Origin of the sequence: Aliterella atlantica CENA595 (genome assembly GCF_000952155.1) — a bacterium.
GTDB lineage: Bacteria > Cyanobacteriota > Cyanobacteriia > Cyanobacteriales > Chroococcidiopsidaceae > Aliterella > Aliterella atlantica.
Map to the genome: position 1 here is coordinate 1 of NZ_JYON01000030.1, position 57,671 is coordinate 57,671.

The 57,671-nt window shown below is 42.4% G+C and carries 45 protein-coding genes (1 of these 45 running past the window's edge); 17 read left to right on the forward strand and 28 right to left on the reverse strand.

What is annotated here, in order from left to right; genetic code table 11:
• Positions 1-162: 162 nt before the first annotated feature.
• From UH38_RS20700 to UH38_RS20735, 9 genes are all read right to left on the reverse strand, one after another.
• Positions 163-903 carry a DUF4142 domain-containing protein gene (locus tag UH38_RS20700; protein WP_045056596.1) on the reverse strand — a complete coding sequence of 247 codons (741 nt, stop codon included), beginning with the start codon at positions 901-903 and terminating at the stop codon, positions 163-165.
• A 248-nt stretch (positions 904-1,151) separates the two neighbouring features.
• Complete coding sequence (locus UH38_RS26910; protein ID WP_160296004.1) at positions 1,152-1,310, reverse strand: hypothetical protein; 159 nt, start codon at positions 1,308-1,310, stop codon at positions 1,152-1,154.
• Positions 1,311-1,328: 18 nt separating this feature from the next.
• On the reverse strand, positions 1,329-1,829 hold the full coding sequence (locus UH38_RS20705; protein WP_045056597.1) for a chemotaxis protein CheW: 501 nt from the start codon (positions 1,827-1,829) through the stop codon (positions 1,329-1,331).
• Between the two features lie 31 nt (positions 1,830-1,860).
• The gene (locus UH38_RS20710) at positions 1,861-5,406 is read right to left on the reverse strand and encodes a hybrid sensor histidine kinase/response regulator (protein ID WP_045056598.1); all 3,546 of its coding nucleotides are present in this window, start codon (positions 5,404-5,406) and stop codon (positions 1,861-1,863) included.
• 93 nt (positions 5,407-5,499) lie between these two features.
• Entirely contained in the window at positions 5,500-9,027 is a 3,528-nt protein-coding gene (locus UH38_RS20715; protein ID WP_052672495.1) for a GAF domain-containing protein, read from the reverse strand.
• A gap of 86 nt (positions 9,028-9,113) precedes the next feature.
• Positions 9,114-12,470, reverse strand: a complete 3,357-nt coding sequence (locus UH38_RS20720) for a methyl-accepting chemotaxis protein (protein WP_045056599.1) — start codon at positions 12,468-12,470, stop codon at positions 9,114-9,116.
• Between the two features lie 150 nt (positions 12,471-12,620).
• Positions 12,621-13,181 (reverse strand): chemotaxis protein CheW, encoded by a 561-nt coding sequence (locus tag UH38_RS20725; protein ID WP_045056600.1) that lies wholly within the window; start codon positions 13,179-13,181, stop codon positions 12,621-12,623.
• A gap of 50 nt (positions 13,182-13,231) precedes the next feature.
• A complete protein-coding gene (locus UH38_RS20730; protein WP_045056601.1) occupies positions 13,232-13,594 on the reverse strand; it encodes a response regulator transcription factor in 363 nt (120 codons plus the stop codon).
• Positions 13,595-13,663: 69 nt separating this feature from the next.
• Positions 13,664-14,860 (reverse strand): response regulator, encoded by a 1,197-nt coding sequence (locus UH38_RS20735; RefSeq protein ID WP_045056602.1) that lies wholly within the window; start codon positions 14,858-14,860, stop codon positions 13,664-13,666.
• Positions 14,861-15,721: 861 nt separating this feature from the next.
• Here UH38_RS20735 and rfbF point away from each other — a divergent pair.
• From rfbF to UH38_RS20790, 11 genes are all read left to right on the forward strand, one after another.
• Positions 15,722-16,495, forward strand: a complete 774-nt coding sequence (rfbF, locus tag UH38_RS20740; protein WP_045056603.1) for a glucose-1-phosphate cytidylyltransferase — start codon at positions 15,722-15,724, stop codon at positions 16,493-16,495.
• Between the two features lie 64 nt (positions 16,496-16,559).
• On the forward strand, positions 16,560-17,774 hold the full coding sequence (gene lhgO, locus UH38_RS20745; protein WP_045056604.1) for an L-2-hydroxyglutarate oxidase: 1,215 nt from the start codon (positions 16,560-16,562) through the stop codon (positions 17,772-17,774).
• Positions 17,775-17,784: 10 nt separating this feature from the next.
• The gene (locus tag UH38_RS20750; protein ID WP_045056605.1) at positions 17,785-18,813 is read left to right on the forward strand and encodes an NAD-dependent epimerase/dehydratase family protein; all 1,029 of its coding nucleotides are present in this window, start codon (positions 17,785-17,787) and stop codon (positions 18,811-18,813) included.
• Between the two features lie 78 nt (positions 18,814-18,891).
• Positions 18,892-20,130 (forward strand): class I SAM-dependent methyltransferase, encoded by a 1,239-nt coding sequence (locus tag UH38_RS20755; RefSeq protein ID WP_045056606.1) that lies wholly within the window; start codon positions 18,892-18,894, stop codon positions 20,128-20,130.
• A complete protein-coding gene (locus UH38_RS20760; protein ID WP_045056607.1) occupies positions 20,127-20,672 on the forward strand; it encodes a dTDP-4-dehydrorhamnose 3,5-epimerase family protein in 546 nt (181 codons plus the stop codon). Before UH38_RS20755 ends, UH38_RS20760 begins: the two co-directional genes overlap by 4 nt.
• 342 nt (positions 20,673-21,014) lie before the next feature.
• A complete protein-coding gene (locus tag UH38_RS20765; protein WP_045056608.1) occupies positions 21,015-21,806 on the forward strand; it encodes a sugar phosphate nucleotidyltransferase in 792 nt (263 codons plus the stop codon).
• 59 nt (positions 21,807-21,865) lie between these two features.
• Positions 21,866-23,173: a DUF4910 domain-containing protein gene (locus UH38_RS20770; RefSeq protein ID WP_045056609.1), complete on the forward strand. Its 1,308-nt coding sequence runs from the start codon at positions 21,866-21,868 to the stop codon at positions 23,171-23,173.
• 45 nt (positions 23,174-23,218) lie between these two features.
• A complete protein-coding gene (locus tag UH38_RS20775) occupies positions 23,219-23,941 on the forward strand; it encodes an SDR family oxidoreductase (RefSeq protein ID WP_045056610.1) in 723 nt (240 codons plus the stop codon).
• A 72-nt stretch (positions 23,942-24,013) separates the two neighbouring features.
• Positions 24,014-25,153, forward strand: coding sequence for a glycosyltransferase family 4 protein (locus UH38_RS20780; protein WP_045056611.1), 1,140 nt, complete (start codon positions 24,014-24,016; stop codon positions 25,151-25,153).
• A gap of 59 nt (positions 25,154-25,212) precedes the next feature.
• Positions 25,213-26,067 (forward strand): glycosyltransferase family 2 protein, encoded by an 855-nt coding sequence (locus tag UH38_RS20785; RefSeq protein ID WP_045056612.1) that lies wholly within the window; start codon positions 25,213-25,215, stop codon positions 26,065-26,067.
• A 51-nt stretch (positions 26,068-26,118) separates the two neighbouring features.
• Positions 26,119-27,543 (forward strand): O-antigen ligase family protein, encoded by a 1,425-nt coding sequence (locus UH38_RS20790; protein WP_045056613.1) that lies wholly within the window; start codon positions 26,119-26,121, stop codon positions 27,541-27,543.
• Here the strand turns inward: UH38_RS20790 and UH38_RS20795 are convergent.
• Positions 27,540-28,196, reverse strand: a complete 657-nt coding sequence (locus UH38_RS20795) for an L-threonylcarbamoyladenylate synthase (protein WP_045056614.1) — start codon at positions 28,194-28,196, stop codon at positions 27,540-27,542. The two genes, UH38_RS20790 and UH38_RS20795, sit on opposite strands and share 4 nt — an antisense overlap.
• 39 nt (positions 28,197-28,235) lie before the next feature.
• Here UH38_RS20795 and larC point away from each other — a divergent pair, with 39 nt between their 5' ends.
• A complete protein-coding gene (gene larC, locus UH38_RS20800) occupies positions 28,236-29,450 on the forward strand; it encodes a nickel pincer cofactor biosynthesis protein LarC (RefSeq protein WP_045056615.1) in 1,215 nt (404 codons plus the stop codon).
• A gap of 78 nt (positions 29,451-29,528) precedes the next feature.
• On the opposite strand, the gene UH38_RS20805 is transcribed toward larC, so the two are convergent.
• Together UH38_RS20805 and UH38_RS20810 are read right to left on the reverse strand one after the other, a co-directional pair.
• On the reverse strand, positions 29,529-30,248 hold the full coding sequence (locus UH38_RS20805; RefSeq protein WP_052672496.1) for a DUF6658 family protein: 720 nt from the start codon (positions 30,246-30,248) through the stop codon (positions 29,529-29,531).
• Positions 30,249-30,328: 80 nt separating this feature from the next.
• A complete protein-coding gene (locus tag UH38_RS20810) occupies positions 30,329-30,880 on the reverse strand; it encodes a DUF6658 family protein (RefSeq protein WP_045056616.1) in 552 nt (183 codons plus the stop codon).
• Between the two features lie 501 nt (positions 30,881-31,381).
• Here UH38_RS20810 and UH38_RS20815 point away from each other — a divergent pair.
• A complete protein-coding gene (locus UH38_RS20815; protein ID WP_045056617.1) occupies positions 31,382-33,469 on the forward strand; it encodes a DNA phosphorothioation-associated putative methyltransferase in 2,088 nt (695 codons plus the stop codon).
• Here the strand turns inward: UH38_RS20815 and UH38_RS20820 are convergent.
• Positions 33,466-34,059 carry a hypothetical protein gene (locus UH38_RS20820; RefSeq protein ID WP_045056618.1) on the reverse strand — a complete coding sequence of 198 codons (594 nt, stop codon included), beginning with the start codon at positions 34,057-34,059 and terminating at the stop codon, positions 33,466-33,468. The genes UH38_RS20815 and UH38_RS20820 overlap by 4 nt on opposite strands.
• 23 nt (positions 34,060-34,082) lie before the next feature.
• Positions 34,083-35,303 (reverse strand): hypothetical protein, encoded by a 1,221-nt coding sequence (locus UH38_RS20825; protein ID WP_052672497.1) that lies wholly within the window; start codon positions 35,301-35,303, stop codon positions 34,083-34,085.
• Between the two features lie 1,019 nt (positions 35,304-36,322).
• On the opposite strand from UH38_RS20825, the gene ndhL reads away from it, so the two are divergent.
• The 4 genes from ndhL to UH38_RS20845 all read left to right on the forward strand — a co-directional run bounded on the left by ndhL (position 36,323) and on the right by UH38_RS20845 (position 39,158).
• Positions 36,323-36,535 (forward strand): NAD(P)H-quinone oxidoreductase subunit L, encoded by a 213-nt coding sequence (ndhL, locus tag UH38_RS20830; RefSeq protein WP_045056619.1) that lies wholly within the window; start codon positions 36,323-36,325, stop codon positions 36,533-36,535.
• 2 nt (positions 36,536-36,537) lie between these two features.
• Positions 36,538-36,840: a DUF3007 family protein gene (locus UH38_RS20835; RefSeq protein ID WP_045056620.1), complete on the forward strand. Its 303-nt coding sequence runs from the start codon at positions 36,538-36,540 to the stop codon at positions 36,838-36,840.
• A 147-nt stretch (positions 36,841-36,987) separates the two neighbouring features.
• Positions 36,988-37,782: a tryptophan synthase subunit alpha gene (gene trpA, locus UH38_RS20840; RefSeq protein WP_045056621.1), complete on the forward strand. Its 795-nt coding sequence runs from the start codon at positions 36,988-36,990 to the stop codon at positions 37,780-37,782.
• Entirely contained in the window at positions 37,779-39,158 is a 1,380-nt protein-coding gene (locus UH38_RS20845; protein ID WP_045056622.1) for a 2-succinylbenzoate--CoA ligase, read from the forward strand. The genes trpA and UH38_RS20845 overlap by 4 nt, the downstream gene beginning before the upstream one ends.
• A gap of 45 nt (positions 39,159-39,203) precedes the next feature.
• Here the strand turns inward: UH38_RS20845 and UH38_RS20850 are convergent, their stop codons facing one another.
• The 14 genes from UH38_RS20850 to UH38_RS20915 form a co-directional block, all read right to left on the reverse strand.
• Positions 39,204-39,626 (reverse strand): acyl-CoA thioesterase, encoded by a 423-nt coding sequence (locus UH38_RS20850; protein WP_045056623.1) that lies wholly within the window; start codon positions 39,624-39,626, stop codon positions 39,204-39,206.
• Between the two features lie 58 nt (positions 39,627-39,684).
• The gene (locus UH38_RS20855) at positions 39,685-41,865 is read right to left on the reverse strand and encodes a DEAD/DEAH box helicase (protein WP_045056624.1); all 2,181 of its coding nucleotides are present in this window, start codon (positions 41,863-41,865) and stop codon (positions 39,685-39,687) included.
• Positions 41,862-43,187: an ATP-binding protein gene (locus tag UH38_RS20860; protein WP_045056625.1), complete on the reverse strand. Its 1,326-nt coding sequence runs from the start codon at positions 43,185-43,187 to the stop codon at positions 41,862-41,864. Before UH38_RS20860 ends, UH38_RS20855 begins: the two co-directional genes overlap by 4 nt.
• Positions 43,188-43,189: 2 nt before the next feature.
• Complete coding sequence (locus UH38_RS20865; protein ID WP_045056626.1) at positions 43,190-44,455, reverse strand: coiled-coil domain-containing protein; 1,266 nt, start codon at positions 44,453-44,455, stop codon at positions 43,190-43,192.
• Entirely contained in the window at positions 44,456-45,766 is a 1,311-nt protein-coding gene (locus UH38_RS20870; protein ID WP_045056627.1) for an ATP-binding protein, read from the reverse strand.
• Between the two features lie 209 nt (positions 45,767-45,975).
• Complete coding sequence (locus UH38_RS20875; protein ID WP_045056628.1) at positions 45,976-47,871, reverse strand: hybrid sensor histidine kinase/response regulator; 1,896 nt, start codon at positions 47,869-47,871, stop codon at positions 45,976-45,978.
• A gap of 16 nt (positions 47,872-47,887) precedes the next feature.
• The gene (locus UH38_RS20880; RefSeq protein WP_200892547.1) at positions 47,888-48,334 is read right to left on the reverse strand and encodes a response regulator; all 447 of its coding nucleotides are present in this window, start codon (positions 48,332-48,334) and stop codon (positions 47,888-47,890) included.
• Complete coding sequence (locus UH38_RS20885; RefSeq protein ID WP_045056629.1) at positions 48,331-50,820, reverse strand: response regulator; 2,490 nt, start codon at positions 50,818-50,820, stop codon at positions 48,331-48,333. Before UH38_RS20885 ends, UH38_RS20880 begins: the two co-directional genes overlap by 4 nt.
• Complete coding sequence (locus UH38_RS20890) at positions 50,817-54,029, reverse strand: hybrid sensor histidine kinase/response regulator (protein ID WP_045056630.1); 3,213 nt, start codon at positions 54,027-54,029, stop codon at positions 50,817-50,819. Before UH38_RS20890 ends, UH38_RS20885 begins: the two co-directional genes overlap by 4 nt.
• On the reverse strand, positions 54,014-54,814 hold the full coding sequence (locus tag UH38_RS20895; RefSeq protein WP_045056631.1) for an alpha/beta fold hydrolase: 801 nt from the start codon (positions 54,812-54,814) through the stop codon (positions 54,014-54,016). The genes UH38_RS20890 and UH38_RS20895 overlap by 16 nt, the downstream gene beginning before the upstream one ends.
• Positions 54,815-54,904: 90 nt before the next feature.
• Positions 54,905-55,669: a lipoate--protein ligase family protein gene (locus UH38_RS20900; protein ID WP_082065465.1), complete on the reverse strand. Its 765-nt coding sequence runs from the start codon at positions 55,667-55,669 to the stop codon at positions 54,905-54,907.
• Positions 55,626-56,123 carry a YbjN domain-containing protein gene (locus UH38_RS20905; RefSeq protein WP_045056632.1) on the reverse strand — a complete coding sequence of 166 codons (498 nt, stop codon included), beginning with the start codon at positions 56,121-56,123 and terminating at the stop codon, positions 55,626-55,628. The genes UH38_RS20900 and UH38_RS20905 overlap by 44 nt, the downstream gene beginning before the upstream one ends.
• 132 nt (positions 56,124-56,255) lie before the next feature.
• A complete protein-coding gene (locus tag UH38_RS20910; protein ID WP_045056633.1) occupies positions 56,256-57,302 on the reverse strand; it encodes a class I SAM-dependent methyltransferase in 1,047 nt (348 codons plus the stop codon).
• 182 nt (positions 57,303-57,484) lie between these two features.
• Positions 57,485-57,671, reverse strand: the final stretch of a protein-coding gene (locus UH38_RS20915) for a DUF1499 domain-containing protein (protein ID WP_045056634.1). The gene runs 311 nt beyond the window's last position; 187 of the gene's 498 nt are visible here — the last part of the coding sequence; the start codon falls outside the window, past its right edge; it ends in the stop codon at positions 57,485-57,487.

The window sequence follows — 57,671 nt, forward strand, 5'->3', positions numbered from 1 at the left end:
CATCGACGGAGCAGAATAGTTCTTCTAAACTAAGCATAAGGCAGCCAGGTAGATTGATTAGTTGCTACTTTCAGACTACCTGTTTTGCCCCTTTTTTGGCTCTTTCCTTATCCCGAACTGACGTTAAATGTAGCAGTAAGCGCTATCTACATAACTTGAGACTTAACGGGTTCTATCTTCAGATTCAGAGCGATCGCCTGTTAGTTGTTCGGCTTGCTGCAAATGCTTTTGCACTACAGGTAAAGTTTTGCTAGCAAATGCTATAACATCGGGATTTTGACCGCGTTCTACTTGACGCTCAAACAATTTTGCTTGTTCTTCGTGGCTTTTAACACCTGCTTCTTTCATGTATTCGCGATCGAATCTTGCCCCAGATAGCTGCGATAAGCGCTGTTTGAGTTTCTCATTTTTTTTCCCAATAGTTTTAGGTAGATTTACTCCTTTTGCTTTTGCCAAAGCCATTAATTCGTTATTTGCTTTGGTATGTTCTTGAATCATGCGCTGTGCATACTGTCTGACAGTGCTGCTAGATGCACGCTGAAGTGCTATTTGCCCATATTGAACTTCTGCCATTCCTCCTTGAGCCGCTTTTACCATAAACTCTCTATCAACTTGGCTTAAACTAGAGCGGTTGCCATTTGTTGGTACAGGTGTAGGTGTTACTTCAGGGCTAGGCGAAGTTGTAGGCGTTGGTGTCGGTGTTACTTCGGGGCTAGGCGAAGTTGCAGGCGTTGGTGTCGGTGTTACTTCGGGGCTAGGCGAAGTTGCGGGCGCTGGTGTTGGTGTTACTTCGGGGCTAGGCGAAGGTGTGGGCGCTGGTGATTGAGCTATTGAAGCGTACCCTAAAGACGTTGCTAATCCTACCGCTATAAAAGCAGTCATAACAATATTACGTTTGCTCATTGATGACTTTACCTAAATTCGAGAACTTTTGTTCAATAGCTGGATGAGTTTTTGTCCGATCGCACTTGCTAACTAAATTAGCTATCGTTTTTAGAAGACTAAATAAAGCATTCACCTATTGCAGATTGGAGGGAAATTACCAGCCTTGCAAAAAGCGGAGGTGAAAAATTTAATGGCGTTGATACTTTTACCTTTTAACCTTCTCGATTAGCTACATAGCGCAGGTAGATTGCATAGACTTACTCTTCCTAATTTGCGATCGCCATAAGCACAGAAACTTCTATCTTTAGGTTAGTTTCGATACAAAATGCCAAAATTGTCGGGTGCGTTGCTACTTGTGCTTTGTTCTCAAGTGAGATCCGCAACAAAAAGCGCGATCGCCTAGTATGAGAAAAGCGATCGCGCATTTAGATAAATAATTTGAATTATTTATGCAGCATTTGCTCAGGATTGACCAAAAATATTGTTAATGGCGGTTCTTCTTTGGGTAGATAGCAAACGTGAGTTGCAATGCCTAAAATATCGCCGTTACGATAAGACTCAGGCAAAACTCGAATGCTAGATACAGGTAAATCCATCAAAACTGGAACTGATGATACGGGAATACCGTATAGTTCGCCATCTTTATTGTGGATAACTAGCAAATAACTTTTTTGTCCTGCTTCGTTGATGATGCTAGATTGAAACAACTGGCGATGCAAGTCGATTACTGTAACTTCAAGATCGCCTACATGAGCAATGCCTACACCATTTAAGCCGCTGCCATAGACAGGAATTTGGTTCAAAACTTTGTGGACGATCTCAATTGGTAAAGCTAGGTCAAAGTTACCAACAGTAAAAACAATCATTTTTACTGTTGTCGCACTATCTTGGCTTTGAGCTTGTTTTACGCTGCCAGATTTTGATTTGATTAAAGCGTTTTTCATAAATAGTATTGCCTCCCTCTAAGTGAGTTAATTATCGTGCGCTTAGGGCAGGTGCTACCATTGGCTTTTCCTGCTTGATGATATTTGCTGTTGCTGCCAAAAATTCTTGTTCGATGTATGGCTTAGTAAAATAATCTGTAGCTCCTAATTGTTTAGCTAGCATCCGGTGCTTATCGCTGCTGCGAGAAGTAAGCATGACTACAGGAATTTTAGAAATTGTCGGCTCTTGACGGCGTTGGCTCAAAAATTCAAAGCCGTTCATGTTGGGCATTTCCACATCGCATACTACTAAGTTAATCGTTGTAGAATTTTTTTGCAGTTGTTCGATCGCTTCTCTACCATCTCGCGCCTGCAATACTCGATAGCCTGCCTTTTCAAAGGTGAGCGCTAAAGTTTGTCTAAGGGTAATCGAATCATCTACAACTAAAACCGTTTGCGTCATGGTTTTTTGCGGTGGTAATGTTGGAGCAACTAAAGTTAAGTTATCATCGCCAATAGCAGTAGGCTCATCAGCGCTACCAAGAGAAACTGAATGCTTGCTCTTGCTGCCCATAAAGGAGTCAAGCAGCGCTGGACCATCAATAACTGGGATTAAGCTGCCATCCCCAACAATAGTACAACCGTAAATATAACTAGGAGCCGCGATCGCCTCGCCCAAAGGTTTAATTACTAATTCTTGCTCCGTTACCAAGCGATCGATTTCTAAAGCGAGAATTTGCCCGTCTTGTTCTAGTAATAGCATCGGTGCAGCCCAATCGTCAGGAGACGGTACAGCTACTAATGCTTGGCTGGGCATAGCTTCGGGGATAGGGCAAGCGTAGCTCAGTAATTCCGACAAGTGATAAGCAGGAGCAATGCGGTTTTGCCAGTGTAAAAATCTCTTACCACCCGATTTCTTGACTTGATCTGGTTGGGGAATCAAAATTTCTTTGATGCTGTCAGATGGCAGCGCAAAAGCTGTATTACCCACAAAACATACCAATAATTTAGCTAGAGTCAGCGTCAAGGGAATGCGGAGAGTAAAGCAAGTACCTTCTCCGGGTTCGGAAACAACGCTGACATTGCCTTTGAGCGATCTTAGCTGACTGCGGACTACATCTAGCCCCACACCGCGCCCAGATAGTTCGCTTACTTGGCTAGCAGTAGAAAACCCAGGCTCAAACATCAACTCTAATAAAGTAGAAGTAGAAGCTGAATCTGCTTTATCTTCCGATAATAAGCCCATTTCTACCGCGCGGCTGCGAATGCGGTCCAAATTCAAACCGCGACCATCGTCTCTAACTTCAACAATTGTTTGACTGCCTTGGTGATAAGCTCTAACTTCAATTTGCCCGCGCTCGGCTTTTCCTTGTTCGATTCGGTCTTCTGGGCGTTCGATGCCGTGATCGAAGGAGTTGCGAATTAAGTGTAGCAAAGGATCGTAGAGTTTTTCTAAAGCTGCTTTATCAACTAATACTCCCGTACCGTTGAGTTTGAGGTCTACAGGCTTGTCATAAGATGTAGACAAGTCGCGCAACATTCGCGGGAAACGGTTGAGAACTTCACCAATCGGTAACATTCTCGCCCACATCAAGTCATCTCTTAGGTGGGAAAGCATTTGGCGTTGCTTGTCTACGCTTTGGCTCGATTGTCCGGCGAGCAGAACTACGTCTCCCACAGTTTCTTCTAGCTGCACGATTTCTTCAAATGTTTGTTGCAGCAAAGAGTGCAATTCGCCATAGCTGTCCATTTCTAAAGAGTCGAAGTCACCGTGACGGAAGGCTTCGTTGTTGCTAGGTAAGCTATGGCTAGGTTTATTCGTCCCACTATAACGTTCTGGAGATACCAGCATTCGGTCAGAAAGATTACGCAGTTGGTTGCCCATTTGCTGGAACTGAGAAAAGCGCCGCAATAGTTCTTGAACGGTAGTTTGAAGTTGGTCGTTTTGCAGCGACAAACTGTTACGGTTAATCGCCAGTTCGCCGACTAAGTTGTTCATCCGCTCTAGTCGCTCTAAATCCACCCTAACTGTGAGTTGCTGCTGGGGAGCATTAGCCGTAGGTATAGCTTTTGGCTCAATGCGTTGTGGTGCTCCTGGAGCTTTGCCAGGAGCGGGTTTAGCGGTATCTGCTTTTGGTTTGGCTTTTGTCGGTAAACTCGGTTTGGTGGGAACTATAGCTGCTGGTTTTTCAATGGTAGGTAATGCTTCCTCCATTGGGGGAAGGTTATCAAATACCTGCTCGATTGATTGAACTAGCTCTTGAGAGTTTGTTTCTGGTTTGACATCTTCAACTGCTGGAGGTGTTAAGAAGTCTGTAGCCAGGACATCGCCAAAAATATCATCTACAGATGCTCCCTGTGTTTCAACAGCATCGTCTGTAGTGGCGATATTGCTTTCTACAACAGGAGGAATTGAGACTACTGGTTCTGGAGTTATGGCAGGGGCGATCGCTTCTTCAATGCTGCTAGAGAAGCTGCCAAACATATCGTCTAAACTGAGCAATCCAGGATCTACTTCGCTACTTGCAAAGGTTGTTTCTACTGGCAGTGAAGCAATTTCTTCCAGGCTAAATCCAACAACTTCTGGGCTTGGTGGTGTTGGGGCAACTTCTGGTGTTGTTTCTATGCCCGACAAGTCGCCAAACATATCATCCAAAAACATCATGCCGTTGGCTTCGGCATCGCTAGCAGCATGACCGTTAGTAGGTTCATCTGCAAGCATTTCCTCAATAGGTAGAAATTCCTGAATTGTTGTTACTTGCTGGAATGCCGTGTCTTGGTCTTGTTGTAATTTAGTTGGTTGGCTTGACACACTGCCACTAGCAAAAGCGATTAGTTGAGCAGAAGGCGTACCTCCTGACGTGCGATCGCCTGCAACTACTGCTGCTTGTCCGGCGAGAAAATCATTGTATGCTACTTGGGTAATTTCTAAAGCTAGGTGAGGTTGGGCATCTAAAGCAGCTATAGCATGGCTGGCGATTTGTCCGAATCCTGGCAAGTTTAATAATTCTGCAAGTCCTGCAAATACTTCTGCCTGCGCTCTTAATTCGCCACCTACTTCAGCGCCTTGGGGGTGTGCTAAAACTTCTGCTAGGCGCTCCAAACCTTGAGCTACATCTACTTCAAATATAGATAAAGCAATATCTACGCCCAAATCGATGGAACTTGGCAGTTCGGCTGCTGCACCGATGTAATCGCCTAAATGTTCTTCAATTTGAGCAAACACAGGCTCGGCGTTGAGCATTGCCTGTTCGGGGTCAAAATAACCCGTATCAATTTGCTCCATCAAAGGTACGCGCAGGCAGTCATAAGCATTGAGAATTAAGCTTTCAATTTGCGGCGTAATTTCTAATTCTTCGTGGTGCAGGGCTTTAAAAATATCTTCTAAGCTATGTGCCAAAGTTTTAATTGTATCGAGTCCGACACTAGCAGCTCCGCCTTTGATCGAGTGGGCGGCACGCATCATGTTGTGGACTTTGCCTATAGAGCGATCGCTAGTCAGCGTTAGTAACTCGGATTCGATTAACTGCAATAGCTCTGGGGCTTCTTGAATAAAGAAGTGGTAGGCGTGATCGCGAATATCAGAATCAATTGCCATGTTTAAATACCAGTTTTTATAAATATTGAGTCTTGATGGTTGGGTATTGATAGATAACAAACAACGTTGTTATACATACAATACCCACAATCTTTAGTTGACTTTAAATTGACCGACACTTGCTTGCAATTCTTGAGCTACTGCTTGCAGTTCTTTAAATGATGCGGATACAGATGTGACTTCAGTAGATGTTTTATCAGCGATCGCAGCTACACCAGACATTTTGGATGTCACCGATTCTGAGGCTTGCGACTGAATGGCAGCAGCTTGGGCGATCGCGGCTACTAAGCTACCGATTTCGCTACTAACTGCGGTAATTTTGTTCAAGCTTTGGCGAGTTTCGTCTACGAGGCGCGTACCTGCGGCTACTTGCTCTGTACCTGCTTCCATCGCTGCTACTACTTCGTTGGTTTCTGTTTGAATGTCTTTTACCAAGGCTTCGATGTCGCTGGTAGCATCTGCTGACTGGCGGGCTAAAGCTCGCACTTCATCTGCTAGTACGGCAAAACCTCTACCCTCTTCACCTGCTCTAGCTGCTTCAATGGATGCTTTGAGCGCTAACAAGTTTGTTTGTGCCGCGAATCTACCAATTAGGTTTACTACCTTGGAAATCTTTTGCGATGATTCACCTAATAGTTTTACTTTTTTGGATGTTTCTGTTACCGTCTCGCGGATGGCGATAATCCCATCTACTGTACGGTTCATGGCTGCGTCTCCAGCTTGTACTGTTGCATTTGCTTGTTGTACTGCTGCTTCGGCTTGCGAAGCGTTGGCGACTACTACGCGAATAGAGTTGGACATCTGCTGTACTTGCTCCAGCGCCGCAGCAATTTCTTGGGTTTGGCGCAAGGCTTCAACAGATAGTCCTTGTACTGAGCTTTCGTTACTGGTAGTAGTTGCTGCTACTTGAATTGCTGCTTGTTGTACTTGACCTACAATCTTACGCAAACTACCAATTGTCGAGTTATAAGAATCTGCTACCGTACCAATTTCATCTTCTGTTACTGTTGCTCTGATTGTTAAGTCTCCTTTACTGAGTGGATCTACTTCTGTAAGTAGTGTTAAGGCTCGTTTTTGTAAGAATTCTTTCGCTGCTTTTTGCTGTTCGAGTAAGTTGGCGCGGTCAAGAGCAAAGCCGACTTGTGTTGCTAGCTGCGAGAACAAGTCAATGTCTGCTTGCTCCCAGTTGCGCGGTGCAGAGCATTGGTGAGCAATCAATAAGCCGAGCAATTTACCGCCTTGTAAAATTGGCGCTACTAAGTTGGCTTGGACGGCAAAGGTGGATAGTTGTTTGATGTGGCACTCAGTCAAGCCTGCTTTGTAGATGTTGTTAGTAGCCTGGACGCGACCTGCACGATATCGTTCTACATATCGGTCGGCAAAACAAGGATCGTCAATTTTTGCTCCTAATGCTTTCGGGAAGCCTACACCTACTGATTCGGCTGTTACTGTACCTTGCCACTTATCATTGAAACTGTAAATGACTACGCGATCGCTGTTTAAGGCGCTGCGAATTTCAGTTACAGCAGTAGCAAATATGTTTTCAGCTTGAGTCGCTTGAGCTAGTTTTACTGTAATATCTTTAACCAAACTAGCGCGTTCGGCTAAGGCTTGCGTTTGCTCTAAAGAAGTTATGCGGTCTAGAATTAGTCCTAACTGGGCTGAAGTTTGAGTGAGAAAATCAATTTCGTTCTGCTGCCATTGATGGGGTGCGGCGCAGTGATGAGCAATCAACAAGCCGTATAATTCCTCTCCTTCAACAATTGGCGTAACTAAGTTGGCTTGAATTTGCAACCTGTCCATTAGTTGCAAATGTTCGGGATGGAAACCTGCGGCGTAAACGTTATCAGTTGGTACGACCCGACCTTTTTTGTATGCTTCTATTAGTTTTTGACTGATACAAGCATCCTCGATTTTATTGTTGAGAGCGCGAGGAAAACCAGGCAATACAGATTCAGCTAAAATGTAGCCGCTCCAATCAGGGTTGAAGCGATAGATAACTACGCGGTCTGCTTGCAGAATTTCTCTAGCACCAGCAAGAGCTTGGTTGAAGACAGCTTGTAAATCGTTACTGCGAGAGGTAGCAATTTTTGTAAAAAACCTTGCCCGTTCTGCTTCTTGATGGCGTGCTTCTAGGTCAGATTCAAGATTGCTTGCCATCTGGTTCAATTCTTGAGAAAGTACGCCAATTTCATCTTGACGCTCGGTTAGCTCTAAGCGCAATCCTTGTTCTCCAGCCCCGACTTTTTGGGCAAAACCTGAGATCCGGCGCAAGGGGCGAGAGAAAGAGTTAGCGATAGGAATAGATACTAGACCAATTAAAACTAAGATGCCGCCGCCAATAGTATATGCAGTTAATTGCTGTTGACTCAAGCCCTGTTCTACCTCTGCTAAAGACTGACCGATATAAGCAATCCCTACTGGCTTTGCTTGAGTTGGGTTTAGTTCCTTTTGATGGTCGTAAAGGGGACTATAAAACGTCAAATACTTCTGCCCAATAATATTTGTCTGACCGCTAAAATCTTTCCCTTGCTTGAGGACAACATCTGCTACTTCGCGGGCAACTCGCGTTCCTACTGCCCTAGTTTGACCGTCGCTATAAGGAACGTTTGTGGCTACCCGCCAATCCTGAGCAAATACAGTAGCAGTAGGTACGTTATAGCTTTGGGAAAATTTGTCTGTTAAAGCATAGTTACGGTTTTGCAATGCTCCAACAATTACAGTTCCTACTAATTTATTGTTAATTTTAACCGGATGAACAGCCATGCTAACTAAGCCCATCTTCCCGCCGTCGATGTCGTAGGTTCCTTGAGGCGAAGGCTGTTTGGCTTGTGGTATGTTGTTAATAGGCTGCGATCGCACACCAATTTCAGCTTGTGATGCTAAACCCAAACGTTGGAGCGAGTCTGTTTTCAATAACTCCATACCACTCAAGGGGCGATTTGCTGTTAGAGCATTTTTGACAATTGGAATATTGCTTAAATTAATTCCTGTTGGTATAGATACTTGACGATATTTTGGCTCGGCTGCGGCATTTTTTCCTGGCAGCGCGGGACTTTGAGAAAAGTCATCTGCTAAAATTTGGATGTCTTGAGCAATTGTTCTACCTTGAGCATCAGTAATAATTTGAAAGCTTTTATTGGTCTCTGGATCTGCTCCATTCTCGATGATGAGGAAATTTTGGAGATAGGTGCGACGGGCTGCTACTGCTTGAGGATTGCTCAAATCGATGTCGCTAGCTTGTACTAGACTAGCTAAGTTTTTTGCTTGGGCTTCACTCTCTACCTGCGTCCAAAGGACGTACTCCTGTGTAAACGCTCTGCCGTCTTTTTGCAAGGCTGCTTTGATTGTATTTAATTCGCGGTTGTGGTTAAGATTTACTAGGCTTTGAGTAACAGCAACTACAGGCAGGGCAGCACTTGCCATCAGCAAAATAGTGAGTTTTGTTTGGAAGTTTAAGTTGCTCCAAGGTTGAGTTAGGCGTTGCCAAATACTACGAGAAGACTGAGAACTCTGCGGTGAAGATGTTTTTTTTACTAAGGGTTCGGTATTTGAAGCTGATGCCTGGTTACTGTTCTGGTTACTGTTATTGAGAGATTTGGGAAAACGCTGCTCTAACATAGCGGTTGCTCTAATTTTTTATGTAAAAGAAATAAGGAAATAATCTGAGGAGGAGCTTTAGTCCTCCTCACTTAATCGATCGCTTGTTATTTGACTTTGAACTGACCCACTGTAGCTTGCAAATCTTGCGCTACTTCTAGTAGTTCTTTAAACGATGCCGATACGTTGGCGGCTTCTGACGATGTCTTCCCGGCAATCTGAGCTACGTCTGTCATCGTGTGCGATACTGAATCGGAAGCTTTGGTTTGAGCGACAGCAGCAGATGCGATCGCGGCAACTAAGCTACTAATTTCGGTACTAACGGCGCTGATTTTGTTCAAGCTTTGGCGGGTTTCGTCTACCAATTTCGTACCTGTAACTACCTGCTCTGTACCTGCTTCCATTGCTGCTACTACTTCGTTGGTTTCTGTTTGAATGTCTTTTACTAAGGCTTCGATTTCTGCTGTCGCTGCTGCTGATTGACGGGCTAGGACTCGGACTTCGTCTGCTACCACCGCGAAACCTCTTCCTTGTTCTCCAGCGTGTGCTGCTTCAATTGAGGCGTTTAGCGCTAGAAGGTTAGTTTGGTCTGCGAACGTACCGATAAGGTTTACTACCTTGGAAATCTTTTGCGACGATTCACCTAAGCGTTTTACCTTTTTAGATGTTTCTGCTACTGTTTCGCGGATTGCCAAGATACCGTCTACCGTACGGTTCATTGCCGCGTCTCCAGCTTGTACTGTTGCTGTTGCTTGTTGTACGGCTGCTTCTGCTTGCGAGGCGTTGGCTGCTACTGCGCGGATAGATTCGGACATTTGCTGTACTTGCTCTAGAGCAGAGGCAATTTCCTCTGTTTGGCGCAGAGCTTCTGTCGATAGTCCTTGTACTGAACCTTGGTTGTTGGTAGTAGTTGCGGCTACTTGGATGGCTGCTTGTTGTACTTGAGATACAATTTTCCGCAAGCTACCAATCGTTGAGTTATAGGAGTCAGCAACCGTACCAATTTCATCTTCTGTTACGCTAGCGCGGATCGTTAAGTCTCCTCTGCTTAATGGGTCTACCTCAATTAGCAGTTCTAAGGCTCGTTTTTGCAGGAATTCTCTAGCTGTTTTTTGCTGTTCGAGTAAGTTGGCGCGGTCAAGAGCAAATCCTACTTGCGTTGCTAGCTGCGAGAATAAGTCAATGTCTACTTGCTGCCAATTACGAGGTGCGGAGCATTGGTGAGCAATTAATAAGCCAAGTAATTTACCACCTTGGAGAATCGGCGCAACTAAGTTAGCTTGGACGGCAAAGGTAGATAGTTGCTTGATGTGGCACTCTGTCAGACCAGCTTTGTAGATGTTGTTAGTAGCTTGGACTCTACCAGCACGATAGCGCTCTACATATCTATCGGCAAAACAAGGATCGTCAATTCTAGCACCGATCGCTTTGGGCCAGCCTTCACCTACTGATTCTGCTGTAACTGTACCTTGCCACTGGTCGTTAAAACTGTAAATGACTACGCGATCGCTGGCAATAGCGCGACGGGCTTCTTGGACTGCTTGGTTGAAGATTTCTCTAGGGTCGAAGGATTGACCGATGCTAACAGTGATATCTTTGAGTAACTGCGATCGCTTGGCTTCTGCTTCTTTCTGCTCTAAGAAGCTGACGCGGCTTAATACTGCTCCCAGTTTTTCTGACATTTGCTGGAGGAACTTGATTTCGCTTTCTTGCCATGCGTGTGGTGCAATGCAGTGGTGAGCAATCAGCAAGCCATAAAGTTCGTTGTTGTTAATAATAGGCGTGACTAAGTTTGCCATAACTTGCAAGCGTTCCATCAAATTTATGTGTTGGGGATGGAATCCTGCTTCAAATACGTTGCCTGTAGCAACTACGCGACCGTTTTTGTAAGCTTCGATTAGCTTGTCGCCAATACAAGGATCTTCGATTTTGTCATTGAGGGCTACAGGAAAACCAGGCGATACAGATTCGTTGGCGATGTAGCCACTCCAGTCAGGCTTAAAGCGATAGATAACTACGCGGTCTGCTTTAAGAATATCTTTAGCACCTGCTAGTGCTTGGTTAAATACTTTTTCTACCTCTTGAACGTTATCGGCGCGGGTACTAGCAATATCGGCAAATAAGCGGGCTTGGTCTGATTCAACTTCTTGCTGTTTTAGTAGTTCTTGTACTTGGTCTGCCATTTTGTTAATGTTCGACCCTAGTACCGCAATTTCGTCGCTGCCTGTGACTTCAACGCGGTTGTCAAATTCTCCTTTACCTAGCTTGGCAACTGTTTCAGAAGCAGCAAGTAGAGGGCGAGTCGCGCGGTTGGCAGCGTAAGCTGCTAAAGCACCTACTCCTAATGCAACTGCCAAAGTACCAAGTCCTAGCGACCATAACAACAAATACTGAGCAGCGTATGCTTGGTCTGTTGACTCGTGCAGCAATGTACTCCAGCCTAAGTCTGGTAAACCTTCGATAGTGGGAAATGGAGCATAACTTGCTAACTCTTCTTTGCCATCAACTTTGTCAATACTTAGTGTAGAGCCTGGTTTCTTGGCTGCTATGAGTTTATCTATATTAGTTAGCTGTGCGTTAGCTTCTTTACCTATCCGAGCTTTATCGTTAGCTAGAATCACTTTGCCAGAGGAATCTAAGATGAAGTATTCCTGACCGTTGGCGGCAAAGTCTTTGAGTATTTTAGTAATGTTTTCGACAGGTGTACGAGTTCTCACTACGGCGATAAATTGACCTGAAGCTGAATCAAATACAGGTGCAGCTACGAATACGGAAGCGATCTTAGTAACTTTTGAGATCTGAGGCTCGGTAATTACTGGCTTTTTGGTCTTGACTACTGTTTGGAAATAATTGCGATCGCTCAAAGTAGTAGCATTTTCCCCGCTCGATTTGAGAATAATGTTTCCTTTCAAGTCAGCAACGGCAATCCCATCGTAGAACTGAGAATCTGCAACAATTTCGTCTAATTGTGCTTGCTTTTCTTGATAAGGAGTATTTTCTCGACCACTGGGGTTATAAATAATGTTCAACTCAGCTAGCGTTTTAATGTCTGCATAGCGCTCGCGCATGATAATTGCTATTTGTTGACCTACCGCAGAGGCTCCAGCTTCTTTGGTAGTGGTAACTTGGTTAATAATTTGTCGGTCGGCTAAGTTGAATGCCAACGTACCAATTGCTGCTACTGGAAGTACGCCTAGTGCTAGCGCCGCCAGGGTCATTTTGGTTCTTAGGCTCGTACGCTGCCATCTAGTTAACTTTTTGTTTTCTTGAGGCATAACTTGGGCGCTGCTGGTACGTTCTGGCTGAGAGAAAGCATCTACCTTGGCTGGCGCGGTAAGTTGATTTAAATCTAGCTCCGAGCCAAAATCAGTATCGAAGATATCGCCGTTATTATGACCGTTTGTACCGTTGTTATAGCCATTACTAGCGTTTTGGTCGGAGGGTTTGGGAGAAATTTGCGTCATGATATAAACCTAATTAATCGTGTATTTAGTGGTAATTTGCGATCGGACAATAGAAATACAAATGAAGCTATAAAGCTAGAGCAATAGGCTGTTTTACATTTAATTGAGCAGACAACGTTACAAACCTGTAGAGACGTTGCTGCAACGTCTCTACTTGGGCATCCCAGCGATGATTGAGGTTCCATCTAACACCACAACAATTTCACCGTTAGGTTTGAGCCAGTAGCCACGCAAAAATGGGACTAATTCAGGATTTACTGCCGATTCTGGCGGCGATTGAATCAAGTCTGGATTGAACCATTCCATATCTTCTACTTTGTTTACGGCAAGTCCGAGCATTTTTCTGCCTGCCATTTGCGAGCCTACTTGCTGTCTACCTACTGCTTGCCCTGAGCTATGCACGACAATTGCCGTATAAGTAGAGCGGCTGCTAGCTTGCTGGTACAAGGGCGTACCGCCTAACAAGTAACCCAAATCAACTAACCACAATATTTCTCCCCGCCAGTTATACACGCCAATTACCCAAGCTGGCATATGGGGAATAGGGACAACTTTTGCCGTAGAAACAGTGACTACCTCCGTCATCTGCTGTACGGGTAAGGCGGCGCTGAGGTCGGGAGCCAGGTGAAACCGCAAAAATTGTTCTTCTGCGGTTTGTTCTGCGTTTGTCGATCCTACTGCTATGCCTTTAGACAAAAACTCAGATATCATCGCTGCTTTCTCCTGGCAAGGCGCTTGTCATAACAAGCGCTTGAATTGCCTTATTTAATTAGTTGTTTGACTGTACGTAGTAGTTCTTCTTGGTCTACAGGTTTGGCAAGATAAGCATCTGCACCTTGTTTCATGCCCCAGAACTTGTCCATTTCGCTAGCTTTAGTCGAGCAAATGACGACAGGGATTTTGCTAGTAGAGCTTTCTGCTTTGAGGTCGCGGCACAATTCAAACCCGCTGCGGTCTGGCAATACTACATCTAGAACGATGACATCTGGCTTTTGGTTGCCGATTTTGGTCATTGCATCTTTACCATCGTTGGCTGTAACGACAGTTAGACCGCCTTTTTGCAAGCAGCCTGTGATAACTTCCATTTGGGTAGGTGAATCTTCGACGACTAAAACTGTACTCATGATGTTTGTTAACCTTGTAAAAATTGGGGGAGTAAATTGAAAGAGGGCTGAAAGTTGAACTAGAAAGATTTATTCTTCTACTAATTCGGTGAGGTGCTGGCGGACGCTTTCGAGAACTGTTTCGGCGTTGGCTGGTTTGCTAAGGAAACCAGAAGCACCGACGATTTTGGCGCGAACGCGGTCGATAATGCCGTCATTTCCGGTCAGGATAATGATTGGCGTATCGCGGAATGTCGATACTTTGCGTAATTGGGTACAAATTTCATAGCCGTTAGTATTGGGCATGATCAGATCGAGAAAGATCAAATCGGGTTTGCGACTTAGTAAAGTTGCGATCGCCCTCAAAGAATCTTGTACTGCTAAATACTGATAACCTCCAGTTGTCAGGATCTTTTCCATACTTTGGCAAACCAAAGGACTGTCATCGACGCAAGCAATCAATGGCGATCCAGCACTACTTGGTTTTGCTGCGGCGGGTTTTGGCGTTGCGGGGACTGCGGGAGCGGGAAAATCTGGGATGCTGACAAGCTCGACTATGCCCGATTTTAAAAAAGGTAATAAGGAGCTAGTTACTTGCGCTGCATCTCGCTTCATCACAACAGCAAGTTCGCGCAAAGTCCTCTGTCCGTCTAGAAGTTTGACGAGGTTTTGGTACACGGGGGCGGAGACTTGTTGCTGGAGTTTTTCGGTTTGCTTGATGATGGGAGCTTGGTTGGCATCGCGATCGCCGACGTTGGCTTTATGCCAAACTTGTCTTGTATGCTGAATTTCTGCCAGGACTAGCCCTGGATCTAGTAAGGCAAGCTGGATCGGAACTGATAAATGTTCTGGCTTAACTTGAAAAGTAACTTGGGTTGCCTGAGAAATATCAAACAATACTTCGTTAACAATACCTGCTATAGTTTTTGCTGCTTGTTCGCGGCTAAGTTGGTGATTTTCTACTCCTAAATGTAATAGTTGATATTCCCAGCTAGTAATTGCTGATGGTGAGGCAGCAAAAGAAATATTTACTAATAATTGTTTGAGTTTTTGAATATCAAGTTGCGGGTAATGAGCCAACAAATTTCTTTGCCAGCGTCTTACTGGATGTTTTCCTCCTGTGGCATACAAAATTCGCCCTAAAAATAAGCAAAAGTTCCACTCTTGTCCTGCTGCTATTCCTTCTCCTTCTGTACTTTTTACTAATAACTGTCCGCTGAATTGCTCTTGTTTTAAGCCAGTAAGCTTATTTACTAGGTCGTTGGTACTCATCGTCTCGGCAATCATATTTAGCTGTTCTCCGTTCTAAATCTTCTAGGCATTGTTATTGAAAATGCAGATAGTTAATTTCGATATATTTGTTGCACAACTTTTATTTGTTTACAATTGGACTGTAATTATTTGATAGCAATTTGTTGTTACATAATTCAACAGTATTTTTATTGAATAAATTGTCATTAGAGTCATCTATAAGTTGGGAATAAAATAAAGTTTATTGATATTTGAAAATTCATTACAACTTACAGTCCAATGTTCTATCGATCATGACATTAGTCCAAATAATCCAGATCCGTATCAACACTGAATTTACAAAGAGGCGGCTCGCCTTACGTAAGTATTACGGAGAAAAACAAGCGAGTATAAATATTGCGGGAAGATGTACCTTGAGGATATGTATTAGCAACTTTTTAACTTTGCTGCAGCGATCGCTAACATTGCTATTACCCAGCACCTAGATGCTAATTTAGACTAAATAAGTAGAATTGCTGACTGAAAAAATAGCGATCGCCTAACTTCATTAGCAACCAGCTATCCAAAACTCTGTCAGCGCTCGGTAGGGTAACTTCACACTTTAGTTTTTATCGACAACAGGCAGGAGAAATCCACTTTCTTGCGGTTAATAGGGCGATTTTCAGACAATTAACAGTAAATTCCTCAGAGAATATACGGTTATCTACCGATAGCTTTATCAAAGTTTTACATATAGAAAAGGCTATTTACCGTGACTTTACGGTAGGCGATCGCCTACTGTTTTAAGATGGTTAAGCAACAGGTTAAAAAATATTAACTTGGGTAAATCTTGACGGGTGCTTGTGACACAGACCGAAAGTACAAATTACTTTTGAGCAGTAAATTTGAGGTTATACAATGAAAGCAGTAATATTGGCTGGAGGGCTTGGTACTCGCCTGAGCGAAGAGACGACAATTAAACCTAAGCCAATGGTAGAGATTGGTGGTCGCCCGATATTGTGGCACATCATGAAAATCTACTCTGCTCATGGCATCAATGATTTCATTATTTGTTGCGGTTATAAAGGTTACGTAATTAAGGAGTATTTTGCTAATTACTTCTTACATATGTCTGATGTAACATTTGATATGCGCTTCAATCAAATGAACATTCATTGCGGTTATGCCGAACCTTGGCGGGTGACGTTGGTAGATACAGGCGATCGCACCATGACAGGGGGAAGGCTCAAACGGGTAAGAGAGCATATTGGCAACGAAACTTTTTGCTTTACTTATGGCGATGGTGTTAGCAATGTCAATATCAAAGAATTAATTGCCTTTCACAAACAGCAAAAAACTTTAGCAACACTAACGGCAAGTCAACCACCTGGACGTTTCGGTGCGCTTTGTTTGGCAGAGGAGCAAAATAAAATTACTAGCTTTAGGGAAAAGCCTGAAGGTGATGGCGCTTGGGTAAATGGTGGTTACTTTGTCTTAGAACCTGAAGCAGTCGACTTAATTGCTGATGACTCAACTGTATGGGAAAAAGAGCCGCTGCAAAAGCTAGCCCAAATGGAGCAGTTGTCGGCTTACAAGCACAACGATTTTTGGCTACCAATGGACACTTTGCGCGACAAAAATTATTTAGAAGAACTGTGGCAAAGTGGAAATGCCCCTTGGAAGGTGTGGTGAATTAACAGTGACCAGTGACCAGTAGCCAGTGACCAGTTAATGTAGTTTGCGGTTAGAGATATTCATGTACGATTTGGCAGTTGTGGGTGGGGGAATTGTGGGTTTGTCTGCGGCGATGGCTGTAGGTAAACGCTACCCCAAGGCACGAATTTTGCTAGTGGAAAAAGAAAGCAGTTGGGCGCACCATCAGACAGGAAATAATAGCGGCGTTATTCATTCGGGGATTTATTATAAACCTGGGAGTTTTAAGGCTAAGTTCTGCCGTGATGGTAGTCGTTCGATGGTGGAGTTTTGCCGCGAGAACGATATTGCTTATGAGGTATGCGGTAAGGTAATTGTGGCGACACAAGATGAGCAATTGCCACGCTTAGAGAGCCTTTATACGCGCGGGTTGGAAAATGGCTTGCCAGTTACTAAGCTCGATGCTGCAGCAGTAAGAGAAATTGAGCCTCATGTTAGTTGCGTGGCGGGAATCAAAGTTCCGACTACAGGCATTGTTGACTACAAACAAGTTTGTCAAAAGTATGCCGAGATAGTTCAAGCGCAAGGCGGGGAACTGCGTCTGAATACAAAAGTGCTAAAAATTCGCGCCTTGGGTGCAAATTCCGTATTAGAGACAAATCGGGGTAGCTTTGAGACGCGCTTTGTCATTAATTGTGCCGGATTGCATAGCGATCGCACAGCTAAATTAGCCCAGGTAGATCCGCAAGCTAAAATTGTGCCTTTTCGCGGTGAATATTACGAACTTACACCCGAAAAGCGCTATTTAGTTAAAACTCTAATTTATCCCGTACCTAATCCAGCTTTTCCCTTTTTGGGCGTGCATTTTACCAAAATGATTGATGGTAGCGTTCATGCTGGACCAAATGCTGTTTTAAGCTTCAAACGTGAAGGATATAAAAAGACGGACTTCGATTTGCGCGATTTTACTGAGGTTATGACATATCCTGGTTTTTGGAAACTAGCGGCAAAACACGCTGATGAAGGTATCCAAGAAATGATTCGCTCTTTTAGTAAAGCTGCCTTTTTGCGGAGCTTGCAACAATTGATTCCTGAAGTTAAAGCAGAAGATATTGTGCCAACTCATGCAGGGGTACGCGCTCAAGCTTTAATGAGCGATGGCAAGCTAGTAGACGATTTTTTGATTATTCAAGGCAAAAACTCCATTCACGTCTGCAATGCCCCTTCACCTGCGGCTACTTCGTCGTTGGAAATTGGCAAAGCGATCGCCCAAGCGATTCCAGATGGGCAACATTTACAAACTCAAGTAAAGGTATAGGTTTTACTGCATGAAAGTATTGGTCACTGGTACTGAAGGCTATCTCGGTTCGTTATTACCACCTTTACTGATGGAACGCGGACATGAAGTATTAGGCGTAGATACGGGATACTACAAAGTCGGTTGGCTGTATAACGGCACGACAGTAACCGCTAAGACGCTAAATAAAGATATTCGCCATATTAGTGCAGAAGATTTGGCGGGTATAGATGCGATCGTCCACATGGCGGAGCTATCTAACGATCCTACCGGACAACTAGCGCCAAATATTACTTACGATATCAACCATAAAGGTTCGGTGCGCTTGGCTAATTTGGCTAAAGCTGCGGGTATCAAGCGGTTTGTATATATGTCCTCTTGTAGCGTATATGGCGTAGCGACAGGGGAGGGGATGACGACTGAAGCATCCCAAGTCAATCCGCAGACTGCTTATGCAGAGTGCAAAACTTTGGTAGAAAGAGATTTGCAGTTGATGGCTGACGATAGTTTTTCGCCTACTTTTATGCGAAATGCGACGGCTTTTGGGGCTTCGCCAAGGATGCGCTTTGATATTGTGCTAAATAACTTGGCGGGGCTAGCTTGGACGACCAAAGAGATTAAAATGATTAGCGATGGTACGCCTTGGCGACCTTTAGTTCACGCCTTAGATATATGTAAGGCGATCGCTTGTACTCTAGATGCACCGCGCGATATTGTCCACAACCAAATTTTTAATGTTGGCGATACAGCAAATAATTACAGGGTAAAGGAAATTGCAGAAATTATTGCTGATGCTTTTCCTGGCTGTCAGCTAAGTTTTGGGGAAAGCGGTTCTGATAACCGCAGCTATCGAGTTTCTTTTGAGAAAATTAATAGTGTTTTACCTGGGTTTAAGTGCGATTGGCGGGCTGATGATGGGGCGAAGCAATTGGCTAATTTGTTTAAGCAAATTGAGATGACGGCGGATACTTTTTTGTCTAGAGGGTTTACGCGCTTGAAACAGTTGGAATATTTGCTTGGTACTGGGCAAATTGACAGTGATTTCTTTTGGCGCAAGTGAGTTAGGTGTTTTACGAACCGCCTTTGCGATAGTGTAGTGGCAAAGAAGGGTTTAGTTGTTTAGTTAGTAGTTGCAGTTATGGGTAATCAGTGCCGTTTTTGTCGTAGTTCCTTAGAGCATACTTTTGTCGATTTGGGAGTTTCTCCGATCGCCAATGACTATATCAGTAAGGAGACTTTAAATCAGGTTGAAAGGTTTTATCCTCTGCATACTTATGTTTGTCAGCAGTGTTTGTTGGTGCAGATAGAGGATTTTGAATCTCCCGAACATATTTTCGGCGATGGAGATTATGCTTATTTTTCTTCTTTCTCCGATAGTTGGCTCAGACACGCTCAGGCTTATACTGACTTGATGGTGCAAAGGTTTGGCTTTGACGCTAGTAGTCAGGTAGTGGAACTTGCTAGTAATGATGGTTATTTGCTGCAATATTTTCACCAGAAGGGAATTCCAGTTTTGGGTGTGGAACCTGCGGCTAATACGGCAAAAGTTGCCCAAGAGAAAGGAATTCCTTGTGTAGTTAAGTTTTTTGGCGTGCAGACTGCGCGAGAATTGGTGGCTGATGGCAAGCAAGCCGATTTGTTGCTGGGTAATAATGTATTAGCTCACGTTCCCGATTTAAATGATTTTGTGGCAGGGATGAAAATTGTTTTAAAGCCAAAAGGCGTTATTACGATGGAATTTCCCCATTTATATCAATTAATCGGGCAAAATCAGTTCGATACTATTTATCACGAGCATTATTCTTATTACTCGCTGCTCACAGTGATGCAGGTGTTTGCGGCGCATGGGTTGGTGGTATTTGATGTGGAAGAATTGCCCACCCATGGCGGCTCTTTGCGGATTTATGTCAAGCATGAAGATAATGGCGACTTAGCGATAAGCGATCGCTTGGGTAAGCTAAAAGATAAGGAAATTCAAGCAGGGCTAGATAAGTTAGAAACTTACTTGAGTTTTAGCGAGAAGGTACAACAGGTGAAGCGCAAGTTACTGAAGTTTTTGATCGAAGCGAAGTCACAAGGTAAAGCGATCGCAGCTTATGGCGCTCCAGCTAAGGGCAATACGCTACTTAATTACTGCGGTGTGAGGACAGATTTTATTGACTATACAGTAGATCGCAGTCCTTATAAGCAAAATTTGTTTCTACCTGGTACGCATATCCCAATTATGGCTCCAGATTATATCAAGCAAACTAAGCCAGATTATTTGCTAATTCTGCCTTGGAACTTGAAAAATGAAATTATGGAGCAGGCGGCGTTTATTCGCGAGTGGGGAGGAAAATTTGTCGTGCCAATTCCAGAGGTGCAAGTCTACACATGATTTTTAGGGAAACAAGTCTCCAGGGTGCATATATCATTGACATCGAGCAACGCCAAGATAGTCGCGGTTTTTTTGCGCGAACTTTCTGCCAAGAAGAATTTGCCGCGCATGGGTTAGAAATTACTAACGTCCAGTGTAGTATTGCTTTTAATCATAAAGCCGGAACTATCCGAGGAATGCATTATTCTGTTGCTCCAGCAACCGAGGCGAAATTAGTTCGCTGCACTCAAGGCGCTATTTATGACGTAATTGTAGATATGCGCCCTAATTCGCCAACTTATTTAGGTCATTTTGGGGTAGAACTAACTCAAGCAAATCGGCGCAGTCTCTACGTACCGGAAATGTTCGCTCACGGCTATCAAACTTTAGGCGCTGACACAGAAGTTGTGTATCAAATGAATAAGTTATATACGCCTGGGTACGAGCGAGGATTGCGCTATGACGATCCGCTTTTAGGGATTGAGTGGCATTTGCCAGTAAGTGAAATTTCTCGTAAAGACTTAGAGTGGACTTATTTGGAGTCAATGCTTGTCGGTGCGTAATTAGTAGTTGCGATCGTTTTTGACACTATGAGCTTATAACTTGCAAACACATAATTTGATAAGTTATAAGCTGTTATTAGTATAAAATATTGCGTAATTGGCTATTTATTTTACGTAGCTATATCTAAGTTATCTGTATAAATAATCAAGTTGAGTGTAATTATTCCCTGCTCCAAGGCAGCAAATAAAATCGGTATTCGCTTTAAATAACTTGCCAACCAACGATCGCTATCTAATTTGTCTGGAACGATTGGTGCGACGCTGGGGTGGCAAAATAGCAAAAATGCTAGGCTGTGTTATTTGTTTTAAGTATTAGTAAGTGATGGTGCGATCGCAAAAACTATGGTAAACCCAAACCCAAATATACAACAGGAGGTGATTGGCTTGATACCTGCCGGAGGACAAGCTATGCGTCTTTCTCCTTTGGCTGGTAGCAAAGAGTTATTTCCTGTAGGTTTTCAAACTGTATCTGATGGTAGCTTGCGCCCGAAAGTAGTTTCTCACTACTTGCTAGAAAAAATGCGCCTAGCAGGAATTCGCCGCGCTTATTTTGTGTTGCGCTCTGGTAAATGGGATATTCCTAACTATTGGGAAGATGGCACGCTTGTAGATATAAACTTGGGTTATGCGATCGTGCGTCTGCCTTACGGCGTTCCTTATACTTTGGATGCTGCTTATTCATTTGTGCAAAATGCAGTAGTTGCACTAGGGTTTCCCGATATTTTGTTTGAACCTGATGATGTCTACAGGCGTTTGCTGGCGCATTTAAGCGATAGCGCTGCTGATGTAGTGCTGGGAGTTGTGAGAGTCGAACAACCCGACAAAAGCGGGATGGTTGATATTGATGAAACTGGTTGCGTGCGTTTGATTGTCGAAAAACCTCAGCAAAGCGATCTTGCTTATGGCTGGTTTACAGCCGTATGGATACCAAGTTTTACTGAATTTATGCATCAGTATTTAATGGCTCTAGAACTACCTAGCCAAGAAATTTTGCTAGCTGATATTATGCAAGCAGCGATCGCTAGTGGCTTGCGAATAGAAGTTGAAATCTTTGATAATGGTAGTTTTCTAGATATCGGTACTCCTGAAGGTTTAGTGCAAGCGCTGCGCCAATCAGGAGATCGATTAGGATAATATGCGAATGCAGTCCGTATCAATAATTTGCAAGTGCTAAAATTACCAACGTCAATAGTATGAAAACCAACAGCTTATCTATTTCTAGTAACAATGCACTCGGCAAACAAATGTATCAATTGATATCTCAGTTGTATCCCATTTGCCGCAGTATTACTGGTAATGGATTTAGAGAAACGTTGCGGATTTTGCAAAATTATATTCCCTTAGAAATTCGTGAAGTACCTACAGGAACAGAGGTATATGATTGGACTGTACCGCAGGAATGGAATATCAATGATGCCTACATCAAGAACAGTCAAGGCGAAAAAATTATAGATTTTCAAGCTTGTAATCTGCACGTTGTCAATTACAGCGTACCCGTACACCAAAAGATCGGTTTAGACGAGCTAAAAAAACATTTATTTTCCCTTCCCGATTATCCTGACTGGGTTCCATATCGGACTTCGTATTATAAAGAAAGTTGGGGGTTTTGCCTTACTCACAAGCAATATTTAGCCCTGCAAGATGAGGAGTATGAAGTATATATTGACTCCTCTTTAAAACCTGGAAGTCTAACTTATGGCGAGTATTTTATTCCTGGAGAAACTAGCCAAGAAGTATTAATTTCTTGTCATAGCTGTCATCCTTCTTTATGCAATGATAATCTTTCGGGCATATCAGTGGCGGTATTTTTAGCGCAACAGTTAAGTCAACTTTCTTTGCGCTATTCTTACCGATTTTTATTTATTCCTGGAACAATTGGCTCGATTACTTGGCTGCATGAAAATGAGCAGCGAGTCAGTAATATTAAGCATGGATTAGTATTAACTTGTGTTGGCGATGCAGGTAAATTTACTTACAAAAAAAGCCGCAGAGGTAATGCAGATATTGACAAAATAGTAGAGTACGTGCTAGAAGAATCGGGCAAAGATTACGAGATTATCGATTTCTTCCCTTATGGCTACGATGAGCGGCAATATTGTTCGCCAGGGTTTAACTTAGCCGTAGGTTGCTTTATGCGATCGCCGCATGGTAGTTTCCCCGAATATCATACCTCAGCAGACAATTTAGACTTTGTTCGACCCCAATACTTAGAAGATTCTTACCAGCAATGTTTGACAGCTTTGCAAATTTTAGAACGCGATCGCACTTATATAAGTCTCAATCCTAAATGCGAACCGCGTTTGGGCAAAAGAGGACTGTATAGAGCGATCGGCGGACAGTCAGAAGAAGCATTAAATGAATTAGCAATACTATGGGTGCTAAATCTAGCAGATGGCGAACATACGCTGTTAGATATGGCAAAAAGATCGAAAATGGCTTTTGATGCTATTTATAAAGCTGCTCAGGCTTTGCTAGCAACTGATTTACTCAAGGAATTATAAGTAGTTTGAAGTTAAAGATATGCAAAAAGGCTAAATGTACTACTTATGACAACTTTGACTAATAAGACGGCAATTGTTACAGGCGCAAGCAGCGGAATTGGTAGAGCGATCGCGCTAAATTTAGCTCAAGAAGGCGCAGTTTTGTGTCTGGTAGGGCGAAATTTGGCAGCTTTAGAAGATACGCGGGCGATCGCATCGCAAAGCGCTCCTCAAGTGACTACTTATGCAGCCGATCTTAGCAACGATAACGACCTGCGGCAGTTAACAGAGTACGTGCAAGCATTGGGACAAGTGGACGTGCTAGTACACAGCGCGGGTGTGTTTAAGATGGGAAAATTGGCAGATAGCGCGATCGCCGATTTTGATTTGCAATATCAAATCAATGTCCGCGCTCCTTATTTGTTAACTCAAGCTTTGCTACCAATGCTGTTGGCAAGTCACGGTCAAATTGTCTTTATCAATTCTAGTGCTGGCTTAAATGCCAAAGCAAATGTCGGACAATATGCGGCTAGTAAATTTGCCCTTAAAGCGATCGCCGATAGCTTGCGTGAAGAAGTCAATGCTGCTGGAGTACGTGTTTTGAGTGTATTTCCCGGACGAACGGCAAGTCCCATGCAAGCAGCTATTTATCAAATGGAGGGGAAAACCTACCATCCCGATGTTTTACTGCAACCGGAAGATGTCGCCCGAACAGTCGTTACAGCACTGAGCTTGCCACCTACAGCTGAAGTTACCGATATTAACATCAGACCCAGTAAAAAAACTTAATAAAAATGTTAAAGTTTAAGCACCTCTCAGTGCGACCTCGAAGTTATCAGTTGTCAGCGATTCAATTTATCTATGCATAGAGAACAACCAGCACATATCGCCTGCGCGGGACTAGGATGGTTTCCCAAAACACCAGGAGGACTAGATCGCTATGTTTACGAACTGACATATCATCTAGCAACAGCAGGCGATCGCGTCGATCTATATGCTTTAGGGTTGCCAGATGCGGCTAATTTTCCAGCGCGGTTGATTAATTTAGCGGATGAAGATAACTCCTTATGGCAAAGGTTGCAACAGACGCGGCGCAATTTTTTGAGCGGGGAAAAGCCAGATGCGATTAACTTGCATTTTGCTTTGTATAGCTTGCCTATACTGAATAAATTACCCAAAAAAGTACCAGTGACCTTTACTTTTCACGGTCCTTGGGCATTGGAAAGTAAGGCAGAAGGAGCAAATCAGGTAGCAGTATTTCTGAAAAAGTGGTTGGTAGAAAAGCAAGTCTACCGCAGGAGCGATCGCTTTATCGTCTTAAGTAAAGCTTTTGGCGAGATTTTGCACCAAGAGTATCAAGTCCCAGAAGCGAAAATTCATATCATCCCTGGGGGAGTCGATTTGACGCGGTTTCAGAGCAATTTATCGCGCACCGCAGCCCGCACGCAACTCGGCTGGGGAGAAGATCGCTTGATATTGTTTACGCCCCGTCGTTTGGTAAATCGCATGGGGTTAGATAAATTATTAATCGCTTTATCGACAATTAAAGCTAAAGTGCCGCAAGTATGGCTAGCGATCGCAGGTAAAGGACCATTGCAAGCTACTTTATCGCAGCAAGCTGAAGAATTGGGACTAGCAGATAATGTCAAACTTTTGGGCTTTTTGCCGGACGAGCAGTTACCTTTAGCATATCAAGCTGCAGATTTGACAGTGATGCCCAGCCAGTCATTAGAAGGATTTGGATTGACATTATTAGAGTCATTGGCATCGGGAACGCCAGTAATGTGTACGCCGATTGGCGGGATGCCAGAAGTTATTGCCCCATTTTCCCCAGATTTAGTTACAGATTCGGGAGAAGTAGAAGCGATCGCCGAGCGATTGGCAGCTATTTTAACCGGACAAATAGCATTGCCATCTAGAGAAGCTTGCCGTCAGTATGCTGCCGCTAACTTTGACTGGCACAAAATCGCCCAGCAAGTGCGTCAAGTTTTACTAGCGTAACTTACAGATAAAGCTCGCCTTTCTTTTAACTAGCAAACAGTTCAATAGGAGTAACCGCTATGCCAGCACTAACAGTAATTATTTTGACTTTAAACGAAGAAGAATTTATTGAGCGCTGCGTTAGTAGCGTCCGTTGGGCTGATGAAGTTTTAGTCGTTGATTCTAATAGTACCGATAAAACCAGAGAAATCGCCGCAGCGCTAGGTGCTAGAGTGTACGAGCAAAAATGGCTCGGCTGGTCGGGACAGCGCAATAAAGGAGTAGAAATTGCTAAAAATGATTGGGTCATGTTCCTAGAGTGCGACGAAATTGTTACTCCAGAATTAGCGCAGTCAATTCAAGATGTCATGAGCCGTCCTATGGATGAGCGCGATGGCTACTGCTTAGATCGGCGCGGCGACTTTTACGGGCTACTGCTGCCAAATATGTCAAGACCGAGTAAAAGAAAAAGTTTTGTACGCTTATTCAATAGGCAATGCAGCGCCTATGACATGAGCATGAAAGTGCATGAGGAAGTAATTTTTCCTGGCAAAAGTATTCCATTAGAAGGCGTATTGCTGCACTGGCGAGGTTACGTGATGGACGAATACATTACCGTGTTTAACCGTTATGCAACAGTAGAAGCAGAGATGCTGCAAGAAAATGGCGTGCGCTCTAGTGCCTTAAAAATCTTTCTCCGACCGATTTTGAGGTTTTTGTGGTGTTACATCGCTATGGGCGGGGCGCGGCTAGGAACGCGGGGACTGATTCATGCCATGTTGCAAGCTACAAGTGAATTTATCCGCTATACCAAGCTGTGGGAAATGCAGAAAGCCGGACGCACCCTGCACCCACCAACAAATATTTACCAATACACTCCTGGAGAATTTTTGCACAAGTCAGTTAAGGGGGAAGAAGTCCAAGTGAAAGGGTAAGGATAAACATTTACTTCACTACTTAGTATCAATTTATATAGATACAAATAAATGAGTTTAACAAGTTCTTCAGTTAGTACCAAGCCAAGCACCCCAGCATTACTAGCTTGGATCGTCATTGTCGGATTTTCCCTATTTACTGCCGTAGCTGTGCTAGCGGGTGCAGGCAGCATCATGCGCCTACTTTTTCCTTTATTATCTTTGGCTGTAGGCTTATTTTTATACGGGCGCTATCCCATAATTTACGTTGGGTTTACCTGGTGGTTGTGGTTTATTACGCCTTGGTTGCGCCGAATTATTGATTATCGTAGCGGTTGGGACGGTAACGGAATAATTTTAGTTGCGCCATTTTTGGTTACGTTAATTACTTTTATTACCTTTGTGCAATACTTACCTCGGTCTTACAAGATGGGAGGTTTGCCGATTGTTTTGGCAATTATAGGCGTAATTTACGGATTTTTTATTGGAGCTATCAAAAACCCGCTTACAGTTTCTTTAAGAGCGCTTTTGGATTGGTTAACGCCGATTCTTTTGGCTTTTCACTTATTTGTTAATTGGCGAAATTATCCTAAATATCGAGAAAATTTGCAAAGCACTTTTACCTGGGGTTTGCTGATTACAGGTGTTTATGGAGTCATTCAGTATTTGGTAGCGCCAGAATGGGATAGGTATTGGATTATCCAGACAAAGTTATTAACTAATGGCGCACCAGAACCTTTAGGAATTCGGGTATTTAGTACGATGAATTCGCCCGGACCTTTTGCAAATGTGGTGCTAGCAGGCTTGCTAATATTGCTAACCAATGAGAGTTTTTGGCGCGTTCCGGCTATGGCTGCAGGCTATATGTCATTTTTACTATCTTTAGTACGTTCTGCTTGGGCTGGGTGGTTTTTGGGCATTATTAGCTTGTTTGCGTTTATCAAACCACGCTTGCAGATGCAGCTAGTAGTAACTATTTTGGCGATCGCACTTTGCGTACTACCATTAGCGACAATTGAGCCATTTTCCGAAATTATTAGCGCTCGCTTGGAAACATTTACGAATCTCCAGAAAGATACAAGTTATAACGAGCGATCGGAGCTTTATGAGAAAAATGTCGAGTTAGCCTTTTCTAGCGGTTTAGGTAGAGGTATCGGCAGTAAATATTATGTCAATGAAGAAGGTCTGCTGCAAGAAGTCACCCTAGACAGCGGTATTTTAGATATATTTTTCACCTTGGGCTGGTTTGGGGCAATTCCTTACATTGGCGGTATGGCGCTAGTTGTGTTTGAGCTATTTAAAAGTGATGTTGGTCGCTCTGATGCGTTTGCTAGTGCTGCGCGGGCAATTGGATTGAGTATATTAGCGCAACTACTATTTGGTAGCGTTATGCTAGCTCTTTCTGGTGTGGTATTTTGGAGCTTTTTGGGCATAGGAATGGCAGCAAACAAATATCATCAAAATGAGAAAGCATTAAAGGACGGTAGGCGCGTTTAACTTGCCCAAACCACAGCTTGTTCCCAACCTAAACCTCGGCGCACGATCGCAGGTTCGTCCCCCGTTAGGTCGATCATAGTAGAAACGCGGTTATTAGGCTGGGAGCCGTCATCGACAATTACATCTACTAATTTATCTAAGCGATCGAATAGTTCTGCACTAGATATATTTGTTTGCGCTGGCGCAACGATTTCATCTGGTTCTGTAGGCGTAAGGTGCGCGGATGTAGAAATAATCGGATTATCTAAAGCCTTGAGCAAAGCCAAACTTGTTGTATGCTTGGGAACTCTAATCCCAGTTGTTTTACGTTTGGGGTTTTGCACCAACCTTGGGACTAATTTGGTAGCTGGCAGCAAAAACGTGTAAGGTCCTGGAATTAAGTGCTTCATCATCCGATAAGCAGTATCGCTAACTATGGCATAAGTCGCTACTTGAGACAGAGAAGGACACAAAAAAGTCAGCGGTTTGTCGTTAGATAATTGCTTAATCCGGCGAACTCTTTCTACCGCAGATTTATTATTAAGGTCGCAACCGATCGCATACACTGTATCGCTAGGATAGAGCATAACCGCGCCTGCCCTAAGTTGAGCTACAACTTGTTCGACAATGCGAGTTTGCGGATTATCAGGATGAATACTGTAAATTGTCGCCATGTTGTTTTCGATCCCCCTGGAGTCCCCCTTAACCTCGTTATGACCAAATTAGCTTATTTAGAGTGTCCTACTGGCATTGCTGGTGATATGTGTTTGGGTGCGATTGTTGACTTGGGTGTTCCTGTAAATTACTTAACCGAGCAACTCAATAAGCTAGGTATTGCTTCAGAGTACCAGTTACGGGCTGAGTCAGTCCATCGCGGCGGGCAAAGAGCAACTAAAGTTCACGTAGATTTAAGTAATAAACACGACCATAGTTCCCACCATCACGGACGGCATTTACCAGAAATCGCTCAGTTAATTGCCAAGGCAGAATTACCTGCAAGAGCAGAGGCTTGGAGTTTAGCTATTTTCCAACGCTTGGCAGTTGCCGAAGGGGCGGTACATGGAGTTGCACCAGAGAAAGTTCATTTTCATGAAGTAGGGGCGGTAGACGCGATTGTAGATATTGTTGGTACTTGTCTGGGGCTAGATTGGTTGGGGATCGAGCAACTTTACTGTTCGCCTTTACCCACCGGAGGGGGAATGGTCCGCGCTGCACACGGACAATTGCCCGTACCCGTACCTGCTGTATTGCAATTATGGTCGATGCGCGGCTGTCCTATATATAGTAACGGGATCGAACGAGAATTAGTAACGCCTACTGGGGCTGCGATCGCCACTACTTTAGCAACTGATTTTGGCGCATCTCCAGCTATGACGCTGCAAAAAGTAGGACTAGGTGCAGGTTCGATAGATTTACCTATTCCTAATATTCTCCGTTTGTGGCTGGGCGAGACAACAGCACATAGTCCCTCTACAGAGACGATCGCCGTTTTAGAAACGCAAATTGACGATCTTAGTCCCCAGGCGATCGCTTACGTGTTTGAGGCTTTATTTGCTGTGGGGGCTGTAGATGTCTTTACGCAGCCGATTGCGATGAAAAAGTCTCGCCTTGGAGTTTTACTAACAGTTATTTGTCACCTAGATAAAGTCAGTAGTTGCGAAGCTGTTATCTTTGGGGAAACTACGACTTTAGGCATTCGGCGCACGAGCCAACAACGGACAATTTTAGAGCGAGAAATCCAAACAGTCGAGACAGAATATGGCGCAGTGCGCGTTAAAGTCGCTTGGATGGCAAAAGATGGCACAAAAGCGATCGCCAACGTCCAACCAGAGTATGAGGATTGCGTACAATTAGCCAAAAACCATCATCTGCCTTGGAGAGAAATGCATCGCCTGGCAATGCAAAGCTGGTACAACAAAAAAGAGTAAAGGATAAGGGCAAGATGGTATATTACTCTATCCTTTGCCCTTTAACCTCTACCCTAATAGTTTTGCAGGTGCAACGCGCTAATCTATAGCATCTTTGGCAGCATCACCTGTTCTGTCCAAAAAGCTTTTACCTGCTGACTTAGTGTTGTCGATCGCTTGTTTGGCATCTCTTTTTAACTCTTTAGCATCGGGAGTATTTTCCCTAATAGCTTGCTTGGCATTTACTGCAGTACGTTCGGCAGCGCGATTGACACCTTTAGTTGCATCGGCAGTGTTATCTTTGATGTTTTCAGTGCCTTTCTGCGTACCTCGTTTGAGGTCTTCTACTGTTCCCTGAAGTTTACCTTTAGCATTTTCAGTGTTGCGCTGGACGTTCTTGCCAAAATCTTCAGCATTTTCACCTTTTTTGTCGAGAATACGCTTAGTATTTTCGCCTACGTCACCTGTTTGATCGATAACGTTGCGTTCGGCGTTTTGCTTGAGCGCTTCAGCTTTTCTCGATACTTCGTCTACGTTTTTTGCTCTGGGATCTAAGTCGCTAAACTCGTTCATCGTTCCTTTTTCAAAACGATTGGTTGTAGCTTCTTCAGGTACTTCTGGACGAGGATTATTGTCAGCCTTGACTTTTGCTGTGGTTTGGGTTCCCGCAGGTACGTCTTGTCTGGAAGCTCCGCCTGGTGTATTTGCTTGAACGCTACCATTGCAAGCAGTGCTAACCATTAACAAAACTCCAAATAGAAAAGTCATGACTATTTGACTTAACTTAATTTTTTTTACCCAAGCAATGATTTTGCTCATATCCATAACTCCATGTATTTTTGGTTTAGATTAAACTTATGGTGCGATCGCCCCAATTTAGTTGGGGCAATTATTGTCCATTATTTGTGTAAAGCCGGATTGCTTTGAAACTCTGGTCTTCTGCCGGCTTCATCTGACTTGTCTTTGACAAAACTTGCAGCTTCTTTAAAAGCATCTTTTGCTGCTTCGACGCGGTTTTCTACCCGTTCGCCTAACTCAGGATTGCGCTGATTCAATCCACCTGCTCTAGGTGTGGCAAAATCTTCACTGGTTTTGATTGGCAGTTCTGTTTCTTTTTCTGCTCTACCTGCTGGCGTTTCTGCACCAGGATAAAGTATTTCGTTTTCTGTAGCAGCAATTAATTTTAGGTTGCTCAAGTTCGTACTAGCGCGATCGCCTTTAGCTTTATTCAAGTCTGTGTAAGCATCCCCACCACTCTTATAAGGATTATTCATCCCACCTGCTTGCACTGGTGGATTATTGGGGTTGGAGATTGGTGGGTTGATAGGGTTCGCTGATTGATTAGTTCCTGGATTACAAGCAGTGCTAATGACTAACAATGCACCTGCTAAAAATACTGTAAGAATTTGGCGCAGTCGTAGTTTTTTAAACAAAGCAATTAACCTATTCACAAAGTCCTCCTGATTATCTCAAGTAAGCCAGAGTTGCTGGATAATCTCGCTTCTGTTGCTATTGACTGCAAATTATTTATATTTTCCAGACGTGCGATACCCTAGAGTTAGGTCGCGCTAGCAGCAAGCGAGTGGTTTACAGTCTCGATCGACCATAATTGACCAACAATGGCTAAGATTAGCAAGGATTTTGCTCTCTCTTCCTCTAGCAAAGGTCTTATTCACAATCGCTTTATCAACCTCTGGTTCTCTAACTGTGGAGAGATTTACATTGCTCTCAATCAATAGGTTTATTTTCTTTGTAGATACAATCTCAGTAAATAAGTTTAGTTACTAAGAAAGCTTTATTTCTACTATGGCTGTTACAGAGTAAATATTGTTTTTTACCTAGGCTATTTTGAGTTAACAAAAATTTAGATAAAAAGTAATATTACTAAATAAATCGTTGGGCAATGTTTGGCACGATGAAGACAAATTCAATTGGTTAATTACCTTTTACGAATGTCTAGTCTTAACCAACTTGACGTTGTTGCCCAATGCTGCCAACAAAGCGAAGTTGGCAAACTACTACCAACTGCTCTTTACGTACATATTTCGGCTTTATCAAGCCTGTGTACGACGTTGCAAAGCTACGAACGCCGCGCTAGAAGTGCGATCTCTACAGTAGTCTCTGCCAATATAGTTAAATTCAGTACGGATAAACCCAAAATCTCTTATTTGTTTTATCCTGACTTTGAGCGCGATCCTCATCCAGCTTTGCACTCTAGTATTGTCGTCGATGTAGAAACTTTAACAGTTAGCGATCGCAATTACCAAACTTCAGACAATCCGCCGATATTACACCGCAAAGAAACGTTTGTCACGCCAGATTATCCACTCTACGCGCAATTTGCCCGTTTAACTCGCCAAGAAGAAGCTTTAGGGCTGTTAGATAAGTCTACAGCAATTGGCACGCAAGTATTGTGGCAGCAACGTTTAGAGGCGCAGGGGGTAGAAATCCAAGGACACGAATTGATCGTGCATCCAGAGCGAAAAAAGCCCATTATTTGCATCTCGCCACGCATCGAAAGACATAAAGCTGCGATCGCACGTAACGAATTATCCCGCCCAGTAAGATTAGCTCAAGAAGCTAATTTATTTCAAGCTGAGACAACATTTTTTGATTATGGCTGCGGCTATGGTGGCGATATTAGCAGGATTGCTCAACAAGGTTATGTAAGTGCGGGATGGGACCCTTATTACTCGCCAGAGGCGACGCGATCGCCTGCAGATATAGTTAACCTCGGCTACGTAATTAACGTCATAGAAGACACTGCAGAACGTCGAGAAGCCTTAATTGCAGCGTGGGAACTAACGCGCCAAATATTAATAGTTTCTGCTCAAGTATTAATTAGCGATCGCACTAGAGGACAAGTAGCTTATGGTGATGGCATAGTTACAAGACGCAATACTTTTCAAAAATACTACGAGCAAGAGGAACTCAAAATATATATCGAACAGGTACTTGGGGTAGAAGCAATTCCCGCAGCTTTGGGGATATATTTCGTCTTTCGGGAAGAAAGCCAAGCGCAAAGTTTTCGCGCCTCGCGTTTTCGTTCTCGCGCCACTACACCGAGAATTCGCATTCCCAGTCAGAAATTTGCGGATTATCAAGAAATGCTAGCGCCTTTGATGGCTTTTGTCAGCGATCGCGGCAGATTGCCAGTTGCAGGCGAAATTAGCCAAGAATCAGAAATATTAGCGCAATTTGGCAGTTTTAAACGAGCTTTTCAAGTTGTGTTGCAAGCGACCGACGAGCGAGAATGGAATGCGATCGCCCAAAAACGCCGTCAAGACTTAGTAGTTTATCTAGCTTTGAGTAAATTTAGCCGCCGCCCGAAGTTAGGAGACTTTTTACCCCAAGTTCAAGAAGATATCAAAGCTTTGTGTGGTAGTTACAGGCAAGCTTGTCTCGGCGCAGATGAAATGTTGTATAGTATCGGCAATCTGAGTGCGATCGCTCAATGCTGCCAAAATAGTCCTGTAGGTAAAAAATTACCCAATGCTTTATTAGTACACGTTTCTAGTTTAGAAGCGCTCCACCCTTTGTTGCGCTTGTATGAGGGCTGTGCTAGCCGTACTGTTGGCAGGTTAGACGGTGCTAATGCGATTAAATTTCACACCAATACCCCAAAAATTTCTTATTTCTGCTACCCAGATTTTGACAGCGAACCGCATCCAAGTTTGCAAGCTAGTATGCAAATAGATTTACAAGACTTGCACGTAGTTTACGGCGATTATGAAGGCGATCGCAATCCGCCAGTGCTGCACCAGAAAGACACTTTAATTACTCCCGATTATCCGTTGTATGACAAATTTGCTCGTTTGAGCCGTCAAGAACAAGATTGGGGGTTATTAGACGATGGCAAAGCGATCGCCCGTCTCCAAGGCTGGCTAAAATGCTTAGAAGATCGTTGTGTCACAATTACTAACTATCAGCTTAGGTGGCGCAAAGATGCAGATCCATACAAGCTAAAAATTTTACGCTCCCAGGTGCAGAGAAGAAAGGACAAGGGGGACAAGGGAGACAAGGGGGAGAAGATTTGTTAAATCTCTCTAGTTTGCGGTGAATATCTTTTGACAAGTTCCAGCCAATTTTCTAGACCTTTTTTGGTTGGTTGTCCTTTTTCGCCAAAAGTCCAAATATCTCGCTTATGCTGGGGACCGTAGCTAATGTGGATTGGGCGATCTTCTCCGTAATAATACATAGAATCGAAAGGTAATTGCGATCGCAAGATCCATTCGACAACGCGATCGCTATTTGTATCTACAATCTGAAAATCGCAAGCTGCTCCTAATCTGTCGCAGTAGTAGCGTCCATTAATTTTAACTTCACCAGCCATGTGCTGATCTCTCTGGGGATCGATGCGACCATTTTTTACACCTGTATTTATATCTTTTTTATCTAAATACTTACGTAAGCTAGGCGAACAAAATCCATAGGTTAGTTTAAACTTTTCATGGCTAAACCGCTCTATTATAGGATCTAAAATAAATCTAGCTAGTGCTTCTAAAGCTGGAATAGTTACCTCTAAGTTTTTAGGATAACTCTCAATTTGCTGAGAGTATTTTTTATAAGTATTTGTGCAATTACAAAAGTCTTCAAGTGTAAGATAATTACCAATTTTTACTTCTGCCATAAGCCATTTCAGCAAATTACTACTTATAGTGCTAGTGCAGTGTTATCTCCATAAATGGCAAATATAATATTATACATTTCTAAGAAGTTGATCATAGCATCGCATTCTTCTTCTTTAAAATCTTCGTAATAACGAATCAATTCAGCAATACACGTCTCTAAATGAGCGCGAACGCTTCTACAAACAAGCACTATTTTTAGTAATACAGTGACTAAAATCAAAGTATTACCTTGAGAATTGAGTAACAAAAACAGCGGCGATGGTTGACGATGGTTTTCTGTTGTTAGAGATTCAATCAACCTACTACAAGTCATAATCTGCATCGACTCAGTTAATAATTCTTCGTTATGTCTTTCATATAAAGACAATATTTTCAAATTTAAAGTATCTAGCAATTCCTCATGTTCGATAAAGATACTAAGATAGTTGTGCAAACTATGCTTATATTGTTTGTATTTTTGACCTTTTGTTTGTTCTATAAAAATTTTGGCAAATTTTCCATAAGTAGCTGGTTCTCGTTTAGCGATAATAGTTTTAATCAAGCGCAGCACATCATCGCCAATTGCAGTAGGATTTTGCACTGATTTGTTAGGCAAGTCAGTATCCGAACGCGCCAGATACATTGCTAAGTCAAACTTGAAACGATATTTTAAATGTTTCGCCCTTTCTTTCGCCGCTTCTCGCTGTTCAAAAGAGTTTTTAGGGTTAGCCGCTTGAGCGGCAAATTTATGCGAACTATAGCGATCGCTCCAATGTTTAGGTTGTTGAGTTTGAATGGTAGCAAACTTATTTGCAAATAGTTGTAATTCTTGGTAATCTTGACCGCTAATAAATGTTTTTAACCATACTCTCAACTGATTGCTAATTGGTGAAAGCGACTTTCTATTCAAGCTGGGGTTATTGAATAATTCAACTAAACTGAATATATATTTATGTTGTTTTGTTGTCTTCCAGTTATTAACTAAAATGTAGCAGCAGCGCTTGAGAGTCCCATAAAATACTTCCTCTTCATCGGCGACAACAATTTCATACAAACCTTCTACAGCTTCCAAACTAATCGAACCTAGATGCTGAATAAATAAACTATTAAATTCTTGCAAAACTGCATCAGGCGACCATTGTTTGACAATGCCCATTAAAAACGAGTAAATTTTCTCTTGTGCCTGCTCGATACTTTCGACGCGTTGATATGGTTGAACCTCTAATTCAGCCTGACTATCGTTAGTTAAATTATTATTTGTCATCACAGCACTGATAAAATGTAAGTTAGTGCAAGCATTGGTAAGAGTGCGGTCTTAATATTTCTTAAAATAGATAAATTTGTTTTTGTTACAAGTTTTACTGTTTAGCTGTAACTTACTCGCAAATATATTTTTATTCAGGCTAACGCCCTCTATATCGTAAGTACCAGCGCAATATTACGGAATCCTTTACCAGTCATTATACTTGCACAACTCAACTCAGGTAAATATACGGTAACTAATAATTTATTAATGCCCTGCACACAACCTAGCGATCGCTATATATTTTTCGCCAGCAATCTGAGTTACTTTTTGTACCAACTAAATATTTAATCATCAAGCAAAGAGGGTGATAGTCGCTTTCAAATTAAAGTATTGCTGCAAACCTATGATATCAGGGCTTTGATTAGATTAGTATTAGGTACAAGCTCCCAAATAAATTTGAGGAAAATCAAGAAATTGATTATTTAAACCCCCGCTGTTTCAAATTATGGGGATTAACTGGTCACTGGTCACTGTTAAAATGGGGGCGGAGGGACTTGAACCCTCACGACCGTTTAAGGTCAACGGATTTTCATTCTCTTATAGCTTTCGCTACTGCCTTACCGATTGAGGTATGAGGCTTTGAGAATTGGACTCTCCCTTTACCCTCGCCTGAATGCGTTAGGGTAGCTCCCGTCGAGTCTCTGCACCTTCCGAAGTTCGGCTTGGCTCAGGATTGCCATAGCAACGATAGTGCTTTAGGTTTCCCTGAATTTGAGAGCAGTCACTTGACAAATTTCTCTGTCAAGGCTCAGTTTTCTAAGTCCGTAGCGTCTGCCATTCCGCCACGCCCCCTTATATTTTGAGCGCAGTTTTTTATTATATACACAACTACTCAATTTGTATATAAGAAAAAAATATTGCTCCAAGAATGACTCAACAAGCGGTAGAATAACCAGTAACAGCAGAGCGTTTAGCGGTTTTCCTCAACTAACGTTCTACAGTAAGTAAAATTGTCCTTTGTAGTTTGATAAAAAATTATGACAATAGCTTTACTTTATCTAGCTTTAGCAGGGGCTTATTTACTGGTAATGCCTTTGGTGACATTATTTTACTTAAAGCTGCGCTGGTATTCAGCAACCTCCTTCGAGCGCGGTTTTATGTACTTTTTGGTATTTTTCTTTTTTCCTGGACTGATTGTACTTGGTCCATTCGTAAATTTTCGCCCTCGCAAGCGGCAAATTGAAGGCTAAAAATGCGGAAAATTGATGTCTTAGGGATAGGACTAGGCGTTTTCGTTGCTGGCGGACTGATTTACGTAGTTTTGCAAGTAGCTGGGTTAGATAGCCTAGAAGCAGGTATTTGGAGTCAACTACTGTTAGTAGGTGGCTTGATAGGTTGGGTTGCGACATATTTATTTAGAGCCGTCAGCCACAATATGACCTACGATCGCCAAAGACAAGAATACGAAGAAGCTTATTTCCAAAAACGGTTAGACGAACTTTCTCCCGAAGAATTAGCCAAAATCCAGGCGGAAATTGAGAAAGAAAGTAAGTAGGACGGAATGCATTCCGCCCGTACATAACCGATGCGCCCGTATATGAGATAGTTAAGGAAGAAAGTTTAGGGTTAAAGAAGTGAAATTAGTTTTCTTTAACCTTTGCTCTACTTGTAATAACTTATATCCCAAAATATTGTTGAGAAAATGACGGCAATTTCTGATTGTTTCCAGTCCTTGCGCGATCGCGGGGAATGTGCATTAATTCCATTTATTACCGCAGGCGATCCAGACTTGGAGACAACAAAAGCCGCATTGCGAGTTTTGGACAAGGCGGGTGCAGATATTATTGAGTTAGGCGTTCCTTACTCCGATCCTTTAGCAGATGGTCCGGTGATTCAAGCTGCAGCTACTCGCGCGTTGCAAAGAGGAACAAAGTTAGAGCAAGTATTAGATATTGTCCGCAGCCTCAAGAGCGAAATAAAAGCGCCAATTGTCTTATTTATTTACTACAACCCCATTTTGAATCGGGGAATAGAAACATTTATTCAGCAACTAGCTAACGCCGGAGTAGCAGGGTTAGTAGTGCCAGATCTGCCGCTAGAAGAAGCAGAAAGCCTGCTCAAGCCCTGCGCTGAGTATGGAATCGACTTAGTATTATTAGTAGCGCCTACAAGCTCCCAAGAACGTTTAAAAGCGATCGCTAGTTCTTCCCAAGGCTTTATATACTTAGTTAGCGTCACAGGCGTAACAGGAATGCGTTCGGGACTAGAAGCGCGAGTAGAAGACTTATTACAACAACTGCGTCAAGTCACAGACAAACCCATCGGAGTCGGTTTTGGCATATCCGAAGCTCAACACGCCGCCCAGGTGAGAAAATGGGGAGCAGATGCCGTAATTGTGGGTAGTGCAGTTGTAAAACGTTTAGCAGATAAAGCACCAGAAGCAGGCATAAAAGAAGTAGCTGAATTTTGTCAGAGCTTAAAATCGGCAATAAAATGAGGCAGTGTATAGATTATCTCACACAGAGTAGAGACGATTGGTTAATAGGATGCGATCGCCAGCAACTAATCGAACTAACACAGCAACTATATTTAGAAATAGCTCAAAAACAAACACCAGCAAAAATTCTCCTACTTGAAAGCGAACCAGTAAAATTTTTAGCAGGATTTATAGCAGCTTGCGCCGCTGAATGTCTGGTATTTTTAGGAAATCCTCACTGGGTAGAACAAGAAAAGCAGCAAGTTTTTGAGCTAGTACAGCCAGACATAGTATTAGGAGATAGAGATGGGGAAATCAGCAGGAATTATGCTGCCAACTCCCCTGCTACACCTAACTCAAACTGGATAATGATTCCAACAGGTGGAACATCTGGAAAAATCCGCTTCGCCATCCATACTTGGGAAACATTAACAGCATCAGTAACAGCCTTTAGACAATACTTCGACTTGCAGCAGATAAACTCCTTTTGTACGTTACCCTTGTATCACGTCAGCGGATTGATGCAATTTATGCGATCGTTGATTACAGGAGGGAAGCTAGCAATTTGCCAACTCAAACAAATAGAAAACCAAGAACTTAGCAAAATTGAACCAGAAGAATTTTATATATCATTAGTACCAACCCAGCTACAAAAACTCCTGCAAAATCCAACATCAACAGCATGGTTAGCGCAATTTAGGACAGTATTATTAGGAGGCGCACCAGCATGGCAAGAACTACTAGAAACAGCCAGAAAAAACAGGATTAAAATAGCAATCACCTATGGCATGACAGAAACCGCATCAGGAATAGCCATACTCAAACCGCAAGACTTCCTCAAAGGAGAGAACAACAGCGGACAACCCTTACCACATACTCAAATCACAATTTGCAGCGACACAGGCGAACAACTAGCGCCAAACCAAATAGGAAACATCACAATTACCTCTAAGTCACTAGCACTAGGGTATTATCCCGAACAATTTAAAAGCCGAGACAAATTTCAACTAGACGATATAGGCTATATCGACCAAAAAGGACACTTAAACATAGTAGGACGTAGCAGCCGCAAAATAATCACAGGAGGAGAAAACGTCTACCCAGAAGAAATAGAAACAGCAATTAGAGCAACAAACCTAGTAAAAGACATCTGCATAATAGGAGTAGAAGATAGCACTTGGGGACAAGCAGTAACAGCAGTTTACGTTAAAAGCCAGCCAAACATTACCCCAAACACCATCCAAACAGCCATCAAAGACAAACTCAGCAAATTCAAACAACCCAAACACTGGATAAGCCTAGACACCCTACCCCGCAACCCCCAAGGCAAACTAAACTACAGCTACATCACGCAAATAGCTACCAACACCATAAAAGCCACCATCTCCACAAACTAATTCTCCTCTACCCTCTTACCTTGGCGTTCTAAGCGCTTCGCTACACTATTGTGAAGGCAGTTCGTTATCCACACCCTCCCACAACCGTAACCACCCTACCAACTCATCCCCCAACACTAGCCGCTTCCTATCACCTCCAATACAAACATGGCGAGTAACAGCCTTAGCCATCAACCTTTCCCCCAGCACTTGATACTCAACCTCAAACTCACTATCACCCAACAACCGAGGCTGCAAAGAAATTTGTACCTCATCCCCACAATATAAAGGGCGCAAAAAATCTACATCTGCATGAACGATAGGAACTGCAACAGCAGCGTTGCTGAAAAAAGTTTTGAGGTTAATATTGGCAGCTAGTAAAGATGCTTCGTAGGCTTCGTGACACATTGATAGGATGTTGGTGAAGTAAACTACGCCAGCGGCATCTGTATCTTGAAAGTGGATAATGCGATTGTAGGTGAAGGGCATTTTTAACGAACCACAGAGGCGCAGAGAACGCAGAGAATAAGAGGTAAGAGAGTTGATGCTATATTTTTGAGTGCCAGTTTGGTACGGCTTTTTGTAGTTCTTGTGGGTTTAAGTGGTCTTGGGCGTATGCTTTGTGTAATAGGTTAATGGGAATGTATTGGTCGTATTTTTGGAGTTTGAGGACTTCTTTGGGATTTACTAATTGCTGTGCGGGAATTTGCTGGCTGCATAAGGTATGAATTTGCTTGAGGGTTGATGTCATTTTGTCTTTAGACATTTTTAGCAGCATGAAGTATGGACTAATGCCTGTTATACTTCTGATTTCTAATGATTCTCGACAATATAGGTTTAGTAGTCTTTCTAAGGTGCGATAGGCTACTGTTCCCACCCAAGGAAAAATACAACAGGTATTGTTTGTTAATGGCAATATGTTGTATTGGGTAAGTTTGCTACTTTTGGCTAGTTTACGAGCAGTTTCTAGTCTGGCTTTGGCTTTTGGTTGCAAGTAGCTGTAGTATTTGTCTTCGCTGAGGATTTGCCGCATTTTTTGCAAGACTTTGGTGTGGATGTTGCTGCTACCTCCTCGCCAGGCAATGTTGGCTATGCCTTCTACTGGTTTCACCCAAATGGTGCTTGCTTTGGGTTCGATGTCAAATATTTCCCAGGTTCTACCTGCTAGAGTGAATCTGTTTCCTGGTGGTGGCATGATGATACTGCCGATTTCCATTGATTCGTCTCTAACTTTGTATTCTTTGTTATCGGCGAAGACGGCGTAAAATTGAAATGAGTTAACTATTTTTTCGCCTTTGACACCGATAATTAGGTTCTCTTTTTCGGTTAGCTGGAGATGGTCGATTTCTAAGAGGTGATTGAGTAATTGCCTAAAATCTGCTTGAGAAATTGCTTTAAATGTAGGTAAATTTAAAACTTGTTTGGCTAATGCAGGTGGAGAAAGTTCGCCTGTTGCTGCTAATATGCTCATTGTCTGGTGATAGAGCAAGTTTAAAGGGTATTGAACTGGATATATTGGTTCAATCCATCTTTCTTCTAGGTATAGCTGGATAATTGCGATCGCTTGTAATAATTGCCAGGGTATTTGCTGGGGTAATGTCTCTTCCCCTGTTAGTTCTTTTTCGCTGCAGACAAATCCCATTTCTGCGGGTTCTCCGCGTCTTCCCGAACGCCCTAACCGCTGCAAAAAGCTAGATACTGCTACTGGTGCATCTAACTGGATTACTCGCTCTAATTGCCCAATATCTATGCCTAATTCTAGGGTAACAGTTGCCGCTGTCACTGCGGGAGAATTGCGATCGCGCATCGCTGCTTCTGCTGTTTGGCGCAGTTTTGTCGAGATGCTACCATGATGGACATGATATATGTCTGGTAATCCTTGTGTTGCGGCTATTTGACGTAAGTTGGAGATTACTGATTCTGTCTCGGCGCGATTGTTGGCAAAAATTAGACAATTACGTGCTTTAGTTAAATTAAAAATATATTTGTAATAAGGGTTTTCTGCTGCTTCGTCTGTTTCTTTTGGTGTATAGAAATGTTCTAATGCTAAATTTAATCTTCTCTCTCCACCTTGAATATCGGCTATTGTTACTTCTTGTTTAGTTCCTGCTTGCAACCATTTTGCGGCTGATGTATAGTCGCCTAGCGTTGCTGATAAACCAATGCGACGCGGCGAAGTTTGCATGAATTTTGATAATCTTGCTAGTTGACAAAGGATTTGGCAACCGCGTTCTGAATCCATAAATGCATGGACTTCATCTATGATAATAAAGCGTAAGTCGCCAAATAAATGATTTAAGCGATCGCTTTTGTTAATTAACAAGCTTTCTAATGACTCTGGTGTAATTTGCAGTACGCCTTTAGGATCTTTAAGTAATATTTGCTTGCGGCTTTGAGAAACATCACCATGCCAATAATGTACGGGAATATCTACTTCTTTTAATAAATCATTCAATCGGTCAAATTGATCGTTAATTAAGGCTTTAATTGGTCCAATATATAGAACTCCAATGGTATTTGCTGGATATTTTTGCAATAAAGTCAAGACTGGTAAAAATGCTGCTTCTGTTTTGCCTGAAGCTGTACCAGCAGCAAGTAGTAGATGATTATTTGTATCAAAAATTGCCTTGCAAGCTTCTATTTGTACTGGTCTTAATTCAGTCCAGCCATGAGTATAAATATATTCTTGTATAAATGGCGCAAGTCTAGAAAATGTAGAATCGCTCATAAAGTAAATTCGGCAAATTCGCTATTTTCATTTACATCTGAAGTTTTGCTTGCAGCGGTAAGAGAAAAACTAGAACCGTGTAGTAATTTAGTCAAAGTTAATTCTTGATTTTGCTGCAATATATTCAAAACGCTAATAAAGTCGCGGACTATTTCGCCTGGGGTTAATAAAGCATTTGCACCTAAGCGATTAACTACTTCTTGTAAAAATTCTTGAAAATTATCGTTCGTTAACTTCTGCTGTTCGCCGTAGTGAGTTGCATGAACATCAGCTAAACGCCTAAATAGTATCAAAATTTCTTGTTCTGTTAAAGCTTCTAACTGAAAAACTGGTCCTGATGTATCTTGAAAATCTTGAGCAAAGCGACTTTTTGCTGTGCGCCTTCTCCAAGCTAAATCGTTAAATAGTCCGCGTTTTGAGTCTTCTAAAAAGTTAGGAGTTCCACCTATGTAAATACCTAAATTTTCTGCTTTACCTTGCATGATATCGTTAAAAATTGCTAGCAGCTTGTCATAGTTATTTTGCCTAGATAAACTATGCCCTATCTTATATAAATGCACCGCCTCATCAAGTAAAATTATTAGTCCTCTGTAGCCTATATCAGCCACAAATTTAGCAAATATTTTAATATAGTCATACCAACTTTCGTCATCGATAATATCTCTGACTCCTAGAAGTGATTTCGCTTCAATCTTGTTAGCAAAATCTGCTCGTAACCACCGCAAAGCCGCATTCTTTTTACTATCATCGTCTAAACGATATCCGCGCCAATAAGTAGTAAGAACTGTAGCAAAAGCAAATCCGTGTACTAAACCTTCTGTATTCTTAATGGCTTCTAAGATTTTTGCTTCTACTTTGTCATCAAAACCATCATCGTTAGGACGCATTCCCGTGTCTTTAGCAACTTGATTTTGTATCCCATTTATCCACCCTTCTAATATTGGTGTTAATGCACTACCATCAGGACGAATTTTAGTAGATATATTTTGCATCAATTCTCGATAAGTTGCTACTCCTTGACCATTTGCACCCACCAGACGGCGTTCTGGCGATAAGTCTGCATCTGCAACTACAAAGCCTCGTTCCATTGCATGATTGCGAATTAGTTGCAGTGTAAAACTTTTTCCCGAACCATAACGTCCAACTATAAATCGAAATGCTCCTCCACCTTCAGCAATGTTATCTAAGTCTTGCAAAAGTGCGGTAAGTTCTTTTTCTCTTCCTACAGCAATGTGTTCTAAGCCTACTCTCGGTACTACTCCCGCACCTAAAGAATTAATTAATGCTGTAGATACTCTTTTAGGTATTTTAATATTAGTCATCCTTAAGTTGTTTTATTTAACTTCATTACTTTATTTAGCTGCGTTAAATATTCTTCCATAATTGCCAGAGGAATTGTCTCTGTTCCTGGTTCAATAATTAAGTCGCCAATTGTATCTAAAGCGCATTCATTTATAGAATCAATTAATAACTCTGGCATAGTAATGTTGTCTTCAGCAATCTTTTTAATAGCAGCAGTAGGATCGTTTTCCTGTATTATTGCGTTTAAAACTTGCAATTCTGGCTCATTTAAATGAGCAACAAAACTACTCCATTCATCAGGTACTTTCTCAAATTGTCTATCTGAATTTAGTGTTTCTCTTTGTTCGATTAAGTTAGTTATTTCCTGTTTTATTTTATCATATATAAGCCGATCTTCTAATATCTGCTTTTGCAAAGAATTGTGCTGAATTTGAGTTGTAATTTTCTGTTCTGCGATCGCAGCTAAAGAATTATTTAAATCTAACTGCTGTTTTTCTAATTGCTGAATCTCCGTTTGGAGAGTATGAGATTTTTCTTCAAGCTGCGGTCTAAGTCGGTTAAGTAAAGTAATATTATCTTCTAATTCTTGTTTCTCTATTTGTAATTGCTCTATTTGACAGCGCATTTGCTCTAATTCACTTTCAAATAAGTTAAATTGCGCTTCAACATCGTGCTTTAATTTTTTTAGCGATCGCACAGACTGATCTAGCTCTCCTTTACGTTGCTCCAGATTGTAAATTTGATGGTGCAATTCTTGCGATGCTATTTCTAAATGGCTTTTTTGCTCGGATAAAGTATCTAATTCTTGAGTAATCTGCTGTTTGTGCTGGCGTTGTTCGGTAGTGCGATCGGATAATTGCCTTAACTGAGTCTGCAAAAAGTTAATATTAGTTGCAGTTTTTTGTTTCTTATCAGCAATCTCTAATAAAGAACGATTGAGTTGCACTTGCCATCTTTCTAACTGATGAATCTCCGCTTGTAAGTCATTGAGGATGAGCTTTTGCTGATTTCTCTGCTTCAGATTGACAAAGCCTACTCCAGTTAAAGTCGCAGGTACGGAAATCAAACCTGTAGTAAAAGCAGTTTTGATATCTCTACTGGTAAGTAAGCTGATAACTAAGCTGACGCTAAAGGAAACGGAACCCAGAAGCAACGGATTTTTTCCCATAACTGCTAATGATAAAGAAAGTATATACAGGCGTGCGGACGATGGAATTAGACTTGCTAAATTACATTGCAGGCATTGTAAGCCATCAATGGCAAAAATATTTATTTCCAGCGATCGCATTTAACAAATTCTACCTGCCATCTCAGCTTGGAGAAAGTCAATAAATTGCCTTGCAGTTCTTCCCGAACGACCGTTGTGACGAGTAGCCCATTGCAAAGCGCGATGTTCTAACTCTTCCTGGCTAATGTTTATTTTAGCTTGCGCTGCCAAATGACGAACAATGTTTAGATACGTAGGCTGATCTGCACTTTCAAACGTCAAAGTCAAACCAAAGCGATCGCTAAATGATAGCTTTTCTTGTAGTGTATCCCAAGCATGGACTTCATCGCTGTTGCTAAGACGCGGGCGATCGCTAAAAAACTCCCGAATTAAGTGTCGCCGATTGGAAGTCGCATACACAACTACATTTTGCGGACGAGCAGTTAAATTGCCTTCTAACACCACTTTTAGCGCCTTAAAAGCGTCGTCATCCTCCTCAAATGATAAATCGTCCACAAAGATGATGAACTTCGCCGCAGCGCCGCGCAACTGCTCCAAAATAGTTGGTAAGTCTTGCAAGTCCGATTTGGCAACTTCAATAATCCGCAATTGGCGATCGCGATATTTATGTAACAATCCTTTAACTAAAGAAGATTTTCCCGAACCGCGACTACCGTAAAGTAATACGTGCAATGCAGGGTAGCCAGCCAGTAAAAATTCCGTATTTTTTAACAGGGCCTCTTTTTGGTACTCATAGCCTGCGAGATCGTTGACTTGCACCGGATCGGGAGTGTTTATACCTATAAATTGTCCCGATTGCCAGCGTAAAGCTGAATATTGAGCAAACAACCCAGTGCCATATTGCTGATAGTATGCAGCTAAATCTGCGATCGCATCAGCCCAATTATCTAACTGCTTTAGCTTTGTATGTAGCGGCGTTGTTTCCCCTGCATTGTCGTACCAAGCAACAGGTGCAACAGCCAAATTAGTAGCAGCTTGTACCCACTGGCTTAAGTTATCGCTACTACATTTATAGATAAGTTGTAAGTATTGCAAATCCTGCCTAGTAGCGGCGATTAATGTTGGTGGTAGATGAACTATGTCTGTATGCTGTGCTTGACGAGAAAAGGGATTATTATCAAGTAAAAGTTGAGTAACGAGAAAGTCTTGCCAACTTTGGTTAGTTTGAGCGATCGCTTTAAACCATGTAGCATAAGCTTGAATACAAGCAATTTCGTCAATATCGCTATGACGTAAAGCTTGCATTAGTTCTATCTGGTGTAAAGCCTGCAACAAGTCAATAAACGCTTTGCCAACAGGATTATTTAAAATAGATTGATAAAGTAATAAAGACGCGCAACAGCAGCGCAGCAATTTGACTGATGCATCCATAACGCTCTAGTAGTGTAATTCTACGGTATGGTAGCAGCGATATGCCCTAACGTTAACTATCTAGTGGCGCATAACCAAATGTAATTCGCGCATTGATATCTCATACATGAATGTCATAAGCGACGTTTTGGGATGAGGATTCTACCAGTAAAAGCTCGCTTGGCTTGTAAATTTCTTAAATTACGAATGCGCGAATTATTTAGTCGCTGTTAAAGTTTAGCGTGCAGAACTCCATCAATTGTCTTTAGTAACTCTTTGGCTGAGTAGGGTTTAAACAAAAAAGTTTTTACACCAATATTACTAGCTGCCGTTAGTTTATCGCTTAAATTTAGTCCGCTTAAACCAATAACTTTTACTTGAGGATTAATTTTTTGTAAAGAGCTAATAGTGGTAGGTCCATCCATAAATGGCATCATCATATCTGTTAGAACTACGCTAATTTCTGACTGATATTTCTGGTACAAATCAACTGCCTCCATGCCATCTCTAGCAGTTATAGCTTTGTAGTTGTAGTTCTCTAGAGATGTTTTAGTGATTTCTCTAATTGCACTTTCATCATCTACTACTAAAATTAATTCTCCTTGACCTAAAGGTAATTCATTGTCTTGATTCTCTTGAAGTTCTGTTGCTGGCAAGGCAGGTAGATAGACTTTAAATTGCGTTCCTTCTCCGACTTCGCTATAAACATGAACAAAGCCACCATGACTTTTAACTATACCCATAACAGTAGAAAGTCCTAACCCCGTACCTTTACCAATATTTTTAGTAGTAAAAAAAGGCTCAAAAATTCTTTCCATAACTTGTGGCTCAATTCCTGTTCCCGTATCAGAAATTGCGATCGCAATATAAGCGCCTACTTGGGCATCGATATGAGTTCTAAGATAGTTTTCATCAATAATGATGTTTTCAGCATCAATTTTTAAAATGCCGCCGTTAGGCATAGCATCTAAAGCATTAACTACCAAATTCATTAAGATTTGATGCAACTGCGTCGGATCGCCAGAAACAGTCCATAAATCGGACGCTATGTTCGTATAAAGTTCTATGGATTTAGGAAATGTCTCTTTGACAATATGCTCGATTTCTAAAATTAGATGCTTGACTTGTACTGTCGTGCGCTTGCCTTCAAGTCCGCGAGCAAAGGATAAAACTTGCTTAATTAATGCTGCGCCGCGTTTGACGTTAGTTTCTATAGTTGCAAGCAAGCGTTGGTTCTGAGGTTCGGGAAACTTGATTTGCAATAGCTGTACTGACATCAAAATTGGTGCGAGGATATTATTTAGGTCGTGAGCAATGCCACTAGCTAGAGTCCCAATACTTTCCATGCGTTGAGCGCGTAAAAATTGAGATTCAAGTTGTTTTTTCTGGGTGATGTCGGTATTAACAACTAAAATTGATGTTGGCAAGTTAGCGCGATCGCGTACCAAAGTCCAGCGGCTTTCTACAACGACTATTTTCCCTTCTTTAGTCACTTGTTGCAGTTCGCCTTGCCAAGCATCTGATGCTCTGAGAATGTCCTTTGCCGCTGCAAATTGAGCCAAACTTTCTTTATCCCAAAGCTTAGTTACTTGGCTATTTACTGCTTCGGTGGCACAGTAACCATATAAGCGCTCTGCACCTTTATTCCAATATAAGATTTGGTCGTTTAAATCTTGCACCAAAATCGCATCAGTAGCAATGTCAAGTAAGGCAGCTTGTTCGCGGATTTTTTGTTCGGAGCGTTTGCGCTCGATCGCATAACGTAGCGATCGCTCTAACACAGCAGAATTGATTTTACCTTTTTCTAAATAATCTGCCGCTCCCGCCTTCATTGCCTCTACATCTATTTCTCTTTCTCCTTGCCCTGTAAGCATAATAATTGGCGCAGTGCAGCCACTAGCAATTGCTTGGCGCAATAGTTCTAAGCCAGTATGTTCGCCCAAACGGAAATCTAGCAAATAAACATCGTGCCGATCGCAGGCGATCGCTTCCTTTGCGGCTTGATAACTTGAAAGCCATCCCAATTCAAATTTAGCTGCGTTGACTTCACTTAACCAATCGCGGATCAAGATGTAATCGTCTTCGTCATCGTCAACTAATAAAACTTTAACTATACGGTTGTCCATAACTATCTCTAACCGTTTACAGCGGTAGTTCGACAATCTCAAACCAGTATCTACCAATAGTTCTCATGACTTCAACTAAGCCGCTAAAAGTTACTGGTTTGGTAATAAAGGAGTTTGCCCCCAAATCGTAGCTGCGATGAATATCTGCTTCTGCCTGGGAAGTTGTTAAAATTACAATCGGAATTTGCCGTAATTCTGGGTCGGCTTTGATTTGTTTTAGTGCTTCGCGTCCATCTTTTTTGGGCATATTTAAATCTAGCAAAATTAGCCCAGGGCGTGGCGCTACATCGCGATCGGCATATTCGCCACGACGATATAAATAATCCATCAATTGTTCGCCGTCGCGGACAAAATGCAAATCATTGGCTAATCGACTTTCCATTAATGCTTCTTGGGCAAGCATACAGTCGTCCTCATCGTCATCAGCCATGAGAATTGTTACTACAGTGCGGCGACCTTTCAATCTGCATCTCCTCTACCTTGTTTTACAGGCAGCGCGATCGTAAATTTTGCTCCCTGCATTGGCGTACTTTGGGCTGTAAGGCTGCCGCCGTGACGTTCCACAATTTTACGGCAAATTGCTAGTCCCATGCCTGTACCTTCGTACTCATTGCGACCGTGTAGGCGCTGAAAAACATCGAAAATGCGATCGAGATATTTTTCCTCAAAACCGATGCCGTTATCTTCTATAGTAATCTGACAAATTGCAGTGCTTGCCAAGCCAGCTACAAATTGCTGTTCTCGTTCGATAATTTGCCCGTTAACTTTGACAATTGGTGTTTCTCCTACGCGATGAAACTTCAGGGCGTTGCCAATCAAATTTTGCAATAGCTGATGTATTTGCAGCGGATCGGCTTCAATAGTTGGTAGTTCTCCCACTTGCACGCATCCCCCAGTTTGATGAATGCGTAGTTCTAAATCCGATATTACCTCATGAGCCACTTGATTAAGATCGACTAAAACAAATGGCTGGGCTTTAGTTGTAATTTGCGAAAGTGTTAGTAGATCGTTAATTAAAGCTTGCATTCTTTCCGCAGCGTTATGCATCCGCTCCAGATAATCGCGGCCTTGATTGTCTAGCGATGCGTTACATTTGTCTTTGAGCCGATTGCTAAATGCTTGAATTTTCCGCAAGGGTTCTTGTAAGTCGTGGGAAGCAATATAGGCAAATTGTTGTAATTGGGCGTTAGAACGAGCTAGTTCTTGGCGCTGGCGGGTTTCTTCGGCTAATAGTTGCGCTTGCGCCAAGGCAATCCCAATTTGATCTGCTAGTTGGCGTAATAGTTCGATCTCAAAGTCAGTCCAAGCACGGGGATGAGAACATTGATGGACGATGGTCAAGCCCCACAGTTCTTCTTTTAACAAAATCGGCATGACTAACTTGGCTTTGACATCAAAGCGTTGCATAAATTGAATTAAGCAAGGTTCTACGCCAGATTTTTCCACATCATCAATTTTATAAATTCTTCCTTGGCTGTATTTCTTGAGGTATTCTTTTCCAAAACATTCCTCGGTGATATTTTGCTTGACTACAGAGCTATAAGTAGAAACTACTGCTTCTGTGACTATTTTGCCGTTGCCGTCAGGTGACAAGCGAAAAATTAAAGCTCTATCGGCTTTAAGCAAATTGAGTAGTTCTGTTACAGCAGTTTTGAGAACTTCATCTAGATGCAGAGATTGGCGAATTTTTAGGGTAATCTCGGAAAATAATTGCGATCGCCTCTGTGCTTGCTTGATGGCAAGCTCTGCTTGTTTGCGCTCGGTGATATCCTCAAATAGATACAGGCGACCAAAATAGCGATTTTGGCGATCGCGGATTTGAGTAGAAAAGCGGCGAATCGTGCGATCGTAGATAAAGGCAATTTCATCTTCGACAATGCTATTGCTAGCTTCGTTCTGCAACGGTTTGCAAGACTCAACAAAGGCAGGAACGTCAGCTAGAACTTTAATACACTCAGGAATAATATCGTTATTCTTTAATTCCCCTCTAGTTAAAGCTGCTTCTAAGTGTTCGATACCCCAAATTTCACAAAAACGATGGTTAAAGTAGAGAATCTCGTCGCTGCGATTGTCAACTACATAAAATGCTAGCGGGGAAGCGCTAGTCATCGAGCGCAGTAAGGTTTCTTGGCTTTGCAACTGCTCTTGGGCTAATTGACGCGCAGTTATATCCATAGCTATCCCGACCATGCGGAGCGGTTTACCCTTGCTGTCGTGGTAGACTTGACCTTTACTGCCTAGCCACTTGAGCCTGCCCTCTGAGTCAACGATCCGAAATTCTAGCCCGTATTCTTTGCCACGTTCGATCGCCTCATTAATAGCTCGATTAACGCGATCGCGATCTGAGGGATAAACACAGTCGAGAAAAGCTTCGTAGTTACGATGAGAAGTGCCTGCTGAAAAGCCAAATATTAGCTCTAGTTGGTGGCAATAAACTACCTCGTTAGTGACGATGTTCCAATCCCAAGTACCCATGTGAGCAGCTTCCAAAGCCAATCTCAGTTGTTTTTCTTGCAGTTCGGCTTGTTGCTTTTGTGCCTGGAGTTCTGTTAATGCTTTACTTGTTTGCAACAATTGGCGCACGCGCTGGCGCAATACTGCCCAGTGGATCGGCTTGGTAATGTAGTCTGTAGCGCCTGCATCAAAAGCTAAATCTACTGATTCAGAGTCTTCTAGCGCTGTAACGATCAAAATGGGAGTGCGATCGCCCGCAAAGTGCGATCGTATTTTCCGACAGCAGGTAAACCCGTCCATTACGGGCATTAGAGCATCTAATAAGACAAGCTCAATTGACGATTGCGTATAAGCGGTTAATGCTTGTTCGCCATTTTCCGCTTCAGTTACTTGGTAGCCTAATTGTTCCATTGCTCGGCGTAGCTGCAACCGAGCTAATTTATCATCGTCTACAACTAAAATTGTCGGACGCTCGTGAGGTAATTGAACGTTCATAGCTGAGTGATGCTGTGCTGGCGAACTACTTGCAAAGCTGTCTTGACTTGCTGGTATTGAGCCTCTAACTGGTTCAGTTGGCTTAATCCATCTCTAGTATGCCCGTTGCGGCTGAGGGTTTCCAACTCTTTACACAAATTTGACAGTTTTATTGCTCCCAATGTAGCGCTACTTGATTTTAGGGTATGAGATGCATAGTGCAACTTAGCGGCATCGTTGTCGGTTAACGCTTGAGCGATCGCGCTTAGGTACTGAGGAGATTCTTCTAGGTAGCAATCAATCATTTCATTTACAACTGAGTCTGCATTTTTGCCAAACATGGCTTGCAGCGCTTGCAATGCTTTAGCATCAAGCACTTGAAATACTTCTGCGGTTAGACGTAGCACTGCTACGTCTGTACATTCGTCGTCTGTACCTGTTTTCAAGGCTTGTTGCAACTCTTCGATTCTAATTGGCTTGCTTAGATAGTCATCCATTCCTGCATCGAGACAAGCTTGGCGATCGCCTGGCATTGCACTGGCTGTCATGGCAATAATTCGCGGGCGCGGTGCAGCAATTTTACCTGTTGCAAATGAAGCAAGAATCTCTTTTGTTGCTGTTATGCCGTCCATTTTCGGCATTTGTAAGTCCATTAAAATGACATCATAAGCCTGCCGTTTTAGCGCTGCTAGCACTTCTAAACCGTTGCTGACTACATCTGCTTCGTAACCAATTTGTTGCAGTACGTATAAGGCTACTTTTTGATTAACTGTATTGTCTTCAGCCAAAAGAATTTTTAAGGGCGATCGCTCTATTAATTGGTTGTTTTCTATATCCTGCTTTATTGGTGCAGGCTGATGGCATGAAATCTGTTGTAAAAGTGTATATAAATGAGATTGCTTAATTGGTTTAGTAATAACCATTGCTAAATCCAAGCTTTTTATTATTTTTTGACTAATTTGATATTTGTCAATAGAAGTCAACATTACTAACGGTAATTCTATCAGTTTTGTGTGTTTGCGAATTTCGGCTGCAAGGCTCAAGCCATCCATGTTTGGCATTTGCAAATCTAAAATTGCTAGATCGAACTGTTCTTGTTGCAGAATATTGAGTGCTTCTGCGCCAGAAGTTGCAGCTTGCGTTAGCATTCCCCACGATTTAGCTTGTAAAGTTAAAATTTGTCTGTTTGTAGCATTGTCATCGACAATTAACAGTCTTTTTCTCTGTAATTGACAGTTAGCAAAATCTATGGATGCAGAATTGTAGTCAGCAGTAGCAACTATTGTAAAATAAAAGGTAGAACCGCGATTTACTTCACTTTCCACCCACATTTTACCGCCCATTATTTCGCTTAATTGATTGGCGATCGCCAGCCCCAATCCAGTCCCGCCATACTCGCGGGTAGTAGAAGAATCAACTTGACTAAAAGATTTAAATAAGCGATCTATGCGCTCTGGGGGAATACCAATTCCCGTGTCTTTAACTGTAAATTGAATTTCGTGTTCGAGCAAGCAATGAGGGCTATTTTGCTTAATTTCTTCACCTTTTATTTGTTTAGCAGTTACAGAAACTATTATTTCTCCGCTGGGCGTAAACTTAACTGCATTACTAAGTAAGTTATTTAATATTTGTTTTAACCGCGTTACGTCGCCAATAATTGTTTGCGGTGTTTGTGGTGTAATAATATAAGCTATTTCAATATTTTTTTCTGCAGCTTTCCAAGCTACTAAGTCTAATGATTCTTCAATAAATGTATGTAAGTTAAAAGAACGCCGTTCTAATTCTAGTTTGCCAGATTCTATTTTTGATAAGTCGAGAATATCATTAATTAACATTAACAATATATCGCTACTGCTTTGAATTGTGGTAATAAATTCTCGCTGCTGCGGGGTCAATTGAGTATTAAGTAAGACATCAGTCAAGCCGACGATCGCATTCATGGGAGTACGAATTTCGTGGCTCATATTAGCTAAAAATTCGCTTTTAGTTCTAGCCGCACTTTCTGCGGCAATTTTAGCTTTTTCCAATTCTTGAGTGCTAGTAACAAGTGCTTGTTTGCTGAAGTATTGTTCGCTAATATCGTCAAATAGCCATAACCTCCCAGGCACATCGCGCACGCGAGTAGTAGTGCTAGAAATACTTAATACTCTCGGCTTGTAGCCTGCCAAAATCCAATACCAATCGCGAATTTCTGAGTACGGCTGGGAAAAAAATTGCTCTGCTTGGGTAGCAATTTCAACTTGATTTGAAGCACTCATGCGGAGATTTGCCATCGCTTGAGCGAGAATTGGTGGTTCTACATATCCAGGCTCTAATTGCAATTCTTGAGCCGCAGCTTGATTGATCCAGCCTTGTTCGCCGCTTTCATCTACAAATACGACTCCCTGATGGATAGTTTGCAGCATTGCCCCAAAACGCGCTTGCAAGCGATCGAGGTTAATAGTCATGTCATTGAAGTTGAGTAGAGTCCGCAATTGTCCGAGCAAAGACGCGATAAATTGCTGTAAATAGCTAGAAATATGCGTATATCGATACCAAATTAATAAAATTGCGCCTTTTCTGCCGTCTGTTGTTACTAGAGGTAACACTGCTAGAGATTTAGTCCCTCGCGCGACTAATAGGTGAGAAGCACCAGGAGTAGATGGGTAATCAGGATAATAAAGGCAGCGGTTTTGCAAAGTTGCTTCCGCAAATAGGGTTGGAGTTGTTAAGTTATGAGGCAAAGCTGTAGCAGGTAAACTAACGATCGCTTCCGCTGTAACATCATCGAGTTGTTGCAAAGCGATCGCCGCATCAGCGCGGGAAAAATCGTGCAGCAAAGTTACAGTGCGCTTTAAAAGCTGGTGGGGAATAGTTGCATCGGCATCTGTAAAAGCAAGCACAGTTTGAGAAGCCAAGCGCCACTCAACTCGGCGCAAAAATTGCGCGATGCAAATATTAAATATACAAACGCAGCCCAATTCAATTGTCTGGATAAGTTTATCTGGATGAGTTACGCCTGCAAGGATAGTAATTACGATCGCAAATAGCCCCAAGCGCATTACAGGTAAAGGCAGGATCGAACATAATAGTGAAACTAATAACAGCAAGAGTTGTAAAGGTGTCCAGCCATCCAAAGTCGCTAGAATAAGAAATAAAAATATTAGCCCAATTAAAATCGACGCAAAAGTAGGCAGCCAATCGGGATGGCGGCGCAATCGTTGTAGATGTTTGATTAAACGCCAAGGCATGAAGCGATCGCTTTTGTAACTACATCAGGGGCGCTCAGATGAGGTAAATGTCCCTGAGCGTTAATATTAATCAATCGACTTTGACTAATCTTACCTACCATATAACGTCCAACTTCGAGCGGTACGGCAACATCTTTGCTTGGTTGTAAAACCAGTGTCGGAACTTGCAGGCGCGGTAAATCTTGACGATGATCTGATTCAAATATTACTCTTGCCACAGCTTGAGCGATATCGGGACGAATAGCTCCTAGGGTGTTAGCAAATTCTTTGGCTAGTTCTGGTTTATCTGGGTTGCCCATAATTAGAGGTGCAAAGCCGCTCGCCCAAGCATAATAGTTAGATGACATCGCTGCATACAAAGCATCTAAATCGGACTGCTCAAAGCCACCTATATAGTTCGCATCATTGAGGTAACGGGGAGATGCACTGACAAAAATTAGTCGGCTAAACAATTGCGGTTCAACTAATGCCGCCAGTAAACTAATCATGCCGCTAACTGAATGACCGACTAATATACACTTAGTCAGCTTTAAGTCCGCACACAAGTCTAGTAAGTCTTCAGCGTAGCTATAAAGGCTGCTGTAGCGTTTGGGACTGTAGGCTGTAAAATCAGACTTTCCCGCGCCGACATGATCGAAAAGTATAATGCGAAAACTGGGTGCAAATGCTGCTACTTGATGCCGCCAAGCACTTTGATCTGAGCCAAAACCGTGAGCAAACACGAGTGTGCGATCGCCATTGCCTAAAATTTTGACATTATTGCGCTCCAGGATGCTAGTTGCCATAAATTAGAATGCCCGACTTTTCTATGATAAAGTCTATTTTTAGCTAAAAAATGGTGAAAAAACACATTTAAATTAATATGCAGTGCTAAGTTATATCTCAAGTTGTTGTGCCAAAATTGCTTCCCATTCTGCTGCAGATAACGGTTCGACCTCGAATTGTCTGCCAAAGCGATCGCTTGCTGCACGAGTTAAAGCCTCAATTACTTGCTCTACCTGAACTACAGGTAAATGCAGGGGGCTAAAAGCTTCATCGCCAAACACCTGCTTGAATAACTCTACATCAGGTTCTAAGCGGATCGAACCGTGCTGTAAAATTGTTTGACAGCGCTTTAACTGAGCGCTACCAATTAACTTGCTACCATTACAAAGGACTAAGTCTGCACCTGTAGCCGTCCCGAAACAATTAGGGTTGTGAATGTAGCCACGCCCAGCGTCGCCGTAATGCAATTGAACGCCTAAAAGCTGCCATCCTTGAATCAAAAACTCACACAACTGCTGATACACCTGCGTGCGATTACCACTTAACCCTGATGTAACTACAGCATAAGTTAAGTCTCCTTGGTGCAGTACCGCCCTACCACCTGTAGGACGGCGTACCAAGTCTACAGGTGCGCCATTCCAGGTTAGTTGCTGCCAGTGGGGAGGAAATTTAGATTGATGGTAGCCTAGAGAAATTGCTGCTGGCGACCATGTGTAAAAGCGTAAAGTCGGCGGATGCAAGCCTAACTGGTGTTGCGAAAGTAACCATTTGTCAATTGCCATTTGCACCCGTCCTGATGCTGTAAGCAGCGGAATTAGCCGCCACTTAGATTTAGGCTGCACCAAACTCAGCTTGCAGCGCCTCGTCATTTTCATCGGCGATCGTGGCTACAATCGTTATCAGGCGGGAAATCTCCCCAGGCGATAATTCTGCTAAGGTGCGCGTTGATAGTACGACTATTTGCTCGTTGAAAATAGCAAAACAAGCCTCAAAAGTACCCGCCCAGTTCATTTCTAAAACTTTTCGCATCAAGCCTGCTTCGTCTTTAGCAGGGAGTTTCAATACACTTGCCCAAACTGTCAGCGTATCTTCGTCGCTAAGTCCGGTAAGTTGGACGAATACCTCAACGCTACCGTATTTAAACTTCCATAAATACGTTGCATCTGTTTGGCTGACCATTGCGCTTTGGTCTTGTTCTAGGCTAGCTATGACTGTTTGAATCACATTTACATGATCGGCAGTCGCTTCATCGACTAAATCGTTAACTAATTGTTCGCTAGAAATAGATTGGGTTGCAACAGTATCCGGATCGGGTTGGTAATTTGTCATGCTAGCTCCTAAAATACTGAGGGTTATGTCTAGACTAACAGTATCCCCTCAAGGCAAGCTTATACTCTAGTAAATAATTTAATAAAAGTGCGATCGCTTCCCTATTGTAGTTAGGTCGCACTTTTATTCGCTTTACTGTGCGGGTTTGCGAGCAATTAAGTATTTGCTCATAAAATGTACTTGCTCGGAAATATCCTCAAATCCAGCTTTTTCTAAGCGCTGTCCCAAGTCATCGGTAATGTAATGCTTGTAATAAGGTTCGTGGAATGTTTCGTGAAAGCTATCCATTACAGGGAGCATTTCGGGTGAATCGCTCATTTGAATAGAGTCGCAAATTACAAAGACTCCACCTGGCTGTACTACTCTAAAACATTGGTCGATAACGTTTTGGCGGGCTGCAGCGGGTAATTCGTGGAACAAAAAGACGCAAGTTATAGCGTGGAAGTAATTATCTAAGTAAGGTAATTCTTCAGCATTAGCTTGCAATAGCTGCGGTAATTCTCCAGGAATTTGCGACAACTCTTGGTTTGCTTTACGCAGGTAAGCAGGCGATAAGTCTGTCCCAAATAGCGATGCTTGAGGGAAAGCGTTACGCAGTAACTTCAACGTCCTACCAGTTCCGCAAGCCACGTCGAGAATGCGTACTTGTCCAGTAGCTTTGAGGTTTTCTTTTAAAGGAGCTAAAATTCTGCGCCGCATCGGGTCAGCAGAACCACCAAACAGCAACTCTACCTGCAAATCGTAGAGATTAGCTGACAAGTCGCTTAAATAACCATTAGTTTGATGGTGAAAGTTTTGTAAGTAGTAGCTAGGATAGCCATCTTTAGGGACGTTTGCAGAAAAATCTTGATAGTTTTTCTGATTAAGACGCTGCCAAATTTGCGGCATATCTAGCCAAACTTCAGGATAATAGCGGAAAAAGTCAGTCCAAGGATTATCAAACAACAGACTATGAGGATATACGCCTTTTTCTGCATCATTCCAGTCTGCTTCTAGCAACTGATTTAGTCGCGTTTGAATTTTTAGTAGCAGTTCTGGAGAAATTGGTCTGTAATTTCGTTGCATTTGAGGCGAAACTAAGCTCATAATTTGCGAACTTAAGTATTTATGAGCTAAACCAAAGTAGTTTTTGCCATGCTGAAAAGTCTGATAAGTCAGCTTGGTGATTGTGTCAGGCATGGGAATAGCGAATTGCAAATGTGAGTATTGATATTAACGTAAATAATTGTAACGAAAAAATCATCTACCTGGAGTGAGTAAATAGTTTTGAGTTTTGAGTTTTAAGTTTTGAGTTAATTTGGTAGGTCTACTACAGTTTTGAGTTAATTTGGCAGACTTATTATAGTTTTGAGAGGAAGTGATTAACTAGCCTGTAATTGAGCAAATTTAGTCCTAATATTTTCTACGCGCTGGCGGTTTACGCCTAAGTCGGATTCGCCCAAACGCGAGGCGGAACGGACATTTATTACTTTTGCTTGTTCGTCTAATTGAAATTCTACATCGTCAACAAACCCGACTACTGGTAGAGTAAATTCAGCATAAATGTAG

Bases quoted from the DNA above. Each gene is read 5' to 3' on its own strand.
- UH38_RS20825 (WP_052672497.1), bottom strand. From the start codon at position 35,303: ATGACAAATAATAATTTAACTAACGATAGTCAGGCTGAATTAGAGGTT.
- rfbF (WP_045056603.1), top strand. From the start codon at position 15,722: ATGAAAGCAGTAATATTGGCTGGAGGGCTTGGTACTCGCCTGAGCGAA.
- UH38_RS20735 (WP_045056602.1), bottom strand. From the start codon at position 14,860: ATGATTGCCGAGACGATGAGTACCAACGACCTAGTAAATAAGCTTACT.
- UH38_RS20770 (WP_045056609.1), top strand. From the start codon at position 21,866: ATGAAAACCAACAGCTTATCTATTTCTAGTAACAATGCACTCGGCAAA.
- UH38_RS26910 (WP_160296004.1), bottom strand. From the start codon at position 1,310: ATGCGCGATCGCTTTTCTCATACTAGGCGATCGCGCTTTTTGTTGCGG.
- trpA (WP_045056621.1), top strand. From the start codon at position 36,988: ATGACGGCAATTTCTGATTGTTTCCAGTCCTTGCGCGATCGCGGGGAA.
- UH38_RS20870 (WP_045056627.1), bottom strand. From the start codon at position 45,766: ATGGATGCATCAGTCAAATTGCTGCGCTGCTGTTGCGCGTCTTTATTA.
- UH38_RS20875 (WP_045056628.1), bottom strand. From the start codon at position 47,871: ATGGACAACCGTATAGTTAAAGTTTTATTAGTTGACGATGACGAAGAC.
- UH38_RS20885 (WP_045056629.1), bottom strand. From the start codon at position 50,820: ATGAACGTTCAATTACCTCACGAGCGTCCGACAATTTTAGTTGTAGAC.
- UH38_RS20820 (WP_045056618.1), bottom strand. From the start codon at position 34,059: ATGGCAGAAGTAAAAATTGGTAATTATCTTACACTTGAAGACTTTTGT.
- UH38_RS20760 (WP_045056607.1), top strand. From the start codon at position 20,127: ATGATTTTTAGGGAAACAAGTCTCCAGGGTGCATATATCATTGACATC.
- UH38_RS20780 (WP_045056611.1), top strand. From the start codon at position 24,014: ATGCATAGAGAACAACCAGCACATATCGCCTGCGCGGGACTAGGATGG.
- UH38_RS20720 (WP_045056599.1), bottom strand. From the start codon at position 12,470: ATGACGCAAATTTCTCCCAAACCCTCCGACCAAAACGCTAGTAATGGC.
- UH38_RS20710 (WP_045056598.1), bottom strand. From the start codon at position 5,406: ATGGCAATTGATTCTGATATTCGCGATCACGCCTACCACTTCTTTATT.
- UH38_RS20905 (WP_045056632.1), bottom strand. From the start codon at position 56,123: ATGACAAATTACCAACCCGATCCGGATACTGTTGCAACCCAATCTATT.
- UH38_RS20890 (WP_045056630.1), bottom strand. From the start codon at position 54,029: ATGCCTTGGCGTTTAATCAAACATCTACAACGATTGCGCCGCCATCCC.
- UH38_RS20910 (WP_045056633.1), bottom strand. From the start codon at position 57,302: ATGCCTGACACAATCACCAAGCTGACTTATCAGACTTTTCAGCATGGC.
- UH38_RS20725 (WP_045056600.1), bottom strand. From the start codon at position 13,181: ATGATATCTGAGTTTTTGTCTAAAGGCATAGCAGTAGGATCGACAAAC.
- UH38_RS20850 (WP_045056623.1), bottom strand. From the start codon at position 39,626: ATGCCCTTCACCTACAATCGCATTATCCACTTTCAAGATACAGATGCC.
- UH38_RS20860 (WP_045056625.1), bottom strand. From the start codon at position 43,187: ATGACTAATATTAAAATACCTAAAAGAGTATCTACAGCATTAATTAAT.
- larC (WP_045056615.1), top strand. From the start codon at position 28,236: ATGACCAAATTAGCTTATTTAGAGTGTCCTACTGGCATTGCTGGTGAT.
- ndhL (WP_045056619.1), top strand. From the start codon at position 36,323: ATGACAATAGCTTTACTTTATCTAGCTTTAGCAGGGGCTTATTTACTG.
- UH38_RS20775 (WP_045056610.1), top strand. From the start codon at position 23,219: ATGACAACTTTGACTAATAAGACGGCAATTGTTACAGGCGCAAGCAGC.
- UH38_RS20815 (WP_045056617.1), top strand. From the start codon at position 31,382: ATGTCTAGTCTTAACCAACTTGACGTTGTTGCCCAATGCTGCCAACAA.
- UH38_RS20705 (WP_045056597.1), bottom strand. From the start codon at position 1,829: ATGAAAAACGCTTTAATCAAATCAAAATCTGGCAGCGTAAAACAAGCT.
- UH38_RS20795 (WP_045056614.1), bottom strand. From the start codon at position 28,196: ATGGCGACAATTTACAGTATTCATCCTGATAATCCGCAAACTCGCATT.
- UH38_RS20755 (WP_045056606.1), top strand. From the start codon at position 18,892: ATGGGTAATCAGTGCCGTTTTTGTCGTAGTTCCTTAGAGCATACTTTT.
- UH38_RS20855 (WP_045056624.1), bottom strand. From the start codon at position 41,865: ATGAGCGATTCTACATTTTCTAGACTTGCGCCATTTATACAAGAATAT.
- UH38_RS20900 (WP_082065465.1), bottom strand. From the start codon at position 55,669: ATGAAAATGACGAGGCGCTGCAAGCTGAGTTTGGTGCAGCCTAAATCT.
- UH38_RS20805 (WP_052672496.1), bottom strand. From the start codon at position 30,248: ATGAGCAAAATCATTGCTTGGGTAAAAAAAATTAAGTTAAGTCAAATA.
- UH38_RS20750 (WP_045056605.1), top strand. From the start codon at position 17,785: ATGAAAGTATTGGTCACTGGTACTGAAGGCTATCTCGGTTCGTTATTA.
- UH38_RS20715 (WP_052672495.1), bottom strand. From the start codon at position 9,027: ATGTTAGAGCAGCGTTTTCCCAAATCTCTCAATAACAGTAACCAGAAC.
- UH38_RS20730 (WP_045056601.1), bottom strand. From the start codon at position 13,594: ATGAGTACAGTTTTAGTCGTCGAAGATTCACCTACCCAAATGGAAGTT.
- UH38_RS20845 (WP_045056622.1), top strand. From the start codon at position 37,779: ATGAGGCAGTGTATAGATTATCTCACACAGAGTAGAGACGATTGGTTA.
- UH38_RS20785 (WP_045056612.1), top strand. From the start codon at position 25,213: ATGCCAGCACTAACAGTAATTATTTTGACTTTAAACGAAGAAGAATTT.
- UH38_RS20765 (WP_045056608.1), top strand. From the start codon at position 21,015: ATGGTAAACCCAAACCCAAATATACAACAGGAGGTGATTGGCTTGATA.
- UH38_RS20835 (WP_045056620.1), top strand. From the start codon at position 36,538: ATGCGGAAAATTGATGTCTTAGGGATAGGACTAGGCGTTTTCGTTGCT.
- UH38_RS20865 (WP_045056626.1), bottom strand. From the start codon at position 44,455: ATGCGATCGCTGGAAATAAATATTTTTGCCATTGATGGCTTACAATGC.
- UH38_RS20700 (WP_045056596.1), bottom strand. From the start codon at position 903: ATGAGCAAACGTAATATTGTTATGACTGCTTTTATAGCGGTAGGATTA.
- UH38_RS20895 (WP_045056631.1), bottom strand. From the start codon at position 54,814: ATGGCAACTAGCATCCTGGAGCGCAATAATGTCAAAATTTTAGGCAAT.
- UH38_RS20790 (WP_045056613.1), top strand. From the start codon at position 26,119: ATGAGTTTAACAAGTTCTTCAGTTAGTACCAAGCCAAGCACCCCAGCA.
- lhgO (WP_045056604.1), top strand. From the start codon at position 16,560: ATGTACGATTTGGCAGTTGTGGGTGGGGGAATTGTGGGTTTGTCTGCG.